Source organism: Corallibacter vietnamensis (assembly GCF_039537875.1).
GTDB lineage: Bacteria > Bacteroidota > Bacteroidia > Flavobacteriales > Flavobacteriaceae > Corallibacter > Corallibacter vietnamensis.
The window spans coordinates 230,686-288,356 of record NZ_BAABBI010000002.1 but is presented as its reverse complement, the minus strand read 5'-3'; the positions used below and the strand labels follow the sequence as shown (position 1 = coordinate 288,356).

Below are 57,671 nucleotides of genomic sequence, written 5' to 3'. Positions count from 1 at the left end.
ATAGGAGAAATTTCAAGTCCGCGACTTAATAATTCATCAAAATTTGCTTCATCATAAACAATTGCAGCTCCTGCTCCACCTAAAGTAAACGATGAACGAATACATAATGGAAAACCAAATTCTTGAGCTATTTCTTTTCCTTTTAAAAATGACGTAGCAGTTGCTTGTGGCGCCATTGGCACACCAATTTTTGTCATTAAGTCTCTAAATTGCTCTCTGTCTTCAGTAATATTAATGGCATCAATATCTACACCAATAAGTTTTACACCAAAATCTTCCCAAATACCTTTATCTTCAGCTTCAATAGCTAAATTTAGTGCTGTTTGTCCTCCCATAGTAGGAAGTACAGCATCAATTTGAGGATGTTCTTTTAAAACTTTTATAATAGATTTGGTATTAAGAGGCAATAGGTAAACATGATCTGCCATAGAAGGATCTGTCATGATTGTTGCAGGGTTAGAATTGATTAAGATGGTTTCAATTCCGTCTTCTCTTAATGAACGAAGTGCTTGTGTTCCAGAATAATCAAATTCACAAGCTTGACCAATAATTATAGGACCAGAACCTATAAGTAGAATAGATTTTATGTTTTTATTTTTAGGCATGTTGTGTTGTTTTGTTTTGCAAAAATAGTTAACTATAGGATACAAAAAAAGGCGTTACTCCAAGCAACACCTTTTTAATATTAACAATTGTTAATCATTATTTCTTATGTCTAGTTTCAGAAGATACAGACAATTTCTTTCTACCTTTAGCTCTTCTACGAGCAAGTACTTTTCTACCATTAACTGTAGCCATTCTTTCTCTGAAGCCATGCTTATTTTTTCTCTTTCTTTTTGATGGCTGAAATGTTCTTTTACTCATTACTTATATCTTTAAAATCTTCTTATTCTTTTTAAAAACTAGGGTTTTATTTTTTCCTCAAAACCGAGCGCAAATATACAAAGCCTTTTTTATTTGACAAACCTTTATTTAAAAATATTTTTTCAATAAAAATTTAGTTTCTTTGTATCACAAAAATTAATATCAAAAAACCAGTGAAATTAAAGCTTCTAAAATACGGTAGCTTTTAAAATTTCATTCAAAAAAACTACAACAATTATAAAATTTAAAACTTATGTATAATAAAATTATAAAATTAATCATCGCTTTTTTAATATTTGGATACGCTATTTATCAGTTTATTGAAGGAAATATAGGCAATGGTATTATGTATATTTTATTAGCCTTAATATTTGTTTTTCTATATTTTAAAAATGAATTTATCCTGTTGGCTTTTTTACGTTTACGTAAGCAAGATTTTGATGGCGCTAAAAAATGGTTGGATAAAATTAAAAAACCATCTGCTGCTTTAACAACAAAACAAGAAGGGTATTTCCATTATTTACATGGTATTATGGTGTCTCAAACGAATATGAATGAGGCTGAAAAACGCTTTAAAAAAGCTATTTCACTTGGTTTATCTATGGATCATGATTTGGCTATGGCTAAATTAAATTTAGCTGGTATTGCTTTTACTAAGCGCAGAAAAAACGAAGCTAAATTATTACTAAATGAAGCTCAAAAACTAGATAAGCGCGGTATACTTACTGACCAAATAAAAATGATGAAAGACAATATGAAACGTGCACAAGCGCCAAACCAACATTTTGGTGCTGGTGGTTCTATTCGTGCTCAAAAACGTAGAGGATAATTTACAACAAAGGCGCCCACAAACGCGAGTAAGATTCTTTTAGTTTCATAAGTTTTGGGCGTTGTTCCCAACGTTTTAATTCAATCTCTTGACTATCTTTTATATCTTCTAGAAATTGTTTTTTAAGTTGTTTACTAACAGCTTCATTGTAGATTAAAGCATTTATTTCAAAGTTTATATTAAAACTTCTGTAATCAAGGTTTGCTGTTCCTATTGATGTGAAAATATCGTCAACTACTTGAGTTTTTGCATGAACAAACCCTTTGGTATACCTATATACTTTAACACCTGCTTCCATAAGCGATTGTAAATAAGAGTTTGTTGCATGATTAGCTATCCAAGAATCTGATTTTTTTGGAATGATGATTCTAACATCTACACCGCTTCTTGATGCAATTTGAAGCGCTGTAATAATTTGTTGGTTTGGTATAAAATAAGGTGTTGTTATATAAATATAATTATCAGCTGTATTAATGGCTGTAAGTATAGCTTCCATAATATTTGCCCAATCTGTATCAGGCCCACTGGCTGCTATCTGTACTTTTGTCTCTTTTTTGGTTTTAGATTCTGGAAAGAATTGTTTTGAAACTTGAATATCACTTCCAGAAACAAAATCCCAGGTTGTTAAAAAATGTATTTGAAGTAATTTAACAGCTTCGCCTTGTATACGTATGTGAGTATCACGCCAAAACAACGCATCGTTTTCGTAATTTACATAATTGTCAGAAATGTTGATACCGCCTAAATAGCCTATTAATCCATCAATAATTGCTATTTTTCTATGATTTCTGTAATTCATTTTTCCTGTAAACTTTGGAAATAACACAGGCATAAATGGATAAAACGAAACACCGCTATTTTTTAATCTCTTTTTTGACGCTGAAGATATTTTGCTCCCCACATCATCTACACTTAATCTTACAGCAACACCTTGTTTAGCTTTTTCGCAAAGTATATCTATAATCTGACCTCCTATTTTATCGTCTTTTAAGATATAATACTCTAAATGTATGTGATTTTTAGCTTGTTTTAAATCTTCTAAAAGCACTTCAAATTTCTTATTACCATTTATCAATATCTCTACATCGTTATGTAGTGTTAATGGCGCATTTTCACTTTTGTGAAGCAATTTTACAAGTTTAATTTTTTCTTCTAATGTTTGATCAACTTCTTTTAATTCTTGTTCATTAAGCTCTAAATCTTTGTTTATTTTTTTAATTAAACTTCTATTTAGAATATGCTTTCTATTGAATATTTTATTCTTTCGGTATTCTTGCCCAAAAAGATAATATACAAGGATTCCTAAAAACGGAAAAAAAACCAAAACGATGATATAAGACAACGTTTTGGTTGGGTTTATGTTCTTTAATAGTATTGTGAATGCTGCTGAAATAGCAATTATATAGTTTAATACTATAAGAATAGTCAAGATGTGCTCCTTAATAAATGTAAGCATTAAGGTTGTTTTGTGTAATGTCCTTTTTCTGGAAGACTTATAAAATATTGTTTTCTTGACTTATTATTTAAGTGAGGCTCTCGCAACCAAGGGTTATGTATTTTTAATATTTTATAATTTATACCGTAACGTTCAGCAAATTTTGTAAAATCTGTTACTGCTGTATCTACTTCAACTTTGTAGGTTGGAACTTCTTTATATAAATCTTTATCTCTAAAGTTAAACCCATACTTGTCAGGATGAGATAAAATTTCTTTTAGTGCTACAATTCTAAACATATAGCGTCCTGTTTCTTCCCCTAAAAGCAAATCATAATAATCGCTTACATTTTGCTCTTCTAATCGTCTTGAAACACCTGCCATCCCTGCATTATAAGCTGCAGCTGCTAGTGTCCATGAACCTAGTTTTTCTTTAGATTTTTTCAAATATTCACAAGCCACTTCTGTTGCTAATTCTAAATTATAGCGCTCATCTACATTATCATTTACTTCTAGTCCGTATTCTCGGCCAGTGGTTTTCATAATTTGCCAAACACCTCTTGCTCCTGCTGGAGAAACAGCATTGGTTAAACCACTTTCTATAACTGCCAAATATTTAAAATCATCTGGCACACCATGTTTAGCTAAAATTGGTTCAATAACAGGAAAGTATTTTGCAGCTCTTTTAAACATTAATAATCCATTAGACTGCCAGTAAGTATTTACTAATAATTCTCTATCCATACGTTCATGAATATCAGGATTGTTTAGCGGCATTGGTTCTCCTGCAAAATCTAAATATTCTGGAACCTGAAGTGCATAAACATTATAATCATTAATTACTTTTTTCTCAAAATTCTCATCTGTTGGAGCATCTTGCATAGCAAACACAAACAAGCTAGCTACACAAAATAAGCCTATTAAGGCTAATATATTTTTTATCGTTTTCATTATATCAAGTTTTCTTTAAAGTTATGAAAAAAGCAGCAAATTTTAAGCCAGTTTTTCATCTAAAATAATCTTTGCTAAATTTTCGTTAAACCACTTATACTTATTAATAATCATGATATGAGATCCTCCTTTTACTGGTATAAAATTCTTTAAATGATATGTAGGAAACACTTTATCTTTATCTCCATGAATATGTACAATATTAGCCTGTATATCTTGTGGTTTCCAAAACATTAATTGTTTTATAGCCCATTCTAAATAATACGGATCATTAACTAAAAGATACTTTCTGTAAAGCTCTATCCTATCATTTGCTACTTTTCCAAAAGCATATTTTGCTAACACATCTATATTTGATAGTTTTTTTGTTGGAATTAACTTGTATGCATTAGTAAACTTTGCTAGCTTCATTCGGTTAGGAAGCTCTCCTCTAGATTTTACACTAGATATTACAAGCACCTTTCTTGTTGAAACAAATTTGCTCATTTCCTGAACCAAAACACCGCCAAAAGACACACCAGCAAGCACAACGTTTTCATGTGTTATTGATGCTGCTGTGCGCTTTGCATAGTCTTGTAATGTTTCGTTTTTTTCTGGAACCAACCATTCTAAATAATGCATTTGAAACGAATCTTCAGGTAATTTGATGTGTTCAAAAATTAATGAACTAGCTGCCATTCCTGGCATAAAGTAAACGTGTATTATATCTTGACTCATAAGGCTCAAACCACTATATCTCTTTATATTAACAATAATTTTTCGTAAATTTGCGTTACAAAGCTATATAAAATATAGTTCCACTCCCTATAAATTCCATTGAATAAAAAAACAATTTATTATGATAGATGCATCAGAACTTGTTGACAATGATTTTTTACGTCAATTTGAATTAAAGGTAGATGAGCATATGGCAAAAATTGAATATTCACTTCAAGAGAGAAAAATATTTTTAACCAAGCTCATTATACCAGAAGAGATTTTTAACGACACTTTTCAAAATGATTTTATAAAACTTGTTTTTGAAAATATTGAAGAGCGCAATTTAAGTGTGGTTCCTACAAGTCCAGAAATCGCCAAATTTATTAGAAAAAATAGGCAGTACAAAAGCATGCTACCTGTTGGTGTTAGAATTTAAAATTGTAAACATTAAAACTATAATAAAAAAAATCCGAAGCAATAACTTCGGATTTTTTTTTATGAGGCTAACTCCTTTATAAACGCTATACGCATTAATCCATCATCGTCTATCTCTGTAAGCTGAACTTCATGCAAAGTATTTACTAATTCTGGATTCCAAGGAGTTTTAACTTTTACATAGTTTTCAGTAAATCCATGGATATAGCCTTCTTTATTTTCACTTTCAAATAAAACTGTTCTAGAAGTATTTACTTGACTTTCATAAAAAGCTCTGCGCTTTTTTGCAGACAGGCCTCGTAACATTTTACTACGTTTAGAACGCACTTTTTTAGGCACAATGCCATCCATAGCTGCCGCTTCAGTATTATCACGCTCCGAATACGTAAAAACATGCATATATGAAATATCTAACTCATTCAAAAAGTTATATGTTTCTAGAAAGCGTTCTTCTGTTTCTCCTGGAAAACCAACAATAACATCAACACCTATACAAGCATGAGGCATTACTTCTTTGGTTTTTGCAACACGATCTACATACAACTCACGCATGTATCGTCGTTTCATTTTTTTTAGAATATCATTACTGCCACTTTGTAGTGGAATATGAAAATGTGGCACAAATGCTCTAGATTTAGAAACTAAATCAATAGTTTCATTTTTAAGTAAATTAGGCTCTATTGATGATATTCTTAAACGTTCTATACCTTCTACCTTATCTAACTCTCTCACCAAGTCTAGAAATGTATGCTCATGCTTTTTGTTTCCAAATTCACCTTTACCATAATCACCAATGTTTACACCAGTTAACACAATCTCTTTTATGTTCTTTTCTGAAATCTCTTTAGCGTTTTTCAAAACATTTTTCATGGTATCACTACGTGAAATTCCTCTTGCTAATGGTATTGTACAGTACGTACATTTATAATCACAACCATCTTGAACCTTTAAAAAAGCACGTGTTCTATCGCCAATAGAATAGCTGCCAACATAAAAATCAGCATCATCAATATCACATGAATGAACTTCTCCAAAATCATTTTTAGATAAGTCATTTAAATAATCAGTAATCTTAAATTTTTCTGTAGCACCAAGAACTAAATCAACACCATTAACATCTGCTAATTCTTGTGGTTTTAACTGGGCATAGCAACCTACGGCTGCAACAAAAGCATCTGGATTAGCTTTTTGAGCCTGCTTAACAATAGTTTTAAAACGTTTGTCTGCATTTTCTGTTACAGAACAAGTGTTAATCACGTAAATATCAGCTTCATCAGTAAAATCAACACGGTCAAAACCTTCATTTTTAAAAGACCTTGCTATTGTTGATGTTTCTGAAAAATTAAGCTTACATCCTAATGTGTAAAATGCGACTTTTTTTCTTGCGTTCATTCTCGTACTTTTACCAAGTTGCAAATTTACAACTATTCTCTAACATGATAAAACACATAAAAACAAACATACGTTTCTCAATTAACATGTTTACAGCTAGTTGTATTTTGTTGCTTATCCTATCATGCAAAAACACAAAAGAGACTAATAAAGAACACCTTGTATTTAGGTATAATGAACACAAGAATATAGGATCTTTAGACCCTGCTTTCTCCAAAGACATTGCTGATATTTGGGCTACTAACCAACTTTTTAATGGTTTAGTACAAATGGATGACAGCCTAAATGTTAAGCCTTGTATTGCAAAACATTGGACAGTTTCTGATAGTGCCAAAACCTATACATTTACATTACGAAGTGACGTATACTTTCATAAACATGAACGTTTTGGCATAGATTCTACCAGAAACGTTACCGCCAAGGATTTTGAGTACAGTTTAAACAGATTAAAAGACAAACAAGTTGCTTCGCCTGGTAGTTGGGTGCTTAACAAAGTTGATAGTTTTCATGCTGTAAATGACACGCTTTTTCAAATAACACTCAAGCAACCTTTTCCCGCTTTTCTGGGGCTATTAACAATGAAATATTGCTCGGTAGTTCCTAAAGAAATTATAGATTTTTACGGAACAGACTTTAGAAGCAACCCGATTGGCACTGGACCTTTTAAATTTAAGCGTTGGGAAGAAAATATTAAGCTGGTTTTAAGAAAAAACAATACGTATTTTGAAAAAGACAATTTTGGCAATTCACTTCCTTATCTTGAAGCTGTAGCCATTACTTTTTTACCTGATAAACAAAGTGAATTTTTACAATTTGCTCAAGGAAATATTGATTATGTATCCGGTTTAGATGCATCTTATAAAGATGAAATATTAACAGCTAGCGGACAGTTACGAGATGCTTATTTCGATGATGTAAACATGATACGAGGTCCTTATTTAAACACTGAATATTTAGCATTTTATATGGACTCTAACATTCCTGAAATGCAATCCAACAAATTACGACAGGCTATAAATTATGGTTTTGACCGACAAAAAATGATGACCTACCTACGCAATGGTATTGGTATTCCTGCTAATGGTGGCTTTATACCAAAAGGGCTTCCTGGGTATAATGCTGATGCAGGTTTTTCTTATCAGCCTGAAAAAGCGAGGTCGCTAGTTTCTGAATTTAAAAATGAAACAGGAAATCAAAATCCACAAATAACCATTACAACAACGAGTAATTATTTAAGTTTTTGCGAATATATACAAAGAGAGCTTCAAAAAACTGGCTTACAGGTTAATATTGATGTTATTCCTGCTGCAACGCTTAAAGATGCAAAGGCTAACGGAAAACTTGATATGTTTAGAGCTAGTTGGGTGGCCGATTACCCAGATGCCGAAAATTATCTATCATTATATTACAGTAAAAACTTTGCGCCAAATGGTCCTAATTATACCCATTTTAAAAACAAGCAGTTTGATACTTGGTACGAAAAAGCATTTACCGAAACCAATACTAAAACTAGAGAATTGCTTTACAAAAAAATGGATAGCCTTGTGATGAGCAAAACTCCTGTTGTTCCGTTATTTTATGATGAAGTTGTTCGTTTTACCAGAAAAAACGTTAATGGGTTAGGTATAAACCCTACTAATTTATTAGAACTAAAACGCGTTAAGAAAACAAAAAACTAATCGCGTCTATATTTTTTAGTTTCTTCAAAAACGTGTTCTAAAATAGCTTTATCAGCATCTGTAAGCTCTACATCTCTACGTGACATTACTACTTCTGCTACTTCAAAAGCTTTTTTAGTTAAATACGTTGTAAAACCACTACTGCCACCCCAAGAAAAACTAGGAACAAAATTACGAGGAAAACCGCTACCAAAAATATTAGCACTCACACCAACCACAGTCCCTGTATTAAACATCGTGTTGATACCACATTTACTATGATCTCCCATCATTAATCCGCAAAATTGCAATCCTGTTTTGGCAAAGTTTTCGGTTTCGTAATTCCATAAACGCACCTCGGCATAATTATTTTTTAGGTTAGAATTATTAGTATCGGCTCCTAAATTGCACCATTCTCCTAATACCGAATTACCTAAAAAACCGTCATGGCCTTTGTTTGAGTATCCAAAAATTACAGAGTTATTAATTTCTCCTCCTACTTTGCTATGCGGCCCCACAGTGGTTGGCCCATATATTTTAGCGCCCATTTTTACTGTGGCATAATCACATAATGCAAAAGGGCCACGAATAATACTACCTTCCATAACTTCAGCATCTTTACCTATGTAAATTGGTCCGTTAGTAGCATTAAGCGTTACAAATTCAAGTTTAGCACCTTCTTCTATAAAAATTTGACTTGCATTAATTGTGTTAACAGATGCAGGTATTGGTTGTGACTTTTTATCTTTTGTTAATAAATCAAAATCATCTTGAATTGCGATACCATTTTTTGAAAAAATATCCCAAGTGTTTTCTATTTTTACTACATCTTCGTTGTATTCTATTGCTTCATATGTATCAAAATCTATTGCTTCTTGGGTGTCTTTTGTAAAAAAAGCAATAACATCTTCATCATTAAAAATTGCTTGATTTTCTTCTAAACTTTTAATCATTTCTGCTAATTCAACATTTGGAAGAAAAGATGCATTTATCATAATATTTTCATCCATTTCAACCATAGGATACTTGTCAGACAAGTAATCTTCTGTAATTGTGGTTGTCGTGTATCCTAAAAGCAGTTCCCACTTTTCTCTAATAGTTAAAATTCCTATACGAATGTCAGCAACTGGTCGTGTGTAAGTAAATGGTAATAAATTATTACGAAAAGGACCATCAAAGAGTATGTAGTTCATAGCAAGCAAGCTTAAGGTTAGGTATTAAAAACTCTAATAAAATTAATCTATTCTCAAAAATAGCTTAATTGTTGAAAACAAAAAAAGCCTTCAGTATAAATATGAAGGCTTTAAAATATATTTTAGCTGAAACTTATTTTTTAAATTTCGCGTATTTGTTTTTGAATTTATCAATACGACCAGCAGTATCTACTAATTTAGATTTACCAGTGTAATAAGGATGAGATGTTCTAGAGATTTCCATTTTTACTAATGGGTACTCAACACCATCAACTTCTAAAGTTTCGTTTGTATTTGCTGTAGACTTTGTTAAAAACACATCATCATTAGACATATCTTTAAATGCTACTACTCTATAATTTTCTGGATGTATATCTTTTTTCATCGCTAAACGCTTTATTGTCTTACAAATTTTGAGGTGCAAATTTAAGCGTTTTTTATTAATACACAATACTTTTTTGTTTTTTTTATTTCTCTTATAATCTGTAACGTTTTGGTATATTTGTTTACTAACCAAATATAATCAACTAAAATCACTTAAAAATGGAAAAATCATTAAAATCAATATCAATTAACAACGGGCTTATTCTAGGTTTAATTTTGTCCGTGATTACTGTTTTAGCATATGCTGTTAACCTAGATTTGTTTACAAAATGGTGGCTTGGCATCATATTATTTCTTATTGCATTTGGACTTGGTATTTACTCTTCTATACAAATTAAAAAACAACTAGGAGGTTTTATTTCATTTAAACAAGCTTTTAGCTCGTATTTTATCACCATCGCTATTGGTACTTTAATTTCTACAATTGTTGGTATTATCATTTTTACGTTTGTTGACCCTGAAGCAGCAAAATATTTAAATGAGCAAATACTGATTATGACAAAAGAAACTATGGAAAACTTTGGCGCTTCACAAGAAATTATTCAGCAAAGCTTAATGGAAGCTGAAAAAACTGACAACTTTTCTTTAGCATCTCAACTAAAAGCTTATATCTCTAGATTAGTGTTTTATAGCATATTAGGGTTAATTGCTGCTTTAATAGTTAAAAAAAATGACCCTAACGCAGAATAAATTTCATATTTTTGAAACAAGAAATTTGAAATTATCTCAATGAATATATCAGTAGTTATACCACTACTTAACGAACAAGAATCTTTAAAAGAGTTACATGATTGGATTGCAAATGTTATGCAGTCCAATCATTTTTCTTATGAAATCATTTTTATTGATGATGGAAGCACTGATGATTCTTGGAAAATCATACAGCAATTATCTAAAAAAGATAGCAACGTAAAAGGCATTAAGTTTTTAAAAAACTTTGGTAAATCTCAAGCTTTACATGCTGGTTTTGACAAAGCGCAAGGAGATGTTATAATCACCATGGATGCAGATTTGCAAGACAATCCAGAAGAAATACCAGAACTTTATGACATGATTATAAATGAAGGGTTTGATATGGTTTCTGGTTGGAAGAAAAAGCGCTATGATTCTGTAATTAGTAAAAATCTGCCATCAAAATTATTTAATTGGGCTGCTAGAAAAACATCAGGCGTAAAGCTTCATGATTTTAACTGCGGACTCAAATCTTACCATAAAGATGTAACAAAAAACATTGATGTAAACGGCGAAATGCATCGCTACATTCCTGTTTTAGCAAAAACAGCTGGCTTTACTAATATTGGTGAAAAGGTTGTTAAGCATCAAGCAAGAAAATATGGCGAAACTAAATTTGGCATGGATCGGTTTATTCACGGTTTTTTAGACTTAATTACCATATGGTTTATTTCGCGTTTTGGAAAACGTCCTATGCATCTTTTTGGTGCTTTAGGCGTTCTTATGTTTGCTATAGGTTTTGGCTTTTCTTTTTATCTTGGTATAGACAAGCTTTTTTTAAACCCTTATGGCAGATTAATTACGCAACGCCCTCAATTTTATATCGCGCTAGCAACTATGATAATTGGAACACAGTTTTTTGTTGCCGGCTTTTTAGGAGAAATTATTCTTCGCTCTAAACAAGATAAAAAACGATACCTTATTAAAGACGAATTAAATTTGTAACGCAATCATTAAAACAAGCTTACACATAGCATGTTAAATTGTTTATTTTTGCATTTTACCAATTGATATTATGACACATATAGAACCTGAATTGTTAGAACGTGCAAACTCATGGCTAACTCCAGTTTTTGACAATGAAACGCAAGATTATATTAAAAACTTAATAGAATCAAACCCTACAGAACTAAAAGAAAGTTTTTATAAAAACCTAGAATTTGGAACCGGCGGTATGCGTGGTATTATGGGTGTTGGCACAAATCGTATTAACAAATATACATTAGGAAAAAACACACAAGGGTTAAGTAATTATCTACATAAAGTCTTCCCTGGAGAATCTATAAAAGTTGCTATCGCTTATGACTGCAGACATAACAGTAATACATTAGCAAAAGTTGTAGCCGATGTATTTTCTGCTAATAACATTGAAGTTTTTCTATTTGAAGATTTAAGAACAACACCAGAACTATCATTTGCCGTAAAACACTTAAACTGTCACTGCGGTATTGTTCTTACAGCGTCTCATAACCCACCAGAGTACAACGGGTACAAAGTTTACTGGCAAGATGGCGGACAATTAGTACCTCCTCAAGATGGTGCTATCATTTCTGTAATAGAAGCATTAGATTATTCAGAAATTAAATTTGAAGCCAATGAGAAACTAATAACACTTATAGGTAAGGATGTAGACAATGCTTTTATTGATGCGTCTGTAAAAAACGGAAGTTTTACATCTCAAGAAGCTAAAGACAACCTATCTATTGTATTTACATCATTACATGGCACATCTATAACAACTATCCCAGAAACATTAAAACGTGCTGGTTATAAAAATGTTCATATTGTTGAAGAGCAACGTGAACCAAACGGAGACTTCCCAACTGTAAAATCTCCAAACCCAGAAGAACCTGAAGCACTAAAAATGGCTTTAGATTTAGCAGACAAAGTACAAGCTGATATTGTTATTGGAACAGACCCTGATAGTGACAGACTAGGTGTTGCTGTAAGAGACAACAACAATGAATTGGTTTTGCTTAACGGAAACCAAACGATGGTTGTCATGACAGATTTCTTACTGAAACAATGGCAGAAAAACAACAAATTAAACGGCAATGCGTTTATTGGCTCGACTATTGTATCTACACCAATGATGAAGGAATTGGCTAGTGCCTACAATGTTGAATACAAAGTTGGCCTAACTGGTTTTAAGTGGATTGCCAAAATGATTAAAGACGCACCTAATCAAAATTTTGTTGGTGGTGGCGAAGAAAGTTTTGGTTTTATGGTAGGTGATTTTGTTCGTGATAAAGACGCAGTTACATCTACACTTTTAGCTTGTGAAATTGCTAGTGAAGCAAAAAATAACGGAAGTTCGTTTTACAAAACACTATTAGAGCTTTATGTAAAACATGGCTTATATAAAGAACGCTTAATTTCAATTACAAAAAAAGGAATTCAAGGTGCAGAAGAAATCAAACAAATGATGATAGATGCTAGAGAAAAGCCTTTAAAAGAAGTTAATGGTTCTAAAGTTATTAAAATTGAAGATTATCAATTATCACTTTCTAAAGATATTGTATCTGGTCAAGAAACAGCTATCAGCATTCCAAAATCTAATGTGCTAATTTATTACACAGAAGATGGTAGCAAAATAGCTTTAAGACCAAGTGGTACAGAGCCTAAAATTAAGTTTTACATCAGTGTAAACACCGCTTTAAAAACCGTTTCTTCTTTTGCAAATACAGAGAAAGAACTAGAAACAAAAATTGATGCTATCATAAAAGATATGCAGCTTAATTAAATGAAAAAAATAATAAAACAATTACTTCCTTTTATTAAGAAGTTTAAAACACATGTTATCTTAAATGTGTTTTTTAATTTACTTTATGCACTTTTCAGCGCTTTGGCTTTTGTATCATTAATACCGATGCTTAAAGTTTTGTTTGACAAAACAGCAACCGTTACAGAAGCTCCTGTGTGGAATGGCATATTAGATATAAAAGACTACGGTGAGCAATTATTAAACTACAAAGTAAGTGGTTATTTAGAAAATGGTGACTCACAAATGGCTCTTGTTATAGTAATAGCCATAGTAATATCAACATTTCTTCTTAAAAACCTATTTGGTTATTTTGCCATGCAACATATTATGTACTTAAGAAACGGTATTCTTACTGCCTTAAGAAAAGATATGTATCAAAAAATAATAAAACTACCACTTGGCTTTTATTCAAAAAGACAAAAGGGCGATGTTATGGCTAGAATACTAGGCGATATAAATGAGATGCAAAACTCCTTTTTTATTGTATTAGAGCTAATTGTAAGAGAACCTGCTACAATTATTTTCTCATTAATATTCATGTTTTCTATAAGTTGGCAATTATCAATTTTTGTACTTTGTTTTATACCTCTTGCTGGTTTTTTAATATCAAGAATAGGTAAAAGCTTAAAAAGTAATTCTCTAAAAGCGCAACAAGAATCAGGAAAATTAATATCTATTGTTGAAGAATCTTTAACAGGATTAAAAATAGTAAAAAGCTATAACGCCGAACCTATTTTCACTAACAACTTTACAAAATCAGCAGATAGAATTTTACGCCTATCAAATAAAATTGGTTTAAAAAACAATTTAGCTGGTCCTGTTAGTGAAGTTCTAGGAATCATTACAATAGCTGTTTTGCTTTGGTATGGTGGTAAACTTGTACTTATTGACAATGTTATTGAAGGCACCACCTTTATTGCTTTTATGGGGCTAGCTTACGCTATTCTTACACCTGCAAAAGCTATTAGTAAAGCATCATATAAAGTTAAAAACGGTATGGCTGCTGCTGATCGTGTTTTTGAAATTTTACATGAAGAAGACACAATGCCTGATTTAAATAATGCAACCAACATAACAGATTTTACAAACGAAATTTCTATTGAAAACATATCCTTTAAATATGACGACGATTTAGTTTTAAAGAATTTTTCAGTAAAAGTTCCTAAAGGAAAAACGGTAGCTCTAGTAGGGCAATCTGGAAGTGGTAAAAGCACAATTGCCAATCTAGTAACTAGATTTTATGATGTAAATGAAGGGCATATAAAAGTTGATGGTAAAGACATAAAAAATATTACCAAAAAATCTTTACGAAACCTTATGGGACTTGTAACTCAAGACTCTATCCTATTTAATGACTCTATAAAAAACAACATCCTTATAGGAAAACCTGATGCTTCTGAAGAAGACGTTATAAATGCATTGAAAATCGCTAACGCTTGGGAGTTTGTTAAAGACCTTCCTAATGGTATTGAAACCAATGTAGGTGATGCCGGAAACAATTTCTCTGGCGGACAAAAACAACGTTTAAGCATTGCGAGAGCTGTACTCAAAAATCCACCTATCATGATTTTAGACGAAGCTACTTCTGCCCTAGACACCGAAAGTGAAAAACTAGTACAAGAAGCTCTAGAAAAAATGATGATGAACAGAACTTCAATAGTTATTGCGCATAGACTATCAACAATTCAAAATGCAAATCTTATTGTTGTAATGCAAAAAGGTGAAATTGTTGAACAAGGAACGCATTTAGAATTATTAGCAAAAGATGGTATGTATAAAAAGCTAGTAGAAATGCAAAGCTTTGAGTAACACACTACATACTCTAATCAAATAAAAAAAGGGCAAAACATTTTAGTTTTGCCCTTTTTTTCTACCAGAACAATAGCTTAATAGATTATTTTTTTAAAATAAACAGTTACATTATTAAACCATTTAAACTAATTTTAGTCTTACTATAAAAATAGTATTTAGCGTGATTGAAGAAACAGACTTATTAAAAAAACTAAAACAAGCTGAACACAAAAACAGTGCTTTTAATGAGTTGGTTGCGCAATACAAAGAACGTTTATATTGGCATATTCGTCATATTGTAAAAGATCACAATGATACAGATGATGTTTTGCAAAACACCTTTATAAAAATTTATAAAAACATAAACAACTTTAAAGGTGACAGCAAACTGTACTCTTGGATGTATCGTATTGCAACAAATGAGTCGCTAACATTTATTAGTAAACGCGCAAAACAACTTCAAATATCAAATGAAGAAGCGCAAAATCTAGCTATAAAAAACTTAAAAGCTGATGAATATTTTGAAGGAGACGACATTCAATTAAAGTTACAGCAAGCCATTGCTACCTTACCAGAGAAGCAGCAACTTGTTTTTAACATGAGATACTTTCAGGATATGAAATACAAAGACATGTCTGAAATACTTGAAACTAGCGAAGGCGCCTTAAAAGCATCCTATCATATTGCAATAAAAAAAATAGAAACATATATTTTAAACCTTTCTTAAAAAAGTAAGTCTTAATATTATGACAAAAAAGCGAATACATAATATCACACAATCAGGATTTAAAACTCCAGATAATTACTTTGATAGTTTAGAAAGTAATTTATTAAGTGAGTTAAACCTAAAAAGCAAGATTGACACATCTGGTTTTAACATGCCTGATGGATATTTAGAAAACTTTAGTGTCTCAATTTCAAAAGAAGAAAAAGAAAAAACTAAAGTTATTCCGTTGTTTAACAAAAATACTTGGCTCTCTATCTCTAGCATTGCCGCTGTAATCACCTTATTATTTACCTTAAACTTTTCTAATAAAGAAGCTGTAACATTCTCATCATTAGATAATGAAACCATAGAAAGTTACTTATTATTATCTGATGTAGAATCAGCTGAAATAAGTACTCTTATTACAGACCCAACAGTATTAGAAAACGCCATTATGGAAGAAACAGTAAGCGATTCTGCGCTAGAGAATTACTTATATGACGATACAGATATAGAAGATTATATTTTAGAATAAAAAACAAAAAAACAATCCATGAAAAAGATATTTATACTCCTAGTTATAGTCTTTACAAGTTCGTTTGTAAATGCACAAGACCGAATGGATAGAGATGAAAAAATTAAAACTCTCAAAATAGCTTTTATTACAGATGCTTTAAACTTATCAAAAACCGAAGCTCAAAAATTTTGGCCTGTTTACAATAAGTTTGATGAAGAAAATCACGCCTTAAGAGAAGCTAGCTACAAAAAAAGAAAAGCCGTTGATGTAACAACCATGTCTGAATCTGAAGCAAGTAAATTGCTAGATGACATGCAAAACAGCTACAATAAAAGGCATCAATTATTCTCAAACTACATGAAAGATATACGTAGTATTTTACCTGCAAAAAAAGTTATAATGCTAAAACAAGCTGAAGACAATTTTAAACGTAAAATGTTTGAAGAGTTTAAAAAACGTCGTCACGACAAAAATGATAAACCATAAAAAAAGAGCCACTTGTTGGCTCTTTTTTTTATTCAGAGAAAAGCAGCTTACTTATTCTTCCTTGTCCTGCTGCAAAAGCTATACTATCATTTAAGAACCTAATGGTATAAAAACCCTCATCGGTTAAGTGTTTCCATGTTGTTCCATTATCATTAGAAAAATCAATTCCATTAAAACCTACAGCTACAAGTTCTTTTCCAAAACTATTAGGCACATATTGCACACAACTTCTATAACCAGGTTCAGCTCCTTTTGCGACTAATTCCCATGTTTTACCGCCATCTACAGTTCGCATTTTATTAGACACGTTAGCTTCTGGTTTTGTATAATCTCCACCAATAGCAAAGCCATTATTTGCATCATAAAAATCTATGGAGTAAATACCTTCTGTATCCTTTTCTTTAACAATTGGTGTATTAAACACTTGCCAAGTAGCACCTTTATCTTCTGAATACAAAATTCTACCAGCTGTTGTAGCAACCCATGTCTTATCTCCTACTATAGCAATACTTGTATTACTTGCGGCAAAAGCACCTTCATTATTTTCAGACTTTGGCAATTGATCACACGCTATTTTTTTCCAAGTATTGCCTCCATCTCTTGTTATTATAATACTCAAACAATCATCTGTAGTATCGCCTATTGCAATACCTTCATTGTCATTCCAAAATGCAAGCGCATCATAAAACACCATTTCATGAACTTCTTTATAAACCAAACTCATCGCATTTTGCTTTCCTGTTTTAAAAAGCAGTGCAGGATTGGCTATACTTAACATAAAAAAATCATTACTAGTACTCGCTACAGAACGAAAATGAATATCTAAAGAGTCATGTTGTTGTTGAGACACAAACAGCTTATCTTCTGCATCATAATATAATCCAAATGTATTATTATTAGCAGCAAACGCAAGATTCCCATCATCTAAAATATCGATTGCTCTAATACTTAATGTAGAATCCTGTAAAACTGTTTTAATTTTTACTGAAGAAAAAGATCGCTCTTTATAAGCAGGTTCCTTTTTACAAGAAGCAACAAAAAAAACTAACATTACCAACAAGAAATATCTCATATTTTTATTTTTTTAAACTAATACAAATCAATATTAAACAAAAAATTCGTGAATTCGTGGCATTTACCATACCTTTGCATGCTTAATTTTTTACAATGCGTTTACACAGAAACTTATGTTTTGCTACAATAGATGGCTTAACACAAATATTTAACGAAGGTCAATACGCTGACAAGGTTATACAACAACTCCTAAAACGAGACAAACGTTGGGGAAGCAGAGATCGTGCTTTTGTTGCCGAAACCACTTACGATATTGTACGCTGGAAAAGGCTTTATGCTGAAATAGCTGATGTTAAAGAGCCTTTCAATAGAGATAATCTTTGGCGTATGTTTGCTGTTTGGGCAACATTAAAAGGTATAAAATTACCAGACTGGAAATATTTTGACAATACACCTTCTAGAAAAATAAAAGGGCGTTTTGATGAGTTATCTAAAATTAGAAAAATCAAAGAATCGCTACCTGATTGGCTAGATGAACTTGGAGAAAAAGAACTAGGAAACGACATTTGGACTAAAGAAATTTCTGCTCTAAATGAACAAGCCGATGTAATTTTACGTGTAAACACCTTAAAAACAACCAAAGAAAAACTTCAAGGAGAACTTTTTGATTTAGGTATTGAAACCGAATTCTTAAAAAATTACCCTAATGCGCTTAAACTTAAAGAGCGTGCCAATGTTTTTTCTACTGAAGCTTTTAAAAACGGTTTATTTGAAGTTCAAGATGCTTCATCACAGCTAGTAGCAGATTTTTTAGATATCAAACCTGGTATGCGTGTTGTAGATACCTGCGCTGGTGCTGGTGGAAAAACACTTCACCTAGCTTCTTTAATGGAAAACAAAGGGCAAATTATTGCCCTGGATATTTATGCTAATAAGCTAAAAGAGTTAAAACGAAGAGCCAAAAGAAATGGCGCTCATAACATTGAACCTAGACATATAGATTCAACTAAAGTTATCAAAAAACTATACGACAAAGCTGATCGTGTTCTTATTGATGCGCCTTGTTCTGGAACTGGTGTTTTAAGAAGAAACCCAGATGCTAAATGGAAGTTAGAAGCATCCTTTTTAGAAAAAATAAAACAAACACAACAAGACATTTTACAACAATATTCTAGAATGGTAAAACCTGGCGGAAAACTAGTTTATGCTACATGTTCTGTTTTACCTTCAGAAAATCAAAAACAAGTTGACAAATTTTTAACATCCGAGTCTGGAAAAGGCTTTACCTTTGTGAAAGATAAAAAAGTTTTAGCTCATGAATCTGGTTTTGACGGATTTTACATGGCTTTATTGGAAAAGAAAAAATAATTTATTGTAATGAAACATTTTTACACACTACTTTTAACACTAATTGTAACAACAACATTTGCTCAAGTTCCTACTGGTTACTATGATTCAGCAACTGGAACTGGATTTACGTTAAAAACACAACTTAAAGAAATTATAGACAACGTAAATGATGGCCTAGATACAGAATATCTACACGACGATCAAGGCTATGATGCTATGGATGCCTTTATTGCTAATTATGATATAGATAATTATTATGAAACAGGTAGCAATACTATTTTAGATCCATATTCTGAAAGCCCTTCTGGCGCAGACCCTTACAATTTTACACCTGTTACTCAAGAATGTGGCGAATATGACGAAGAAGGAGATTGCTATAATAAAGAGCATGTGATCCCACAGTCTGTATTTAACCGACAAATTCCTATGCGTAGTGATGCCCACTCATTACTTCCTACTGATGGTCGTGTGAATGGTTTTAGAAGTAATTACCCTTTTGGCGTTGTTAATAACTCGCAATTAGTATCACAAACCGGTATATCAAATCCAACTCAAAATGGTTCTAAACTTGGTAATAATTTAAACAGCGGATATTCTGCTGGATATACAGGTATTGTTTTTGAGCCTATTGATGAGTTTAAAGGAGATATAGCAAGAATTTATTTTTACTTTGCCACGCGCTATGAAGATCAAATTTCTAATTGGGGAAGCTATGCTATGTTTAACGGTACATCTAATACTGTTTTTGAAAATACATTTTTAAACATCTTACTAGAATGGCACAATATGGATCCTGTATCCCAAAAAGAAATAGATAGAAACAATGATATTTTCTATAATCATCAGGATAACAGAAACCCGTTTATAGATCATCCGGAATATGTTACTTTAATCTGGAACCCAACACCTGATAATGAAGTTCCTTCTACTCCAACAAATCTTGTTGCCTCTAATCCTTCAGACAATAGCATTGATTTATCTTGGAATGCATCTACTGACAATATTGCTGTAGTATCTTATGACATCTATATTGATGGTGTTAATTCTCTGAATACTACATCTACATCATTTACTGTTCCTGGCTTATCATCAAATACGGAATATTGCTTCACCATAAAAGCAAAAGATGCAGCTGGTAACGAATCAAGTTTTAGTAATCAAGCTTGTGAAACTACAACAGATAATGGTTCTTCTGAAGGTGGTGTTGACTTATTCTTTTCTGAATACATAGAAGGAAGCGGCACAAATAAAGCTTTAGAAATAGCAAATTTCACTGGTTCAAATATCACCGATTTATCTGCTTACACACTAAAAATAAGCTTTAATGGTAACGCGTCTTGGACCAATGTTTATAGCTTTCCTAGTAATGCTATAATCAATAATGAAGATGTATATGTCATTGCCAACGGATCTTCCACTGTTTGTACTTCTGAATATGACGACTTAAATAACAGCATTACATCATTTAACGGAAATGATGCCATAGGTCTTTTTAAAAATGACGTTCTAATAGATATTCTAGGAGATTTTAACAGTGATGCTGATTATGCAAAAGATATAACTTTGGTTAGAAAACCAACGGTTTCTGAACCAACAACCACTTTTAATATTGCTGAATGGGATTCATTTCCTCAAAACGATTGTACTGATTTAGGAGACCATACACAAACATTAAGCACAATAGATTTCAATATCGCTAACATAGGTATTTACCCTAATCCAGTAAAAAATATATTAAATATCAAACTTGCCAACCAACAAGAAACTCAAATAGATATTTTTAATGTATTAGGTAAAAAAGTTCTCTCAAAAACTATTTACAACTCAAGCACTATAAACACGCAAGAGTTAACAAGTGGTATTTACATTATGAAAATAAAACAAGGCAATGCCTCAATAAGTAAAAAGCTTATTAAAAAATAATAGCAAAAGCGACTCTAACGAGTCGCTTTTTTTATAGTTAATAACCGCGTGAATAACTCAATAATATCCTGTGATTTTTATCATTAAAATATTAATGAAAAGCATTAAATTTGCCTTTTTAAACAACACAAACTAACATATAAAATGATTCATTTCTTCGGAAACCAAAACAGTAAAGTTTTTGCTGTTCAAGCAACAAAAGAATTATCTACCGATACAATTACAAAATTAGTATGGGTATTTGGCAACCAGCCTAAAATAGAACAAGCATCATTAGATGCTTTTTTTGTTGGCCCACGTGCAGCCATGATTACACCTTGGAGTACAAACGCAGTTGAAATCACCCAAAACATGGGCATTGAAGGGATTATTCGTATTGAAGAATTTCAATCAGTTTCTGAAGATTTCAAAGATTACGACCCTATGATTTCTCAAAAATACAAGGGTTTACATCAAGACAGTTTCATAATCAATATAGAGCCTGAAGCTATAAAAAATATTGAGGATATTGCTACTTACAATACGCAAGAAGGTTTAGCTCTAAATGATGAAGAGGTTGAATACCTAAATAATCTTTCTGAAAAATTAGGAAGACCACTTACCGATTCTGAAGTATATGGTTTTGCTCAAATCAATTCAGAGCACTGTCGCCACAAAATATTTAACGGTACGTTTGTTATTGATGGTGAGGAAAAACCGATGTCACTCTTTAAAATGATTAGAGAAACATCAAACAAAAATCCTAACGATATTGTTTCTGCTTATAAAGATAACGTGGCTTTTATAAAAGGCCCAAAAGTGGAACAATTTGCACCAAAACGTGCCGATGTGCCTGATTTTTACGAAACTAAAGATTTTGATTCGGTAATCTCAATAAAAGCCGAAACGCACAACTTCCCTACTACAGTTGAGCCTTTTAACGGTGCTGCAACAGGTTCGGGTGGTGAAATTCGCGACCGTTTAGCTGGCGGAAAAGGATCTATTCCTTTAGCCGGAACTGCGGTTTACATGACATCTTACTCACGTTTAGAAGAAAATCGTCCTTGGGAACAAGCGGTTAAAGAGCGTGATTGGTTATACCAAACTCCAATGGACATTTTAATAAAAGCCAGTAATGGTGCTTCAGATTTTGGTAACAAATTCGGACAACCACTTATTACAGGTTCGGTATTAACGTTTGAACATGAAGAAGAAGCACGCAAACTTGGTTTCGATAAAGTGATTATGCTTGCAGGTGGTATTGGTTATGGTAAAGCAGACCAAGCCCTTAAAGACATTCCTAAAAAAGACGACAAAGTTGTTATTCTTGGTGGTGAAAACTACCGTATTGGTATGGGCGGCGCAGCAGTTTCTAGTGCCGACACAGGTGAGTTTGAATCGGGTATCGAGCTTAATGCCGTACAACGTTCTAATCCTGAAATGCAAAAACGTGCTGCAAATGCAGTTCGTGGCATGGTAGAAAGTGACGAAAACTTTATCGTTTCTATTCACGATCATGGTGCTGGTGGCCACTTAAACTGTTTAAGTGAATTGGTTGAAGATACTGGCGGACACATTGATTTAGATAAATTACCTGTTGGAGACCCAACACTTTCTGATAAAGAAATTATTGGTAACGAGTCGCAAGAGCGCATGGGACTTGTAATTGCTGAAAAGCATTTGGAAACCTTACAAAAAATTGCTGATAGAGAACGTTCGCCAATGTACACCGTTGGTACCGTTACAGGCGATCATAGATTTACCTTCCAATCTAAAACCAAAGGCAACAAACCTATGGATTTAGCTATGGAAGACATGTTTGGTAGCTCGCCAAAAACAATAATGACAGATAATACGGTTACACGAAATTATACCGATGTAGCTTACAATAAAGATAAATTTTACGATTATTTAGATCAACTTTTACAACTTGAAGCTGTAGCTTGTAAAGATTGGTTAACAAATAAAGTAGACCGCTGCGTTGGTGGTAAAGTAGCCAAACAACAATGTGTGGGCCCATTACAAATACCACTAAACAACGTAGGCGTCATGGCTCTAGATTTTAAAGGAAAAGAAGGTATTGCTACATCAATTGGGCACTCGCCTATTTCCGGATTAATAGATCCGGTTGCTGGTAGTAGAAATTCTATTACCGAAGCCTTAACCAACATTATTTGGGCGCCTTTAAAAGACGGTTTAAAAAATGTATCGCTTTCTGCAAACTGGATGTGGCCTTGTAAAAACGAAGGTGAAGATGCGCGTTTGTATGAAGCGGTTCAAGCAGTATCAGAATTTGCAATAGATTTAGGTGTGAATGTTCCAACAGGTAAAGATTCACTATCTATGAAGCAAAAATATGCTAACGAAGAAGTCATTTCTCCGGGAACAGTCATTATTTCGGCTGGTGCAAACTGTACGGATATTACCAAAATAGTTGAACCTGTTTTACAAAAAAATGCTAGTGATATTTATTACATCAACTTATCACAAGATAACTTTAAATTAGGTGGTAGCTCGTTTGCACAAATTGTAAATAAAATTGGAAATGAAGCGCCAACGGTTAAGAGTGCCGATTATGTAAAAACTGTTTTTAACACCATTCAACAATTAATTGTAGATGAAAAAATTGTTGCAGGGCACGATGTAGCTTCTGGTGGATTAATAACGACACTTCTTGAATTATGTTTTGCTGATAATAATTTAGGTGCCGAATTAGATTTATCTGCTTTAGCTGAAAATGATTCGTTTAAATTATTATTTGCTGAAAATGCAGGATTGGTTATTCAAGCTACCGACTCTTCTATTGAAACAGTTTTAGCTGAAGCAAATATTGAATTTTTCAACATAGGAAAAGTAACTGACGCTGATGTTTTAAGCATTATTAATGGTAGTGATGTTTTCACCATGACTATTTCGCGTTTGCGTGATATGTGGTACAAAACATCGTTTTTACTAGACCAAAAACAAACAGCAAACGGTTTAGCAAAAGATCGTTTTGATAATTACAAAAGCCAACCATTACAGTTTGAATTTCCAAAGCATTTTACAGGAAAACTTCCTGAACTAAACAACCAAAATTCTAAACCTAAAGCAGCTATACTTCGTGAAAAAGGGAGTAACTCTGAACGCGAAATGGCAAACGCCATGTATTTAGCTGGTTTTGATGTAAAAGATGTACACATGACCGATTTAATTTCGGGCCGTGAAACTTTAGAAGATATTCAGTTTTTAGGTGCTGTTGGTGGTTTCTCAAATTCTGATGTTTTAGGCTCTGCAAAAGGTTGGGCAGGAGCTATTAAGTATAACGAAAAAGCAAATGAAGTTATTAAAAACTTCTTTGAAAGAGAAGATACACTTTCTGTTGGAATTTGTAATGGATGCCAATTATGGATGGAATTAGACCTCATAAACCCAGACCACGAGGTTCATGGAAAAATGGTTCATAACAATTCTCATAAACACGAAAGTTCTTTTACTTCAGTTAAAATACAAGAGAATAATTCTGTGATGCTATCAACTTTAGCGGGCAGTACTTTAGGTGTTTGGATTTCGCATGGTGAAGGAAAATTTAATTTACCTTATTCTGAAGATAAGTACCATATTGTTGCTAAATATGGTTACGAAGGCTATCCGCACAATCCAAATGGCTCTGATTTTAACACCGCTATGATGACTGATAAAACAGGCCGTCATTTGGTAACTATGCCGCATATTGAGCGTTCAACATTCCAATGGAACTGGGCTAATTACCCAAATGGACGTAAAGACGAAGTTTCTCCTTGGTTAGAAGCCTTTGTGAATGCTAGACTTTGGATTGAGAATAAAAAATAATTTATCAAAATAAAACTAATCACATATTGTTTATTTATGGTGTCTTGGCTTAATTACAGTCAAGACATTATAAATAGCACACACCTTCAAAGTGATTTAAATCGTCTTAATAACTCAAATGAAAAACTAAATTTATTAAGCGAGCTTCTAACAAACGGTTCTGTAATTAATGACAGTGTTTCTGCTAATATAATTGCTAAATATAGAGCCGTTGCTATAGAAACTAAAAATTGGGACAGTGCTTTACTTTACACCAATAAATTAGCAAACTACTATATTTTTAAGGCACTTGAGCATCAAAAAGCATTCGATTTTTGCAAAAGCATGTATCCTAACCTAGAGGCTTGCAGCAATGATAAAGAAATTGCTAGCTTTTATATAAACTATGCCGAAGCTGCAACTTATCTCCAAAAGTACAGAAAGTCATTAGAAATTTTAAATGAAAGCATATCCATTTTTGAATCAAGTAAAGATTCTTCACTGCATGAGTTTGGTTATGCGTATTTAAAAGCAGGAGAAAACAGCACTAAAATAAACAGTATATCTGAAAGCGCTTCCTATTTTAAAAAAGCAGGCGAGCTTTTTTCATTTCAAAAAGATACATTGTTTTATTTATGGACTCAAAATGGCTTGAGCACACTTTTTAGTAATAATGGTTTGTATGATGAAGCTGAAAAAGCTAGAAAACCCATATATAATCTTGGCGCTTCTATCAATGAAAAGCAAGTGGTTGCAATGGCTCATGTTCGTGCCGCAATTGATGCGTCTATAAAAAATAATACTGAAGAAGAATTATACCATACAGAACTTGCCTTAAAAAACATAAGCACCAATTCTGATGTTAGTGAAATTGTAAATATTTTAATTTTATCATCTGCTGTTAGCACTTATGCTAGACAAAATAATATTGAACTTTCAAATAAGTATTTAAAAAAATTAAACACAAAAATAAATAGCATATCCAATAGCGCTTTTTTAAATAGTTACTACACACTTGCGCAAGCATATAACGCAAATGCTAATGGTAAATATGAGCAAGCAGAAACATATGTAAACACCATAATTTCTTCTATAAAAAACTCTCATGAAGCTTCAAACCTTTTGCAAATAGAGCATTTACTAGCCTTAATAAATGAGAATAAAGGGCAATCAAAAAAAGCCCTTAATCATTATAAAAAATTTGTCCGCATTAAAGACTCTTTAGATAAAGCTGCATCTAGAAAAAAGTTTGCCTATGTACAATCGCTTTTTGAGTCAGAAAAAAAGGATTTAGAAATTTCTAAACAACAAAAAAATATTGCTCTACTATCTGCTAAAAATAAATTAAAAAACCAATGGTTACTTTTTGGTGGCATTGCCATATTTGCTCTTTTTTTAATTGCTTATTTATGGCGTTCTAAAAAGTTTTTAAAAAGAAAAGAAGCATTACAAAAGCAATTTTCTCAAAATTTAATTAAAAATATTGAGCAAGAGCGCAAACGCATATCTAGCGAGTTACATGATGGTATTGGTCAAAACTTACTACTCATAAAAAACAGGTTTCAACAAACAGAAAACCCAAAAGACAACAACGATATAACACTTGTAGATGATACCATAAATGATGTTCGTAATATTTCTCATAGGCTTCATCCTTTTAGATTTGAAAAGTTAGGACTCATAGCATCATTAAAACACACAATAGAAACATTTCAAAAAAGCTCTAAAATATTTTATTCTGAAGCTATAGAAACACCAAAAACATCTATACCAAAAGACAAAGAAATTTACATATACAGAATGATTCAAGAATGCTTGAATAATGTAGAAAAACATTCACAAGCAAAAGCTTGCAAAGTAAGTTTGTTTGAAAACGATTCTCACCTTATATTTGAAGTAAAGGATAATGGTATTGGGTTTAATGTATCTCAAAACACTGATTTACTTGATAGTTTAGGAATGAAAACATTAAAAGAGCGTGCCAAACTTATTGATGCTACTCTTACCATTAAATCTAATAAAAACAAAGGAACAACGATAAAAATAAGCGTCCCAAAATAACGTTATGCCTACAAAACTCATACTTGCAGATGACCATCCATTATTACTTAATGGAACAAAAGAGTTTTTAGAAAAACTAGGATATCATATTATTTACACAGCTATTGACGGACAAGAGGCTTACAACAGCATAATAAAACTTAATCCTGATATTGCTATTTTAGACTTTGATATGCCTAAACTTAATGGTCTAGAAATCGCTGAAGAAATAGTTAGAAAAAATGTTACTACAAAAATTATTATTCTAACACTTCACAAGCAAGAAGCCCTTTTAAATGAAGTTGGAAAATCTATTCATGGGTATATTACTAAAGATAGTGCCATGCAGGAGCTTGAGGCATGTATAAACACTATTAAGTCTGGTAAAACATACATCAGTTCAAAATTAAGCAACTCCATACATTTTGACACCAGCAACAGCGAAAATTTTGAACTTACGGTTAGTGAAATAAAAATCCTTAAATACCTCAACGAAAACTTAAGTAGCAACCAAATAGCTGAAGAATTATTTATTTCAAAACGTACCGTTGAAAAACACCGAAGCAATATTATAAAAAAACTAAATTTAGACTCTTCAAACCAAAATGCCTTGATTATTTGGTTAAAAAATCATCCTGAAATTTTTAACAAATAAACTCAAAAATGTCTTGCTTACTACGTAGACCTACGTATTGAAAACCAACCTCATTGTGATTAGTTTAGCATTCCCTATAGAACCTAAACACACACTAAATGAAAAAGCTACTACTATCATTCACGTTAGTCTTTACAATAGGTATTTCAGCTCAAAACACTATTTATGTAGATGTTAATGTTTCTGGCGGAAACAATGACGGCACATCTTGGACTAATGCGTATGAGCACTTAACAGACGCTTTAAATGCAGCCAACAATTATGATGAAATACGCGTTGCTCAAGGAAATTACTATCCAGATTTAGGAGCTACCCAAACCGACAACGATCGTTCTAGCTATTTTTTGTTGAACAAAAACTACATTACTCTTTTAGGTGGTTATAACGCAAGTAATAACTCTAGAAACCCAGAACTCTACCCAACAATTCTAAATGGTGATATACAACAAAACAATAATGACCAAAACTTTGTCTATACCATTTTTAGAACATCTGGCGACTACAATATTATAGACGGTTTTACAATTACAAATAGCAACGCTGATAATTCAGGTGGTTATGGAAGTAATGAAGGCGGAGGCATGTTTGCACGAGGTGCAAACGCTACCGTTATTTCAAATTGCAAGTTCATAAATAATAAAGCAATAAACACTACTTCTTACAACGCCAAAGGTGGCGCTATATATATTGTAGAAATTGAACCCGGAAGCTTAATAATAAGAGACTGTACTTTTGAAACAAATATGGCAAACGAAGGTGGTGCTATTTATAACAACACCTTAAACTGGGACTACGGAGGTCCTATTATTGATAATTGTACGTTTTCATCAAATACAGCAGGTAGAGGAGGCGCTTTTTATATGGGGACAACAGAAGGCACAGTTATTAAAAATTCAATTTTTGATGGTAACTCTTCAGGTTCAGGTGGTGGAGCTATTTATACTAGTGGAAGCAGTAGTTTACCACCTGTTATAGAAAATTGCTCTTTTACTAACAATTCACATACAGCAAATAATGGTATAAGTGGTTCTGCTATTTATTTCAATGGTACAGACGCAACAATATCAAAAAGTACGTTTTCTGGAAATTCGTCTGTACACAGTTCAGGTTCTGTAATTAATCCATATGGTAACATCCTTATTGACAAGTGTCAATTCTCTAACAATAGCATACCTTATATTATAAATTTAAACGATAATAAAACACTAACAATAACAAACACGCTTTTTAACGACAATGCTTCTATTGCTTTAAGTAATGGAAATGGAATAATTAATATTTCCAATTCTTCATTTTCAAACAATAACACTGCCTTACGCTTAAATGCTACCAATGGAAATACTTTATACAATTCTATTATTTGGAATAACACAACCAATATTCAAAGCTTTAATGGTATTGCAGATACAAATATTATACAAGGTGGTTATAGTAGCGGAACAAATATTTTAGATACTAATCCGCTTTTTGTGGATGTTCCTAATCAAGATTACAGATTACAAAATACATCTCCCGCCATTGGAGCAGGAAATAACTCTTACAGTAACAGTTTAAGGGATTTAGACAATAATTTAAGATTAAATGGTAGTAACATAGATTTAGGACCGTATGAAAATGGCTCGTCTGCATGTCCAACATTCAACAATAATGTTTTATATGTCAACGCAAACAATACAAGCACCTATCAAGATGGTAGCTCTTGGGCTTATGCATTTTCGTCATTACAAAACGCTTTGGACATGTATAACTCAAATTGTGGTGCTACAGCACAAGAAGTTTGGGTAGCTCAAGGAATCTATTATCCAGATGATGGTAACAATCAAATAGCAGGTAATCGCGATGAATCATTTCACCTTCCTGAAGACATCATAATACTAGGTGGTTTTAGCGGTACTGAAACCAACTCTAATCAAAGAGATTGGGAAAATAATATAACTGTTTTAAGTGGTGACATTAACACTCCAAATCAAATTAATGACAACAGTTATAATATCATTAAAACAACAAACGTAGGCAACAATATGCTATTAGATGGGTTTACCATTGAAAAAGGAAATGCTGTAAAAATTTCAACCTATGGTCAAAGAGGTGGTGCTTGGTTAAACAGAACTACTTTAAGTGGTAATAACTCTACTCCAAATGTAAAAAACTGTACCTTTCAAAACAACCAATCTTCAACATCTGCTGGAGCACTGTTTTTAGATGGCGTTACAGGAAGTACTGTAGGTATAAACCTTGAATACTGCACATTTAAAGACAATTCCTCTACAGGTGGATCTAGTGGTAATGGTGGTAATGGCGGAGCTATAACTATTGAAACGTTTTCAGGTGAAGTCACTTTAAATGTAAATATTGAAAATTGCATTTTTAATGGCAATTCAGCAAATCAAAACGGAGGCGCTATTTGGTCAAGACAAAACGCTAATGATGATGGTGTTGTAAACATCACAAATAGTTTATTTTATGGTAATATAGGAACAGGTGGCGGAATAAGCATATTAGATAATGGTGCAACAACCTACAACATGGTTAACTGCACATTAACAGAGAATGACGGTGACTCTGAAGCTGGAGCTGGCATTAGAGTTTGGAATGGAACAACCGCAACAGTAAATGTTCACAATTCAATTATTTGGGACAACACAAGAGCAAATGACCCAAACAACACACAAATTAACACGCAAATTTACGCTCCTAATTCAAACACAACCCATTGTATTATAAACAACATTTACAATACCAACTCAAATTCATCTAACGACCCTTTGTTTGTTGATGCTTTAAATAAAAACTTTAGAGTTTCGGAAACCTCAAGTGCAATAGATTCAGGGCTTTCAACACATAACAATTCAACATTTGATTTAGATGGTAATGAGCGTATCATTGGCTCTAATATTGACAGAGGTGCTTATGAGTTTGATTCTTGTATTGGCTCACCTACTGTTGTTTATGTAAATGCTAGTGCAACTGGCGCAAATGATGGAAGCAATTGGAGCAACGCATTCACGAGCCTACAAGATGCTATCAGCAATGCCATATGCGCTAATGAAATATGGGTAGCATCTGGCACATACAAACCAGGTTTACTTGAAACCGACAGTTTTATCATTCCTAATAATATAACCGTTCTTGGAGGCTTTAATGGCACCGAAACTACAGCCAATGAACGTAACTGGTCAGAAAATTTAACTATTCTTTCAGGAGATTTAAACAATGACAACACGTCAAACTCTGGAGATTCACATACTATTATAACCTTAAACGAAAACAATGTTACACTAGATGGATTTATTATTGAAAATGGTTATGCCGATGATGATTCTGATAACTCGCAAGTAGCCATTGGTCGTGCTGGAGCTGGTATTTATATTAGAAATGCTGAAAACATAAACATAAACAACTGCATCTTTAAAAACAATACCGCCTACGGAAACGGAATTAATAATGGTGTTGGTGGCGCTATAATAAACTTTGGCAACAGCGCAACTACAACCACTATTTCTAATAGTTTGTTCTTTGACAACACAGCAACTGCTGGTGGTGGCGCAATTTCAGCCGAAAGTGGTAACCTTACAACGGTAAATTGTACTATAGCAAACAATATTGCCTCTCACGGTGGTGGCATTCATATATTTGCTGGTAACGTTACAGCTACAAATAGTATATTCACTAATAACAGTGGTAGCAACGGAAATATAAATAATGGAGGAACAAACTCTCCTATTGTATCACATTGTTTATTCTTTAATATTACTTCTGGAAACAATGGTAGCATTCCTCCAAATGTAAATGATGGTGGAAATAACATTGAAAACACAGACCCTCTATATGTTGATGGTTACAAATTAACCGATAGCTCTCCTGCCATAGATGCTGGCGACAACAATTTTATAAACTTAACTGAAGATTTAGATGGAAACCCAAGAATATACAATTCAACTGTAGATTTAGGAGCTTATGAATTCATAACTTGCGAAAATTCTGTTATGGTCACATCTACGGCAGATAGCGGTTCAGGCTCTTTACGTGATGCTATTGAAAACGCCTGTGAAAATGCAGTAATCACTTTCGATCCGTCTATTAACGGTAATACCATTACTTTAACTTCTGGTGAAATTATTATAGACAAGCCGCTTGAAATTGATGGAAATGGTATAGAAAATACTATAATAAGTGGTGAAGACAATTCTAGAATCTTCAATATTCAAAGTTTAGGTACTATTATAGAGGGCATTCATTTTCAAAACGGAAATGTTCCAACAACAGGTGGTCTTGAACAAACATCTGGTGGTGCTATATATGCTTCAGAAGCAAACATGATTATTTCTAATTGTAAATTTACTAGTAACACAGCTAGTATTGGAGGAGCTATTGCATTTCACGGAGTACAACCTCAATCAGGCGAAGTGCTAGCAGATATCACAATGAGTGAATTAGGAATTTTTAACACAACGTTTCAAAACAATTCTGCTGCAACAGGTGGTGCTCTTGAAACTCGCTATGCAAACACAACCATAGAAAACGCTCTATTCTCTGGTAACAAAGCAACAAGTCAAGGTGGCGGTATGTACTTATTTACATCAACCACTACTGTTACAAACATTACTGTTTCAGGAAATTATGCAGACAATTACAATGGCGGAGTATTTGCTTACGTGCCTACTAGTGGAAATATAGGAGAGTCCTTTACTATGACAAATTCAGTAGTAAGTGGAAATGATGCTGGGTTTGCTTTTCCTAATATGGGACAATGTACAAGCTGCGATATAAGTTACTCATTAAACGGAGACTTTAACAATACTGGAGTTGGAAACTTGAATATGACTACAAATCCAGCATTTGTTAATCCTATACTAGCCAACACAGCTCCTAATTTAAACGGTGATTACGCATTAACAACATCTTCTCCTCTAGTCAACGCAGGAACAAATGCCACTATACCTGATATTAATCTAGATTTAGCAGGTAATCCAAGACTATTTGACGGCAGCATAGATATTGGCGCTTATGAATTTCAATCCACGTTAAACATTAGTGATGTTTCAACTATAGATTTTAAAATCTACCCTAACCCTGTAAAAGATGTTCTAAACATCAAAACATCTAGTCAGGAATACAGTTATCATTTATACAACATTCAGGGGCAAGAGATTTTAAAAGCAAATAACCAAACTTCAAAAACCATTGATGTTTCTAAAATATTATCTGGAATATACATTTTAAAACTTACTGATGGCACCAAATCACAAAGTTTTAAAATCATTAAACAAAATTAAACGTAGCTATTAATCAATTACCTTAAGAGGTCAAGATTTTAAAATGTCTTGGCCTCTTTATACATTTTGTCACTACGTAGACCTACGTATTGCCACAAAATAACATCATAATTAATTTAGTAAACCATTAATATCAGCCTCATTAAGCTTACTAACTAGTAACACTTTATGCTTATGAAAACCTTTACATCACTTAAATCTATCTGTTTTTTAGCAATACTATGTTTAATTAGTATTACTAATTTAAAAGCTCAAGCACTGACATTTTCTCCTAACCCAATTGATATGGGTAATGTAGAAGTAGGGCAACATAGGGAAGCATTTGTAATGGTTTCTGATTCTGATCCTGAAACCGAACCCAATGCATCTTACATAGCAGACATTTATATAACTGATGATGCTGCAGGCGTTTTTTTTACTGGAAACTATTATTATGATTCTAACGGTGGTCAAGGAAATTTAGGTGTAGGAATTAACGCTACTACTGAAGGCGTTACTTATACGGCCACCTTAAACATTGAAGTTGAAGAAACTAGTGGTACTGAAACTTATCAATTACCTATTACAGCTTATGCCGTACCGGCTGTATATCCAGAATTAAGGGTTACAAATCCCAACTTCGGTACCATTCACGTAAATACAAACACAACTCAAGATTTAATACTAGAAAACATAGGTAATGAAGATTTAGAGATCTCTAATTTCAATTTAGACACCTCATCAGAGACATCATTCTCATTCACACCACCTACTACACCACTAATCATTACGCCTGGAAACACGTATAATGTTCCTATAACATTTTCTCCAACACCTATGGCCTCTGGAAATGCTTTTGATAGGTCTACAACACTTACTGTTACTAGTAATGACTTCTTTAATTATCAAACTGACATCAATTTAAACGGACATGTTTTTGCCAGTAACCCTTCATACTCAAACACAGATTTTGGCAATGTAGAAGTTGGCCAAACGGTTTCAGGTACAAACACAATAACAAATAATGGTGAAGGTGAACTTTTCATAGACAGCATATATTTTGACGATTATCCTGTTGGTGCTGATGCTACTGCAGATTTTGTTATAACAACACCAATTACATTCCCTGTGGTTTTAGCTCAAGGTGAATCCTTAATTGTTGATTTATCTTTTACACCAGGCAATACTAGCTTTAGAAGAGCGTATATGTATTACACAGTACAAAACCATACCAATCCAGCCATTCCAGTCATTTTAGAAGGCGTTGGTGTGCAATCAGAAATTGCATTTCCTTCAGAAATAAACTTAAACAACACTAGAGTTGGCGAAGTAGCTACTTACGCATTAGAAATACAAAACCCTGGAACTTTAGAAACAGAAGTGTCATCATTAGAAATTTCAGGAACGCATAGCGAGCTATTTTCTATAACAGATAATAGTGCTCAAACGATTCCTGCTGGTGGCTCTGTAACTTATAATATAGAGTTTTCAGGTAATACTGTTGGCGGTAAAACAGCCGAAATAAATTTCACAAGTAATGTAGATAGCAGTCCACATAGCATTAGCCTTTTAGCAAATGCTACCAACTCTTCTTTAAGAGTGAGTCCAGCTGAATTAGAATTTCCTGAAACGCAAATTGGTACTACAACATCGCCGCAAACAGTAACATTATCAAACGAGTTTGGTACAGATGCTGTTGAAATTCAAAACATCACTTTACCTAGTGCTGACTTTACAGCTAGCGGTATTGTCACGCCATTAACTATTCCTGCTGGTGATAGCGTAACTTTTCAAGTAACTTGTAATCCGCAACAAGGTGGTAATGTTTTTGCTCCGCTAGTAGTTGAAAGCAACGATGATAATGCCTCTATAGGTATTAATTTAATGGGAACTGGTGTTGCGCCTGAAATTGAATTAAGCAGAACATCTATATTCTTTTTAAACACAAAAATATCTACAGAAGGACGTACTGAACTACTTTCTATACACAACAACGGTAGTGGCAATTTAATTATCAACGATGCCAATATAGCAAACAACCTTGGTAACTTTGGCCCTATTCAATTTGAGATTTCTGAAACATTAAGCTTACCTATCACAATACCTCCTGGGGAATCATCAATAATACCTGTAACATTCAATCCTACTTACGTAGGCGGATATACGGCTAGATTAAACCTTGATACAAACGATGGTGATTTTCGTGTATTCTTAAGTGGTACTGCTATTGCTCCTTATGCTAATATTACTAAAAATGGTGACTTCCCTGAAAATATTAGAATTGGAGAAACTGTTACCAAAAACTTTACCATTACAAACAATGGTGTTGGTACTTTAGAAATATCAGATTTTGAACTTGTTGAAGTTGGAATTGACGCTGATGATGAACCAGATTATAGTATTGATATGACTTTACCTTTTTATGTAGCCGAAGGCCAAAGTCGTAATGTTCAAATTCAAGCAACACCTTTATCAACGGGTTATAAAAATGTAGAATTACAACTTACTACAAATACAGACCCTGGTGCCATAACAGGAGATCCTTTATTATGGTCTTATACAGTATTAGACCTAGCTTACTTTGAAGGCGAAGGCGTTAAAGAAATGACCGATGTTGAAATTGGTGGCACATCATATACACCATACACAATAACCAATTCCGGATCAGCGACTATGGTTATTTATAGCGAAAATACAGCACTGTATCAAACTGGTGGTACGTTTTCTATTCCTAACTACACCGAGTTACCTTCTGAATGGAGTACGTATAATAATTTCCCTTTTACTATAGAACCGGGAGAAAGTAGCGATATCATAATTGCTTATTCGCCTTCGTTAGCATCAGCTTACGGAGAAATTGCTTTAAGAACGGGGCCTATTTTAAATAACGAAAATGTGGGTGGTTTTGATTACTCTGTTAAAATCAAAGCTTTTGGCGGCGCTTTACTTCCTGCTCTAACTGTTTTAGATGCAGAACCTATTACCTTTCCTGAAACAAGTATTGGTCGCTCTAACCCTCAGTCTTTTACAATACAAAATACCGGAACTGCAGATTTAGTTATAAACAACACCTACGGTGATGGCGTGTTTATGTTTAGAGATCAAGGAGTATTAACAAACATAACACTAGGTGTTGGAGAAACCATGGACTTTGAAGTTATATTCAGCCCTGATGTTCTTGGTACAGTAAATGGCTATATTGGTTTTGACACAAACCTTCAAGAGCCATACGCTATTGTTGATACTACGGGAGAAAGTATTGAACCTGCTGAAATTATTGTCAATGGTTTAATGTTTGAGGCAGACAGAACCACCAATCTAGGAGATGGAAAATATATTTTAAGTGGTAATGTGCATGCTGGTAAAATGGAGTTTGGTGATGACGTGACTGTAAACTTAGCAAATAATAGTGTCAGCTGCCAGTGTAAAGTATACACTACAGACATTACGCAATTCGGTAGTTTTGGTGGTCCTCAAGTAGACCTTATGGAAGGAGATATTGCTCTTAAAATAGAACAAGACACAGATGGCAACCCATATATAAACACTGCTTTAGATGCTGCTACAACTGGGGTTTCTACTTTTTTCACCCTTGTTGGTATTCCTATAGAGTTTTCAAAATTTGAAATCATATCTGGTACCGACCCAGGTATTGAAATTGGTGGCTCGGTAAGTTTACCCACTGAAGTTTTTGGACCTCAAGTAAATGTATCAATTGATAGATTACGTGTCGTAGAATCGGGTGTAAACATCGCAGGATCTTCTAGCATAAACGGAAACCCTTCTGTAAAAGTTTTCAATACGTTCGAGCTTCGTAACGCATCAGTAAACTTTGACACTTTCGAAAACTCTTTTGGTGGCTCTGCGGCTATAAAATTATCATTATTAGGTAAAACAACATCTATTGCTGGCGGCGTACAAATAATCAATGGCGGTTTAGATGCTGTTTCTTTAGAAGTAGAAATCAGCCCTGGAATACCATTAGCAAATACTGGATGGGAATTGTCTGGTGGTAATGGTTTTATAAACGGTATTCAAGTACCACCGCTTTCTATAGGTTTGGGTGTAGATTTAAAACCTATTGCGCCAATAGATATTTTAAAGCTAGACAACATGCAATTGGCATACACATTTGGCACATCGCTTGAAGCTAGCGGTACCATTCTTGTTCTTAATCAAGAAGTTGGTGGCGGAAGCATTTTAGTAAATAGTTTAGGCCTAAATGCGAGTGCTTATGTAAATCTTTTTCAAATATTTAGAGGTGATGTTTCTCTGCTTGTAGAAAACAGATCTAACGGACTCTTTGCTGAAGCGTCGGCTGATATGTCTCTTACCATTCCTGAAATACCTGCTAGTAACTGCACGGTATGCGAAGCTGTTAATAACTTCTTACCTTTCACAGTTGCTAATCTTCAAGCTAAAATAAACAACGACAAGTTCAAAGCAAGCACAACCATTGCTGACGTTTTAACTGTTGATGTTGATGTTGAATACGGTGGTAATGTGAACGTTGGCGGTAGACTTGGCCCTATTTCATTCGGAGAACGTGGTCAATTACCTGAAGGACATTATTTTGAAAATGACCTCAATGCAAAAGCGGCCAATCGTCTAGAAGGTAGTAGCTTGGTTTTTCAAGCCAGAAATGCCAATACAGCCATCCCTTTCAACCTGCCTCAAAGTTATGATAACATCATTGTGCGTATAGAAGGAGAAAACAACTACCCTAACGCGACTTTAAGCCTTCCTGACGGTACTGTTTTAACGCCTACAAATGCTGAAACAAACAGTGCTTTATATACTGAAAGTAATGAAAACACCAGAGTTTTCTACATCTTAAAAGATACCCAAGTGGGCGATTACGAAATTAACATTGAAGGAACTGACACATATCAATTTGATATTTTCGGTGCGGGTTATGCGCCTGAAATCGAAATAACAAATGTAAATTACAACAATACCACAAAAGACCTTACAATTACTTGGAGCGACCAAGACGTTGATAGTGATGCTTTAGTGTCTCTATATTATGATATTGACGGTAAAGGTGCTAATGGTAAACAAATAGTTGGAGATATATCTGAAAACGATAACACAAATCAATACACTTTCAATGCATCAGATTTAATAAGTGGCACATATCATGTGTATGCTAAAATTGAAGACGAATCCAACCCTGCTGAATACGTTTATGCAACAACGACATTTACTGTTGTAAATGAGTCTCCTGTAAACACACCAACGCTAATTGGTGAGTTAGTTGACAATGTCTTTAAACTTGCTTGGAACCCAGTAAGAGATGCTGATCACTACGTTATGTATATAGATGAAGAAGAAGTTTCTCGCTTTAGCAAAAGCCAAGGTGTTGGTAGCGCAACAGCTTTCGACTTTACTGAAATAGCTCCTGGCCGTACTTACAAATTTGGTGTAACGGCTATGAGAGAAGAAACTGATGGGTCTTTTACTGAATCTAACTTATCAAACGTCATTGACTTTGAATTCATCAGTCCTGATGTTAATAACATCCCTAAACTAGAAACTCAAAGTCTAGCAGATGTTACTGATCCTTGTAACCCTTATACATTTACGGTGAGTTATTCTGACCCTGATTCTGAAGACGACTTAACACTAACCATGCCTACACATCCAGCAGGCATGACACTTACCGGTGATGTTATAAACTGGACACCTACGCAAGACCAAATAGGTAAGCACCAAGTGATTTTAAACATTGCAGACAACCATGGTGGTATAGAAGAGAAAAGCTATGTTATTACGGTTTATAACGCAAATTCTGCGCCTATACCAGACACTAAAACATTACCGCTAGTAGAGGCTGAATGTAGTGTAACCTTAACAGCGCCAACAGCTACTGATGATTGTAGTGGTGCCGTTACAGCCTCAACAACAGATGCTACAACCTACAACCAGCCAGGAGAGTATTTAGTTACTTGGGTATATCAAGACACTACAGGTAATCAGTCTACACAAATACAAAGAGTGCTCATTACAGATGCTATAGCACCTACTACAGTATGTCAAAACATAACAGTACCATTAGATGAAACGGTAGGCTTTGTAACAATATCACCTGATGATGTTAACAACGGTAGCACAGATAACTGTACGAGCACTACAGATTTAATCGTAAGTCTATCTCAAGACACATTTACTGAAGAAGGCACGTTTGATGTAACATTTACGGCTCAAGACAGTAACAACAATACAAGCTCATGTACAGCGCAAGTAACAGTTGTATCTACATTAAGTGTAAACGATGCTAATGCATTACAAAACATCAAACTCTACCCTAACCCGAATAATAGCGGCATACTAAACCTTAAAATACCTAATAACATAACGATTGATAAGGTTGAAGTTTATGATACCTTGGGCAGACAGGTAATGAGTCTAAATCAAATTGAAAATGTTATCAACATTCAAGACCTGTCTTCAGGAACATACATTTTCAAACTTTATTCAGACAATGAAACAACAACAAGAAGAATTACAAAAATGTAAAACAACACTTATGAGAAATATGGCACACCGCAATACCATATGATCGTAATTTAAAAATATCAAAGAGGCTATTAATCAATTACCTTAAAAGGTCAAAACCGTAAAACGTTTTGGCCTTTTTTCATAAAATACTATACGTAGACCTACGTATTGTCATAAAATAGTAACCAAACTAACTTTACACCTTATTTCTCCAGAAAACCTAATCTATTTTTAAATGAAAAAACTATTACACATTATTTTTCTATCAACCGCTATAAACACGTTAGCTCAAAATAGTATGGTAAGTAGTGCAAACAATGCACAATCATCACAAGGATCTATTAGCTACACAATAGGTCAAACGGTATTTACAAACAGTACATCAACCCACGGAACTATAGAACAAGGCATTCAGCAACCTTATACTATTTCTCAAACATTAGGAACTCATAATAATGATATATCACTAAAAATGATAGCATTTCCTAATCCCACAACTAATACACTACAACTCAAAATAGAAAACTATAATAAAGAGACATCTTACAACCTTTCAGACATTTCAGGAAAAACCTTAAGCAACCATAAAATATCAAACCAGCAAACCATAATCAATATGCAATCATACCCTGCGGCTACATATTTTTTAAGTATCTACAAACAATCTAAACACATCAAAACTTTCAAAATCATTAAAAATTAAGTAACATGAAAAAACTATACATAGCCTTATCCCTTATTTGTTGCTTTAGCATGCAAGCTCAAACACCAGAAAAAATGAATTACCAAGCAGTAATTAGAGATGCTGCAAATGAGCTTATAAGCAATACCAATGTTAGTATGCAAATAAGTATTTTACAAGGCAATGCATCAGGCAATACGGTTTTTACTGAAACCCACACACCTACTACAAACCAAAACGGATTAATAAGTATTGAAATAGGAACAGGTACAATTATATCTGGAGATATAACAACCATAAACTGGGCAGATAACACATACTTTATAAAAACAGAAACCGACCCTACCGGCGGAACAAACTATACCATAACAGCCACAAGCCAATTATTAAGTGTACCGTATGCACTACATGCCAAAACGGCCTCTACGGTAAGTAACCCAGTACTTATGGAACCTTATATTTTAGGTAGAAGTAACCAAACTGATGATGGAAAATTTAGTTACAATGGTAAAACTGGTTGGCAAGCAGCAAACGAAATGTGCAAGGATACCTATTATAACGAACCGTATGCAAGAGCATTTACCGCCGAACAAATAACACAAGCCATTGTTATTGGTAATTATTCATCTAATTCAAATTATGACAACGTCTCTTTTTGGGTTATTACCTCTTCTGCTATTAAAGGAGATTCTTTTAATGCTTCTAATTCTTCTGGTTTTAATAATTCACAAAACCTATCTGAAAACGCAGGAGATGTCTCTAGAGGAGTTAGAGGTACTATTGTTTTTAACTACACAAGCATAGGAAACGGTGGTGGCACAACAATACCACGATTTTTTAATGTAGAACAAGAAGTTATGAATAATCAAAACCTCCCTTGTCTTTGTGGCACTTACAAACCAGCGCAACAAAATTAAACGTAGCTATTAATCAATTACCACAAGAGGTCAAAACCATAAAACGTTTTGGCCTCTTTTTTTCATAAACATTAAAAACCTCAAACATACACAAGTATTCTGTGGCACAACACACCCCAAACCACACAAATCCACACACATATACCAAAACACTGCTTTGATTCTATAAAAAATCTGTTAGATTTGTAGGTATAATTATAATAGATATAACATGACTAGTAGTGTTATATGTACGTTGCCTCCAATTTAAAAAATGAACATACTACTATTTTCAGCTTTCTTACTTATTCTAATTTTACTGATTAGATATTTTACTTCTTCTGACAAAAAGAGTGGTTTAAAAATGCTTACAATTTTCGGAATTGTAATCGGACTTTCTGCTTTAGGATTGAATTCATTGTTTGACGACTCATTTGGTGCTTCAACCCCAGTAAATGTTCGGACTGAAAATCTGACTGATAAAAACTTAAAAATTTATTCCATAGCTTTTTGGGACAACGAATGGAACGGAAAAGGAAATTATGTCACTTTTGACAAAAATTTGAAGCCAAATAAAACGTCTGACTTTTGGTTCGAGAATGATGGAACAACTGAATTTTGGCTTGTTGCAAAAAACGCAAGGGGCGAAATTAATTACTTAAATGTTGTTACAGATAAAGAAAGTGAGTTTGATTTTAAAATAACAGAAAATAAAAATATTGACCAAGACAAAATAGCAATCGCAAAGGAATTGACATTTAAAACGGACAAAAGTGAACAAATGAAAAGTTTTGCATTTTGGACAAATATTATATTAATCGGACTTTTGATTTTGAGTCTGATAAAAATAAAAGCCAGCGTACAACACCGGCTATAGTTCATTGCTTCTGACTTTCCTTGCGGAAAGTCCTCGCAAGTAACCACGCAACAAAATCATACACAAAACACGTTGCATGTAATTTGAAAAAACCTAAATCATAAATAATAAATGTATATAAAAAATCAACAAACCGAACTTTTTAAAGAACATAAAATTGAATCTTATTTGAGCAAAATAAGAGAATCCATTTTCAAAAAAATTGAAAAATACAACAACACTTACATCTTAAACGTTGACATAGATAAAGAAATAGAAAAAATATTATACAAATACGATTTAGTAACATTAAAGGTTCCTACCTTAAACAAAGAAACAGTTTTATCCTCAATAACTGAACATAAAATCAGCGGTCATAGATTCCCTAAAAACATAAAAGCAGACCCAAACAAAGAGTATAAAATTGAACAAATTAATCACCTAGTTAGCTTCATTGGTAACGAGGAGTTCTTTAACTATTCACCAACTTCAAACAATCCAAAAACAGTAAAAGCCTGTATTCATAATAACAAACTTGAATTTACATTGAGCAACTGGAATAAAATTAGAGAAAATGAGGAAACAATTGAAAAACTAAAAAATGAGTTCTCAAACAATTTAGATTTGATTGAAACTAATTTATCCGCCCTAAAAAAAGATGTAAACGTATTTAAAAACAACCTAAAAACTGAAATAAACAAGTTCTTTACAGAAAAGAAAAACCTCATTACCAAAGAAAATAAAACGCTTGAGAAATTAAAACCGTCTTAAAATACTAACCACAACAACCTATACAACCCATTGCTTAACTCTAACCAACTCAAAAAATCCTCACAGATTTTCTATTCAGTTTTTATTCACTAAATTACATGCTTAAATACACCATAAAACACAACAGCACAATCACTCACTCAAACGCTAAATAAAAAACAATATGAATACAATAACCAATAATTTCTCAATCGAGCTTTTTATATGGCAAGCTTTTATTTTATTAGCAATAGGACTTTGGATTTATTGCTTGATTGATATTTTAAAAAATAAGTTTGCCCAAAACAACAAACTAATTTGGATTTTAGTAGTCATTTTTATGCCATTTATAGGGCCTTTATTGTACATAATCATTGGAAAAAACAAGAAACTAAACTAAAAAAAGCGCCAAACCCTAACACCATCTAAAAACCATCACCTGTCCTCACCTACTTCATACACGAGCACGATGCCAGTAATTATGAAAAAACAAACAGTCATATTATCAATATTTCTCTTATTCCAATTTTTGATTTATGGACAAGAATACACTGAATCAGAAGAATTCATGTTGACCAAATATGACAAGTCTTTATTTGAAAAAATGTTGTCATCAAGTGGAGAGTTCAATGGAAACACTCAAATTTATATAACCGACAGTCTAGAAAATAAACTTAAGGAAATCGAAGTCTTTATTGAAACTTATGAAAATGACTCAAAAGTTGAGGAATTAATAACAACTGACTTTAAAAATGTCAAGAAAATAATTCGAGTAGTTATTAACCAATGCGCTTGTTATTGTGATACATCAAAGTATTATTTTTTTGTAACTAACAATAAAAAACTAATTGAACTTCCAACAATTGAACAAGAAGATTACGAATTTGAAATGAAAACTAAAGATTATGTTTTCAATGCAGAATTTCAAACAATTGAATTGACAGAATTTCAAGATGAAAAGATAAAAGAAAATGAGAATGATGAACCAACTTTCAAATTAAAATCAAAAAAGGTTTTGAAAAAATACAAATGGAATGGAAATAAACTGAATAAAAAATAACCAAACCCTAACACCATCTACAAACCACCACCTGTCCTCACCTACTTCTCACACAAGCAAAGCATAATGGCATAGCAAAACCCTCACGCACTCCCTTCTGCCTCAAGAACCCTTACTTAATTAGCACCCAAACCACACAAATCCACACACATATACCAAAACACAACTTTGATTTTATAAAAAATCCGTTAAATTTGTAGGTATATGCACAATCAAAATAAGCACACGAGGCTGTTTATCTGTATGTTGCCAGTAATTAAAACCTAAACAAATGACAAAGAAAAAATCAAATGAATGCTACTTTTTTGAAGTACTAATTCTTGACCCAAGTGGAAAGAGTGAAATTTTGTCACCAAAAAGTTTGGTTTACGGACTTATGTCTACCGAGAAGTTATGGAGTAATGCAAAAAGCATTGAAAAAAATGACGAGTTTGCAATTGAGGATACTGATATAGAATTAAAAATCAAACCAGTAGATACATCTTCAACGCTTTATGACTTAATAGAAGCTGGCTTCTTAATCAAAGTCAAATCATCTGATTTTGATAAATTAGAGAGGTTTAGGTATATGTTCGTGATACATTTAAGAAATAGATTGTCATTTGAACACATAAGAATCCTAACTGATGATATAAGTACTGAAATATCTAACAAGGCGTATCCTCTAATTAACGAATTGGAGAATTTGTTGAGACGTTATATCTCTAAATTCTTTACTCAAAAAATTGGTTTGGATTGGTGGCAAAAAGCTGTTCCTGATAAAGTTATCGAAAAAACTAAAATGAGAACAGGGAATGAGAACGTTTTCTCAAATATTGTACAAACTGACTTGACTTTAATTGACTTCGATGATTTAGGGGAAATAATATACAAGCATAAACTTGGATTTAATAGACCGCAAAATTTAGCCGATAGCCTTGCAGATGTAACAACATTAGAAGAACTTGAAAAACTAAAGGCTGACCTTGATAGTAATTATAATCGGTTTTTTAAAGAAAATTTCAAGGACAAAGGATTTGATAAAAAATGGAAGCAATTATTTAAAGTAAGAAACAAAGTTGCTCATAACAATCTTTTTATCAAAGATGATTTAGAGAGTACGATTGAACTGCACAAAGAATTGAAAGAAATTATCTTAAATGCTGAATCAAAAATTGATGAATTCAAATTTTCTGTAGAGGAACAGGTTGCTATAAGAGAAAAAATATCTGACAAAGTAGAATCAAATGAATCTTTAAGCTCACCTAAAGTTTTAGGAAAAATTGACCTTTCTGAATATGAAAGAGATGAATCGGATTTCTTTGATATAATCACAGAGGAAGAATTTTTTAAAGAGTTGGAACGAGCGGAAAATTCACTTCGATACAACAATCTTACTTATGTTGGACTTAAATCATTCATAACGAAACTTTTAGGTTCTAAAGGATATGCTTTTGGACCGAGTTACGCTCTTGCGAATATTCTTAAAGAACAAGAAAAGGTGGAAATTTATGATGTAGATGACCCAGCATCATATTGGCCGGTAAAAGCAATTAAAAAAATAAAATAACTACTGGCAACATTGGCTATAAATAATTACTTATTCTAACCTACTTCATACACGAGTACGAAGTGCGAACTGGTGAAGCAAACCTTATACAAAATCGTTGACAGTGATTTAGAACAAACGTCCCAATTTTGAATTTAAAGGAGTAGTTAAATCAATCACTTCAAATTTCAAATTAAACCCTTCCTTCAAAGGCTCTATCATTTTTTTGAACGACTTTCGGTCTTTTGTTATATAAGCATCAATTTTGCGATTATGAATTTGAGCAAAAAGTTTTATATCATTAATAACAACTTTTCTCTCACCAAAATCACCGAACTTTCCTAAATCTTTTAACAATGATAAAAACTCGCCTGAAAATTTAGCATCTGAAAAATCAAACTCTAACAATCTAAATGTATTTAAAGAAAGTAAATTTTCTGGATTATCACCTACAGAATATTCACTTACGACTATTGTCGACAAATACATTTCAATATTATTTTCAATAAAGTATTTGAAATAATCAACACAATTTTGATGAAACTCATCATCTCTTTTAAGCAAACGAATACAAAAAGAACAATCTAACAGAACACTTTTTATTCCATTCATATTCCTTCTGCTTTAATGTCATTTAACCAAGTATCAACATTAGCTATCTTACTTAAGTTTACCGAAGCTTTATCAATAACTTTATCTAATAGTGATTTATTAAAAATAGGTTTATATTGAATAAACTGTAAAAGCACTAAATCCGTTAAAGTTCCATCATCAAGATTTTTTTTACCTCTAACCTTAACACCATATGGTTTATATGTTTTCTTTTCACCATTCATTATCTGTTCTTTAGTGGCAGAAACTGTTACATTACCATATTTACCCGTACTAATGTGAAGATTTGGATTTTTTCCTCCTTCTTGATAAATTTCACCATATAAATAAAACTCACTTTCAAAATAAGTCGGAGCAATCATTTCATAATTAGTTGATTCATCAATAACTAAAGACGTACTATCTGATAAAGAGTTGTTAAACTCTATCTTATAACCTTCTCTAAAAGCTCTTTTTTGAAATTTATCAATTATTGATTGCCTCTTATAATCTAAAAAATCTAAATTACTTCTATTTTTAATTTCACTAGTTAATCCATTAAATAAAATTACAGCAGTTATTGGTAAAAAAAACTTATGTTTTGCAGAACCTTCTTCTAGGTCATAAGAAATATGTGGACGATTACGCTTTTCTTTTCGATTTGGATATAAGAAAGTCTCGATATCTGATATAAAATCTTTAACTTCATTTATATCAACATCTTTAGGAGTCAGAGTATTATCTCTATTTGTAACTCTAATTTCTATGTAACCTTGTTCTTCCACTTCTATCTTACTAAAATACAAATTTAAGTTATTAAAAAAAACTACCCTCAACAATAGGTATAAAAATAGCTTTATAATTGCTAATTCCAATTCTTTGAATATATTTAAAAAGTTAATTATTAACCTAAAATCATTAACTTTAAAACCAAAATAAACTTTTGCTAATAATTACACACAACACCTTATATCACAATTAAATGATGATAAATTTTCAAAAAACAAACCCTGTGTTTTTATATATACTTTCAGGAGTTTTCATAATTATAGCTAGTAGTTTTAAATCTGAAAACAGTGTCATACATTATACTCTTGGAGTAATTGGTTTATTAATTTTTGTATTAGCAATTATAGTACGTTTTAAAAAATAACAGGTAATCATAAAACATAGTTCCTAACAAACTCATACAATTCTGTTAGTAGTTATAAACAAAGCCTTCTAAAGTAAAGATGTTACTTACATCCATTTCAAAAACTTCTGCCATTCCCAAAGCAAAAACCCTTCACAAAACATATATCCCTAATTCCATAGCTGGTATTGTTTTCCTCCTAACCCTTACCACTTTTACCAATCCATCTTGCAGAATAGCAAACAGAAAAAATCATCAAAAAAAACAACGCAAACAATATCAAATAACAACAAAAAAACCCCACGCCCATCACCCCACACTGTTTCCCATAGCTACTTCGGGTCTAGTTCGGGTTTCCTTCGGGTTTACTTCGGGTTTACTTCGGGTTAAGTCGGGTGAGTTCGGGTCAAAAACCACAATAATCACACACAATATGTAAGAGAATTCATCAACCATACTCAAAAATCACATAAACCATACACCACTAATACACAAACCCTTAAAACATCAAAATCATAAAATAACACCCTTTTTTTAACAACATATTTGAAAATCACTTCTAATTTCATAATTTGCATGTCTTCAATCGTACTTAAACCAATGACACAAATAACCAGACTCTTTGATTTTCCATACTACCAACTGGAAACATACAACCTTGAAAAAGCTTTAGTAACTAAATATGATGGTAAGTGGGTAGCCACATCCACAAAAGATTACATAAACAAAGCCAATGCTGTGAGTCGTGCACTTTTACGTTTAGGCATCCAAAAAAACGATAAAATAGCCGTAATTTCATCCTCAAACAGAACCGAATGGAATATCATGGACATAGGCATCCTACAAACAGGAGCCCAAAACATCCCAATATACCCTACCATTTCTGCTGAAGATTACGAGTATGTCCTAAACCACAGTGAGTCTATTTACTGTTTCGTTTCTGACGAAGAAGTCCTAGAAAAAGTCAATAAGGTTAAGCACAAAACAAAAATCAAAGACGTCTATTCCTTCAACCATATCAAAGGTTGCAAGCACTATTCAGAACTATTTGAACTAGGTAAAGACACAAGCAACCAAAACGAAGTTGAAGCCAGAAAAGACAATGTCACCGAAGACGATTTAGCAACCATCATTTATACCTCTGGTACCACAGGCAGACCCAAAGGCGTTATGCTATCTCACAAAAACATTGTTAGCAATGCCCTAGACAGTATTCCACGCTTACCTATTTATGGTGCCGGAACCATTGTTTTAAGCTTCCTTCCTATTTGTCACATTTTTGAACGCGTATTAATATACATTTACCAATACGCAGGCGCCAACATTTACTTTGCTGAAAGCATAGACAAGATAAGCGACAACATAAAAGAAGTAAAACCACACCTCATGAGTGTGGTACCTAGACTACTAGAAAAAGTATACGATAAAATATACGCCAAAGGCGAAGACCTTACAGGCATCAAAAAGAAACTGTTTTACTGGGCTATAGACTTAGGAGAACAATGGCAACCCTACAAGCAAAACGGAGCCTGGTATGAATTCAAATTAAGCATTGCCAGAAAACTAATTTTCAGCAAATGGCAAGAAGCCCTAGGTGGTAACCTTAACACTATGGTATCCGGAAGTGCTGCACTACAGCCACGACTAACACGTATTTTTTGTGCCGCCGGAATGCAAATCATGGAAGGCTACGGCCTTACAGAAACATCACCCGTTATTTCCGTAGGCAAATATGCTGACAACATGTTCAAAGTAGGAACCGTAGGTAAACTCATCAACAACGTTGAAGTAAAAATAGCTGATGATGGCGAAATACTCGTAAAAGGCCCTAATGTCATGATGGGATACTACAAAGACCCAGAAAAAACCGCAAGCGTTATGACTGGAGAGTATTTCCATACAGGAGACAAAGGAGAAGTAGACAAAGATGGCTTCCTTAAAATTACAGGACGAAAAAAGGAAATGTTCAAAACCTCTGGCGGAAAATACGTAATCCCTACCCTATTAGAAAACGAATTAAAACAATCGCGTTTCATAGAACAAATAATGGTCATTGGTGAAGGTCAAAAAATGCCAGCCGCACTTATTCAACCTAACTTTGAATTTATCAAAGAATGGATAGAACGTAAAAAACTAAATATAGGTACAAGCAACAAAGAAATTTCAGAATCCCAACAAGTAATAGACAGAATACAAAAAGAAATTGATAACTGTAACAAACACTTTGGTAAATGGGAACAAATAAAACGCTTTGAACTCACACCAGATATTTGGTCTATAGATGGTGGTCAACTCACACCAACTATGAAAATGAAGCGCGATGTTATAAAAGGCATCTATCAAGATCTTTATAATAAAATATACAATTAAACATACCCAAAAATAGAAAGACCTTAATAAAAGGTCTTTTTTTATGTTAAATTACCATTATTTATTATGCATGCATAACAAAATTTATTATATTTGAATCAATGAAAATATTTTAAATGAAAGATAAAACTATTGATTATGTTTTGCGAACCACTTGGTTAGCTGTAAACAAAATGTATAATGAAGAAGCTGCCAAGTTTGATAGTACTATGGCAACAGGTTTTACGCTATTAAGTATTGACCCTGAAAAAGGAACACCTTCTACTTCATTAGGCCCTAAAATGGGTATGGAAGCAACAAGCCTTTCCAGAATACTAAAAACTATGGAAACAAGAGGTTTAATTGAGCGTAAACCTAACCCTGAAGATGGCAGAGGTGTTTTAATACACCTTACAGATTTTGGTAGAGAAAAGAGAGCTTACTCTAGAGAAAAGGTATTAACCTTTAATGATGCCATAAAAAAACACATCCCATTAGAGAAGCTTCAAAGCTTTTATGAAGTAGCCGAAGTCATTAATGAACTAATTTCAAACAAGAAAATATACAATCAAAAAGATAATATCCTAAAATAGACATGAGTAAACGTAGAATCAAAAAAGTAGCCATTATTGGATCAGGAATTATGGGAAGCGGTATTGCTTGTCATTTTGCCAATATTGGTGTAGAAGTCTTATTATTAGACATTGTACCAAGAGAATTAAACGATGCCGAAAAAGCTAAAGGATTAACCTTAGAAGATAAGGTCGTAAGAAACCGCATTGTAAACACTGCATTAGCCGCATCGTTAAAATCTAAACCATCACCAATCTATCACAAAGATTTTGCTAACAGAATTACTACTGGTAATCTTGAAGATGATATAGCAAAAGTGGCAGATGTAGATTGGATTATGGAAGTCGTTGTAGAAAGACTTGACATTAAAAAACAAGTATTTGAAAAACTAGAACAACACCGTACACCAGGTACTTTAATTACATCAAATACATCTGGTATTCCTATTAAGTTTATGAGTGAAGGACGCAGCGAAGATTTCCAAAAGCATTTTTGCGGAACGCACTTCTTTAATCCAGCACGTTACTTAAAATTATTCGAAGTAATTCCTGGACCTAAAACATCTCAAGACGTTTTAGATTTCTTAAACGGATATGGCGAACAATTTTTAGGAAAAACATCTGTAATCGCTAAAGATACACCTGCTTTTATTGGTAACCGTATTGGTATTTTTGGTATTCAATCCTTATTTCATCAAGTAAAAGAATTAGGATTGACTGTTGAAGAAGTTGATAAATTAACGGGTCCTGTTATTGGACGTCCAAAATCGGCAACTTTCCGTACGGTAGATGTTGTTGGATTAGACACTTTAGTGCATGTTGCTAACGGAATTTACGACAACTGTCCTAATGACGAAGCACATGAGCTTTTCAAATTACCAGATTTCATCAATACCATGATGGAAAACAAATGGTTAGGAAGTAAAACTGGTCAAGGATTTTATAAAAAAGTTAAAACAGACGATGGTAAAAGTGAAATTTTATCATTAGACTTAGATACATTAGACTATCGTTCTAAAAAAAGAGCCTCTTTCCCTACGCTTGAATTAACAAAAACTGTAGATAAAGTCATCGATCGTTTTCCAATTTTAGTAAAAGGAAAAGATAAAGCTGGCGAGTTTTATCGCAAAAACTTTGCAGCAATGTTTGCTTACGTATCACATCGTATTCCTGAAATTTCAGACGAATTATATAAGATAGATGATGCTATGAAAGCTGGATTTGGTTGGGAACATGGTCCTTTCCAAATTTGGGATGCAATTGGTGTAGAAAAAGGTCTTGAAATCATGAAAGCTGAAGGGAAAACACCTGCAGCTTGGGTAAATGATATGGTTGCTTCTGGTAACACCTCATTTTACACAGTAAAAGATGGAGCTACTTATTTCTACGATATTGATAAGAAAGCACAAGAAAAAGTACCAGGACAAGATAGTTTCATCATATTAGATAACATCAGAAAATCTAACGAGGTATTTAAAAACTCTGGTGTAGTTGTTGAAGATTTAGGTGACGGAATTTTAAATGTTGAATTCCAATCTAAAATGAACACTATTGGTGGCGACGTACTAGCTGGTTTAAATAAAGCAATAGACTTAGCTGAAAAAGATTTTGCTGGTTTAGTGGTTGGTAACCAAGGAGCAAACTTCTCTGTTGGTGCAAACATCGGAATGATTTTTATGATGGCTGCAGAACAAGAGTATGACGAGCTTAATATGGCGATCAAATACTTCCAAGACACGATGATGCGCATGCGCTACTCGTCTATTCCTACTATTTCTGCACCTCATGGTATGACACTTGGTGGCGGATGTGAATTATCACTTCACGCAGATAAAGTTGTTGCTGCTGCAGAAACTTACATGGGATTAGTTGAATTTGGAGTTGGTGTAATTCCAGGTGGTGGCGGATCTAAAGAAATGGCTTTAAGAGCGCAAGATACTTTCAAAAAAGGTGATGTTGAGTTAAATACATTGCAAGAGTATTTCTTAACTATCGGTATGGCAAAAGTATCAACTTCAGCTTATGAAGCTTTTGATTTAGGTGTTTTACAAAAAGGAAAAGATATCGTTGTTGTTAATAAAGACAGACAAATTGCTACAGCTAAAGCACACGCTAAATTAATGGCAAATCAAGGCTACACGCAACCTGTAAAACGCAAAGACATTAAAGTACTTGGTAAACAAGCATTAGGTATGTTCTTGGTAGGAACAGACTCTATGGAAGCAAGCCACTACATTAGTGAACACGATCAAAAAATAGCTAACAAATTAGCTTACGTAATGGCTGGTGGTGATTTATCAGAACCAACTAAAGTAAGTGAGCAATATTTATTAGATCTAGAACGCGAAGCATTTTTATCGCTTTGTACTGAAAGAAAAACATTAGAAAGAATTCAGCATATGTTGAAGACTGGAAAACCACTTAGAAATTAGAAAAAAGAAACAAGATGCAAGAAACAAGACATCTTGATTCTTGATTCTTGGCTCTAAAAATCAAAAGAAAAATGAAACAAGCATATATAGTAAAAGCATACAGAACAGCAGTTGGTAAAGCACCACGAGGCGTGTTCCGTTTTAAAAGAGCAGACGAGTTAGGTGCAGAAGTGATTCAGCACATAATGAAAGAACTACCAAATCTAGACGTAAAACGTATTGACGACGTTATAGTTGGTAACGCAATGCCAGAAGGATCACAAGGTTTAAACATGGCACGTTTTATCTCATTAATCGGATTAAACAGTGTAGATGTTCCTGGTGTAACGGTAAACCGTTTTTGTTCTTCAGGAATAGAAACTATCGGTATTGCAACTGCAAAAATCCAAGCAGGAATGGCAGATTGTATTATTGCTGGTGGATCAGAAAGTATGAGTAGCGTACCAATGACAGGTTTTAAACCAGAACTAAATTACGATACTGTAAAAGATGGTCACGAAGATTATTATTGGGGAATGGGTAATACTGCAGAAGCAGTTGCTAACCAATTTAAAGTATCTAGAGAAGATCAAGATGAGTTTGCTTACAATTCACATATGAAAGCTTTAAAAGCTTTAGCAGAAGATCGTTTTCAAGATCAAATTGTTCCTATAGATGTAGAGCAAATTTATTTAGATGAAAACGGTAAAAAAGCAACTAAAACATACACTGTAACAAAAGATGAAGGTCCTAGAAAAGGAACTAATGTAGAAGCTTTAGCAAAATTACGACCAGTATTTGCTGCTAACGGAAGTGTGACCGCTGGTAACTCGTCTCAAATGAGTGATGGTGCTGCATTTGTTATGGTTATGAGTGAAGATATGGTTAAAGAATTAAATCTTGAACCTGTAGCAAGACTAGTAAATTATGCAGCTGCTGGTGTAGAACCAAGAATTATGGGAATTGGACCAGTTAAAGCTATTCCAAAAGCATTAGAACAAGCAGGATTAAAACAATCTGATTTAGGATTAATTGAACTTAACGAAGCTTTTGCATCTCAATCATTAGCTGTAATTAGAGAGTTAGATTTAAATCCAGACATTATTAATGTTAATGGTGGTGCAATAGCATTAGGGCATCCATTAGGATGTACAGGTGCAAAACTTTCAGTACAATTATTTGACGAAATGCGTAAACGTGACATGAAAGGCAAATATGGAGCTGTAACCATGTGCGTTGGTACTGGTCAAGGCGCTTGTGGAATTTTTGAATTTTTAAACTAGAGACAAGATTTTAAGAATCAAGAAACAAGAGGTAAATATGCATAATTTTAAAAAATTAAAAATTTGGAATGAAAGCATGAAAATAGTTTCTGAATCTTATAAAATTACTAGAACGTTCCCAAAATTTGAAACTTATGGATTAATGAGTCAAATGAATCGAAGTGCAGTTTCTATTCCTTCAAATATTTCAGAAGGTTCAAGCAAAAGCTCTGATAAGCATTTCAATATTTATTTAGAAAACAGCTTAGGTTCTGCTTTCGAATGGGAAACACAATTAAATGTAGCTTTCAATGAAAACTATATTACAGAAGAAAAATTTTTAGAATTAGAACAACAAATAAAACAAATACAAAAAATGATTTCGGGATTTCAATCTAGACTTGTTTTATAAGTCTTGGATCTTGAATCTTGAATCTCTTAATCTTATAAAAATATGGCAGAAACTGAAAAAGACATCCTACGTGGCGGTCAATTCTTAGTAAAAGAAACAAATTGTGAAGATATTTTCACACCTGAAGATTTTTCAGAAGAACAACAAATGATGAAAGACTCGGTTATCGAGTTTAATGACCGTGAAATTATACCTAACAAACCTCGTTTTGAAGCTAAAGATTATGCTTTAACAGAAGAAGTAATGCGTAAAGCTGGTGATATGGGCTTTTTAAGCGTTGCTGTTCCTGAAGCTTATGGCGGAATGGGAATGGGCTTCGTATCAACAGTGTTAACTTGTGACTATATTTCTTCTGGTACTGGATCTTTTAGTACTGCTTTTGGTGCGCATACAGGTATTGGTACTATGCCAATTACACTTTATGGTACAGAAGAACAAAAACAAAAGTATGTACCAAAATTAGCTTCTGGTGAATGGTTTGGTGCGTATTGTTTAACAGAACCTGGTGCTGGATCTGATGCAAATTCTGGTAAAACTACTGCAGAGCTTTCTGCAGATGGTAAAACATACAAAATCAACGGACAGAAAATGTGGATTTCTAACGCTGGTTTCTGTAACTTAATGATTGTTTTTGCTAGAATTGAAGATGACAAAAACATTACTGGTTTTATTGTAGAATATGATAAAAATAATCCTAACGGAATTACTTTAGGTGAAGAAGAACATAAATTAGGTATCCGTGCAAGTTCTACACGTCAAGTATTCTTTAATGATACTGAAGTTCCTGTAGAAAATATGTTAGCAGGTCGTGGTGAAGGTTTTAAAATAGCAATGAATGCCTTAAACGTTGGTCGTATCAAATTAGCTGCTGCTTGTTTAGATTCGCAAAGACGTATCACAACTACAGCTGTTCAATATGCTAACGAGCGTAAACAATTTAAAACACCAATTGCAGACTTTGGTGCAATAAAAATTAAGTTAGCCGAAATGGCAACTAACACTTATGTTGGTGAATCTGCAACTTACAGAGCTTCAAAAAATATCGAAGACCGTATTGCTTTACGTGTTGAAGCAGGAAATACACATCAAGAAGCAGAACTTAAAGGTGTAGAAGAATATGCTATCGAGTGTTCTATCTTAAAAGTAGCAGTATCTGAAGACGTACAAAATTGTGCAGACGAAGGTATCCAAATTTTTGGAGGTATGGGATTCTCTGAAGAAACTCCAATGGAAGCTGCTTGGAGAGATGCTCGTATTGCTCGTATCTACGAAGGAACAAACGAAATTAACCGTATGCTTTCTGTAGGTATGTTAGTTAAAAAAGCAATGAAAGGTCATGTAGACTTATTAGGTCCTGCAATGAAAGTTCAAGAAGAATTAATGGGTATTCCTTCTTTTGATACACCAGATTATTCTGAGCTTTTTTCTGAAGAAAAAGAAATGATTGCAAAACTTAAGAAAACCTTCTTGATGGTTGCTGGTGCTGCAGTACAAAAATTTGGACCAGATTTAGAAGAACATCAACAATTATTAGTTGCTGCTGCAGATATTTTAATTGAAATCTACATGGCAGAATCTGCAATCTTACGTACAGAGAAAAACGCAAAACGATTTGGAGAAGAGTCTCAATCTGCTCAAATAGCTATGTCTAAATTATACTTATATCACGCTGTAGAAACTATAGAGAAAAAAGGAAAAGAAAGCATTATTTCTTTTGCTGAAGGTGATGAGCAACGTATGATGTTAATGGGACTTAAGCGTTTTACTAAATATCAAAACTATCCGGATATCGTAGACTTAAGACACGAAATCGCTGAAAAAATAAAGGCTGAAAACAAATACTGTTTTTAGGTTAATTTAAGTTTAGTTAGAAGTGAAAAGCCGTTTCAAGTAATTGAAGCGGCTTTTTTATGTAAATTTGGAGCTTAAAATTCAACAAATGAAGATTAACTTCTCCCTACTCTTTTTCTTGATAATATTAACTGCTTGCAAAAACACAAAAGAACCAACCATAACTTTTGAACCCAAAAAGGAAACACAACTTATTTTAGTAAATAAAACAACTGATTTTATTACTATTGACGGACATGCTGATGAAGTTATTTGGCAAACAGAACCTTGGTTTAATATAGATCAATTATGGTTAGGACAACCTTATGACTCTACAGATTTTAATGGACGCTACAAACTAACTTGGAAAGATGATGCTCTTTACGCATTAGTAGAAGTTTATGATGACACGCTTTATGATCAATATTCAGACCCTTTAAAACTATGGTGGAACGATGATTGTGTTGAAGTTTTTATAGACGAAGATAATAGCGGCGGAGAACATCAATACAACCATAATGCCTTTGCCTATCACGTGGCTTTAGATGGTAATGTTGTTGATATTGCACCAGGTGAAATACCTACGCTTTATAACGATCATGTTATCTCAAAACGAACAACAGTGGGAAACATTTCTCTTTGGGAAATGAAAATTAAACTATTTGATGACACCTTCATTGATGGACAACAAAACACCCCAAAAAATTTAAAGGCAAATAAGAAAATAGGGTTTGCTATGGCTTATTGTGACAACGATTCTAGCAAAGAGCGTGAAAACTTTATAGGCTCTATTTTTATTCCTGGTAAAGATAAAAATCAAGGATATGTTAACGCAAACATTTTTGGTACGTTACTATTAATTGAGTAAAACAAATTATTGTTTTATTTAATCTGAAATATTTGGCATTAAATTATTAAGTAAATTTACAAACTAATAAACATATTTTAAATCATCAATCATTATGAAGTTTTCAAAGGTACTCTTTACTTTTTGCTTTTTTATTGCATTAATATCTAATGCTCAAGGCTTACTTTCTGATAAAGAAAATTTCACTCATCAAGATACTTTACGAGGCTCAATCACTCCAGAACGCGAATGGTGGGATTTAACTTATTACCATTTAGATATTGAAGTATTCCCTGAAACTAAAACAATAGCAGGAAAGAACACCATTAAATATCGTGTTTTAAAACCGTATCAAGTTTTACAAATAGATTTACAAGAACCAATGAAAATTGAACAAGTAACCCAAAATGGTAAAACTCTAAACGTAAAACATGATGGTAATGCACATTTTATAACATTGCAAGACAATCAAGAAATAAATAGCGTAAATACTATAGAAGTCACGTATTCTGGTAAACCGAGAGAAGCTGTCAGAGCACCTTGGGATGGCGGATTCTCTTGGAAAAAAGATAAAAATGGGAAAGACTTTATTGCAACTTCTTGCCAAGGTTTAGGCGCTAGTGTTTGGTGGCCTTGTAAAGACCATATGTATGATGAAGTAGACAGTATGGATATTAGTGTTACTGTTCCTAAAGGACTAACTGATGTGTCAAACGGTCGATTAAAAAGCATAAAAGAAAACAAAAAAACCACCACCTTTAATTGGACTGTAAAAAACCCCATAAACAATTATGGCGTAAACGTAAATATTGGAGATTATGTAAACTTTTCTGAAATGTATAAAGGAGAAAAAGGCCCTTTAGACATGGATTATTACGTGCTTCGAGATAATTTAGATTTGGCAAAAGAACACTTTAAAGATGCGCCTAAAATGATGGAAGCTTTTGAACACTGGTTTGGACCTTACCCTTTTTATGAAGACAGCTTTAAACTTGTTGAAGTTCCTTATTTAGGTATGGAACATCAAAGCTCTGTAACCTACGGAAATCAATACAAAAAAGGCTATTTAGGTAGTGATTTGTCAAGAACTGGTTGGGGATTAAAATTTGATTTCATTATAATTCATGAAGC

43 protein-coding genes (2 of these 43 only partly in view) are annotated in these 57,671 nt (G+C 33.2%); 32 read left to right on the top strand and 11 right to left on the bottom strand.

Features of this window, described 5'->3' with window-relative positions; all coding sequences use genetic code 11:
- Window positions 1–605 carry the 5' portion of a carbamoyl-phosphate synthase large subunit gene (gene carB / locus ABD690_RS09710; protein WP_344729899.1) on the bottom strand. The gene continues 2,248 nt to the left of window position 1, outside the view, so the window shows 605 of its 2,853 coding nt (coding positions 1–605); the start codon lies at window positions 603–605; its stop codon lies beyond the left edge, outside the window.
- 97 nt (window positions 606–702) lie between these two features.
- Window positions 703–864, bottom strand: coding sequence for a 50S ribosomal protein L34 (rpmH, locus tag ABD690_RS09705; RefSeq protein ID WP_344729897.1), 162 nt, complete (start codon window positions 862–864; stop codon window positions 703–705).
- A 253-nt stretch (window positions 865–1,117) separates the two neighbouring features.
- On the opposite strand from rpmH, the gene ABD690_RS09700 reads away from it, so the two are divergent.
- On the top strand, window positions 1,118–1,693 hold the full coding sequence (locus ABD690_RS09700; RefSeq protein WP_344729895.1) for a tetratricopeptide repeat protein: 576 nt from the start codon (window positions 1,118–1,120) through the stop codon (window positions 1,691–1,693).
- A 1-nt stretch (window position 1,694) separates the two neighbouring features.
- Here ABD690_RS09700 and cls read toward each other — a convergent pair whose 3' ends face one another.
- The 3 genes from cls to ABD690_RS09685 are packed head-to-tail and all read right to left on the bottom strand — an operon-like array spanning window position 1,695 to window position 4,795.
- On the bottom strand, window positions 1,695–3,149 hold the full coding sequence (gene cls / locus ABD690_RS09695) for a cardiolipin synthase (protein ID WP_344729893.1): 1,455 nt from the start codon (window positions 3,147–3,149) through the stop codon (window positions 1,695–1,697).
- Window positions 3,149–4,078, bottom strand: coding sequence for a lytic transglycosylase domain-containing protein (locus ABD690_RS09690; protein WP_344729891.1), 930 nt, complete (start codon window positions 4,076–4,078; stop codon window positions 3,149–3,151). The genes cls and ABD690_RS09690 overlap by 1 nt, the downstream gene beginning before the upstream one ends.
- A gap of 42 nt (window positions 4,079–4,120) precedes the next feature.
- Window positions 4,121–4,795, bottom strand: coding sequence for an alpha/beta hydrolase (locus ABD690_RS09685; protein ID WP_344729889.1), 675 nt, complete (start codon window positions 4,793–4,795; stop codon window positions 4,121–4,123).
- A 121-nt stretch (window positions 4,796–4,916) separates the two neighbouring features.
- Here ABD690_RS09685 and ABD690_RS09680 point away from each other — a divergent pair, with 121 nt between their 5' ends.
- Window positions 4,917–5,213, top strand: a complete 297-nt coding sequence (locus tag ABD690_RS09680) for an N-acetyltransferase (protein WP_344729887.1) — start codon at window positions 4,917–4,919, stop codon at window positions 5,211–5,213.
- Between the two features lie 59 nt (window positions 5,214–5,272).
- Here the strand turns inward: ABD690_RS09680 and mtaB are convergent, their stop codons facing one another.
- On the bottom strand, window positions 5,273–6,604 hold the full coding sequence (mtaB, locus tag ABD690_RS09675; protein ID WP_344729885.1) for a tRNA (N(6)-L-threonylcarbamoyladenosine(37)-C(2))-methylthiotransferase MtaB: 1,332 nt from the start codon (window positions 6,602–6,604) through the stop codon (window positions 5,273–5,275).
- A 44-nt stretch (window positions 6,605–6,648) separates the two neighbouring features.
- On the opposite strand from mtaB, the gene ABD690_RS09670 reads away from it, so the two are divergent.
- Entirely contained in the window at window positions 6,649–8,283 is a 1,635-nt protein-coding gene (locus ABD690_RS09670) for an ABC transporter substrate-binding protein (RefSeq protein ID WP_344729883.1), read from the top strand.
- On the opposite strand, the gene ABD690_RS09665 is transcribed toward ABD690_RS09670, so the two are convergent.
- The gene (locus tag ABD690_RS09665) at window positions 8,280–9,455 is read right to left on the bottom strand and encodes a GlmU family protein (RefSeq protein ID WP_344729881.1); all 1,176 of its coding nucleotides are present in this window, start codon (window positions 9,453–9,455) and stop codon (window positions 8,280–8,282) included. The two genes, ABD690_RS09670 and ABD690_RS09665, sit on opposite strands and share 4 nt — an antisense overlap.
- A gap of 133 nt (window positions 9,456–9,588) precedes the next feature.
- Entirely contained in the window at window positions 9,589–9,840 is a 252-nt protein-coding gene (locus ABD690_RS09660) for a type B 50S ribosomal protein L31 (RefSeq protein WP_344729879.1), read from the bottom strand.
- Window positions 9,841–9,998: 158 nt separating this feature from the next.
- On the opposite strand from ABD690_RS09660, the gene ABD690_RS09655 reads away from it, so the two are divergent.
- The 7 genes from ABD690_RS09655 to ABD690_RS09625 all read left to right on the top strand — a co-directional run bounded on the left by ABD690_RS09655 (window position 9,999) and on the right by ABD690_RS09625 (window position 16,835).
- The gene (locus ABD690_RS09655; RefSeq protein WP_344729877.1) at window positions 9,999–10,529 is read left to right on the top strand and encodes a DUF4199 domain-containing protein; all 531 of its coding nucleotides are present in this window, start codon (window positions 9,999–10,001) and stop codon (window positions 10,527–10,529) included.
- A gap of 39 nt (window positions 10,530–10,568) precedes the next feature.
- The gene (locus ABD690_RS09650; protein WP_344729875.1) at window positions 10,569–11,516 is read left to right on the top strand and encodes a glycosyltransferase family 2 protein; all 948 of its coding nucleotides are present in this window, start codon (window positions 10,569–10,571) and stop codon (window positions 11,514–11,516) included.
- A 70-nt stretch (window positions 11,517–11,586) separates the two neighbouring features.
- The gene (locus tag ABD690_RS09645; protein ID WP_344729873.1) at window positions 11,587–13,314 is read left to right on the top strand and encodes a phospho-sugar mutase; all 1,728 of its coding nucleotides are present in this window, start codon (window positions 11,587–11,589) and stop codon (window positions 13,312–13,314) included.
- Entirely contained in the window at window positions 13,315–15,144 is a 1,830-nt protein-coding gene (locus ABD690_RS09640) for an ABC transporter ATP-binding protein (RefSeq protein ID WP_344729871.1), read from the top strand.
- Window positions 15,145–15,310: 166 nt separating this feature from the next.
- Window positions 15,311–15,853 (top strand): RNA polymerase sigma factor, encoded by a 543-nt coding sequence (locus tag ABD690_RS09635; RefSeq protein WP_486303588.1) that lies wholly within the window; start codon window positions 15,311–15,313, stop codon window positions 15,851–15,853.
- A gap of 19 nt (window positions 15,854–15,872) precedes the next feature.
- Window positions 15,873–16,367 carry a hypothetical protein gene (locus tag ABD690_RS09630; protein ID WP_344729866.1) on the top strand — a complete coding sequence of 165 codons (495 nt, stop codon included), beginning with the start codon at window positions 15,873–15,875 and terminating at the stop codon, window positions 16,365–16,367.
- An 18-nt stretch (window positions 16,368–16,385) separates the two neighbouring features.
- Window positions 16,386–16,835 carry a hypothetical protein gene (locus ABD690_RS09625; RefSeq protein WP_344729863.1) on the top strand — a complete coding sequence of 150 codons (450 nt, stop codon included), beginning with the start codon at window positions 16,386–16,388 and terminating at the stop codon, window positions 16,833–16,835.
- Between the two features lie 28 nt (window positions 16,836–16,863).
- Here ABD690_RS09625 and ABD690_RS09620 read toward each other — a convergent pair whose 3' ends face one another.
- Window positions 16,864–17,907 (bottom strand): WD40/YVTN/BNR-like repeat-containing protein, encoded by a 1,044-nt coding sequence (locus ABD690_RS09620; RefSeq protein WP_344729861.1) that lies wholly within the window; start codon window positions 17,905–17,907, stop codon window positions 16,864–16,866.
- 95 nt (window positions 17,908–18,002) lie between these two features.
- On the opposite strand from ABD690_RS09620, the gene ABD690_RS09615 reads away from it, so the two are divergent.
- The 14 genes from ABD690_RS09615 to ABD690_RS09550 all read left to right on the top strand — a co-directional run bounded on the left by ABD690_RS09615 (window position 18,003) and on the right by ABD690_RS09550 (window position 45,155).
- A complete protein-coding gene (locus ABD690_RS09615; RefSeq protein WP_344729859.1) occupies window positions 18,003–19,217 on the top strand; it encodes an RsmB/NOP family class I SAM-dependent RNA methyltransferase in 1,215 nt (404 codons plus the stop codon).
- 9 nt (window positions 19,218–19,226) lie between these two features.
- On the top strand, window positions 19,227–21,122 hold the full coding sequence (locus tag ABD690_RS09610; protein ID WP_344729857.1) for an endonuclease: 1,896 nt from the start codon (window positions 19,227–19,229) through the stop codon (window positions 21,120–21,122).
- Between the two features lie 144 nt (window positions 21,123–21,266).
- Window positions 21,267–24,932 (top strand): phosphoribosylformylglycinamidine synthase, encoded by a 3,666-nt coding sequence (purL, locus tag ABD690_RS09605; protein ID WP_425554971.1) that lies wholly within the window; start codon window positions 21,267–21,269, stop codon window positions 24,930–24,932.
- 36 nt (window positions 24,933–24,968) lie between these two features.
- Window positions 24,969–26,972, top strand: coding sequence for a tetratricopeptide repeat-containing sensor histidine kinase (locus tag ABD690_RS09600; protein ID WP_344729855.1), 2,004 nt, complete (start codon window positions 24,969–24,971; stop codon window positions 26,970–26,972).
- 4 nt (window positions 26,973–26,976) lie between these two features.
- Window positions 26,977–27,606, top strand: a complete 630-nt coding sequence (locus ABD690_RS09595) for a response regulator (protein WP_344729853.1) — start codon at window positions 26,977–26,979, stop codon at window positions 27,604–27,606.
- A gap of 98 nt (window positions 27,607–27,704) precedes the next feature.
- Window positions 27,705–32,882 carry a choice-of-anchor Q domain-containing protein gene (locus tag ABD690_RS09590; RefSeq protein WP_344729851.1) on the top strand — a complete coding sequence of 1,726 codons (5,178 nt, stop codon included), beginning with the start codon at window positions 27,705–27,707 and terminating at the stop codon, window positions 32,880–32,882.
- A 174-nt stretch (window positions 32,883–33,056) separates the two neighbouring features.
- Complete coding sequence (locus tag ABD690_RS09585; RefSeq protein ID WP_344729849.1) at window positions 33,057–39,380, top strand: choice-of-anchor D domain-containing protein; 6,324 nt, start codon at window positions 33,057–33,059, stop codon at window positions 39,378–39,380.
- Window positions 39,381–39,597: 217 nt separating this feature from the next.
- Complete coding sequence (locus tag ABD690_RS09580; protein ID WP_344729847.1) at window positions 39,598–40,065, top strand: T9SS type A sorting domain-containing protein; 468 nt, start codon at window positions 39,598–39,600, stop codon at window positions 40,063–40,065.
- 5 nt (window positions 40,066–40,070) lie between these two features.
- Window positions 40,071–40,961, top strand: a complete 891-nt coding sequence (locus ABD690_RS09575) for a hypothetical protein (protein ID WP_344729845.1) — start codon at window positions 40,071–40,073, stop codon at window positions 40,959–40,961.
- Window positions 40,962–41,214: 253 nt separating this feature from the next.
- Complete coding sequence (locus ABD690_RS09570) at window positions 41,215–41,817, top strand: hypothetical protein (protein ID WP_344729843.1); 603 nt, start codon at window positions 41,215–41,217, stop codon at window positions 41,815–41,817.
- A gap of 111 nt (window positions 41,818–41,928) precedes the next feature.
- Window positions 41,929–42,567 carry a hypothetical protein gene (locus tag ABD690_RS09565; protein WP_344729841.1) on the top strand — a complete coding sequence of 213 codons (639 nt, stop codon included), beginning with the start codon at window positions 41,929–41,931 and terminating at the stop codon, window positions 42,565–42,567.
- Window positions 42,568–42,730: 163 nt separating this feature from the next.
- Window positions 42,731–42,946 carry a PLDc N-terminal domain-containing protein gene (locus ABD690_RS09560; RefSeq protein WP_344729839.1) on the top strand — a complete coding sequence of 72 codons (216 nt, stop codon included), beginning with the start codon at window positions 42,731–42,733 and terminating at the stop codon, window positions 42,944–42,946.
- Between the two features lie 81 nt (window positions 42,947–43,027).
- Window positions 43,028–43,606: a hypothetical protein gene (locus ABD690_RS09555; protein ID WP_344729837.1), complete on the top strand. Its 579-nt coding sequence runs from the start codon at window positions 43,028–43,030 to the stop codon at window positions 43,604–43,606.
- A 271-nt stretch (window positions 43,607–43,877) separates the two neighbouring features.
- A complete protein-coding gene (locus tag ABD690_RS09550) occupies window positions 43,878–45,155 on the top strand; it encodes a Swt1 family HEPN domain-containing protein (protein WP_344729835.1) in 1,278 nt (425 codons plus the stop codon).
- A 108-nt stretch (window positions 45,156–45,263) separates the two neighbouring features.
- Here the strand turns inward: ABD690_RS09550 and ABD690_RS09545 are convergent, their stop codons facing one another.
- The gene (locus ABD690_RS09545) at window positions 45,264–45,746 is read right to left on the bottom strand and encodes a hypothetical protein (RefSeq protein WP_344729833.1); all 483 of its coding nucleotides are present in this window, start codon (window positions 45,744–45,746) and stop codon (window positions 45,264–45,266) included.
- Complete coding sequence (locus ABD690_RS09540) at window positions 45,743–46,600, bottom strand: hypothetical protein (RefSeq protein WP_344729831.1); 858 nt, start codon at window positions 46,598–46,600, stop codon at window positions 45,743–45,745. The genes ABD690_RS09545 and ABD690_RS09540 overlap by 4 nt, the downstream gene beginning before the upstream one ends.
- A gap of 857 nt (window positions 46,601–47,457) precedes the next feature.
- Here ABD690_RS09540 and ABD690_RS09535 point away from each other — a divergent pair.
- From ABD690_RS09535 to ABD690_RS09500, 8 genes are all read left to right on the top strand, one after another.
- Window positions 47,458–49,227 (top strand): AMP-dependent synthetase/ligase, encoded by a 1,770-nt coding sequence (locus ABD690_RS09535; protein WP_344729829.1) that lies wholly within the window; start codon window positions 47,458–47,460, stop codon window positions 49,225–49,227.
- 116 nt (window positions 49,228–49,343) lie between these two features.
- Window positions 49,344–49,799, top strand: a complete 456-nt coding sequence (locus tag ABD690_RS09530) for a MarR family winged helix-turn-helix transcriptional regulator (protein WP_344729827.1) — start codon at window positions 49,344–49,346, stop codon at window positions 49,797–49,799.
- A 2-nt stretch (window positions 49,800–49,801) separates the two neighbouring features.
- The gene (locus ABD690_RS09525; RefSeq protein ID WP_344729825.1) at window positions 49,802–52,210 is read left to right on the top strand and encodes a 3-hydroxyacyl-CoA dehydrogenase/enoyl-CoA hydratase family protein; all 2,409 of its coding nucleotides are present in this window, start codon (window positions 49,802–49,804) and stop codon (window positions 52,208–52,210) included.
- A gap of 71 nt (window positions 52,211–52,281) precedes the next feature.
- Window positions 52,282–53,472 carry an acetyl-CoA C-acyltransferase gene (locus ABD690_RS09520; protein ID WP_344729823.1) on the top strand — a complete coding sequence of 397 codons (1,191 nt, stop codon included), beginning with the start codon at window positions 52,282–52,284 and terminating at the stop codon, window positions 53,470–53,472.
- Window positions 53,473–53,509: 37 nt separating this feature from the next.
- Window positions 53,510–53,863 (top strand): four helix bundle protein, encoded by a 354-nt coding sequence (locus ABD690_RS09515; RefSeq protein WP_344729821.1) that lies wholly within the window; start codon window positions 53,510–53,512, stop codon window positions 53,861–53,863.
- Window positions 53,864–53,905: 42 nt separating this feature from the next.
- A complete protein-coding gene (locus ABD690_RS09510) occupies window positions 53,906–55,714 on the top strand; it encodes an acyl-CoA dehydrogenase family protein (protein ID WP_344729819.1) in 1,809 nt (602 codons plus the stop codon).
- A gap of 88 nt (window positions 55,715–55,802) precedes the next feature.
- Window positions 55,803–56,561: a sugar-binding protein gene (locus ABD690_RS09505; RefSeq protein WP_344729817.1), complete on the top strand. Its 759-nt coding sequence runs from the start codon at window positions 55,803–55,805 to the stop codon at window positions 56,559–56,561.
- Window positions 56,562–56,655: 94 nt separating this feature from the next.
- Window positions 56,656–57,671 carry the 5' portion of a M1 family metallopeptidase gene (locus ABD690_RS09500; RefSeq protein ID WP_344729814.1) on the top strand. 622 nt of this gene lie beyond the right edge of the window, so only the first 1,016 of its 1,638 coding nucleotides appear in the window; its start codon is at window positions 56,656–56,658; the stop codon falls past the right edge of the window.

Coding starts and splice junctions, on each gene's coding strand:
- rpmH (WP_344729897.1), bottom strand. CDS start 864: ATGAGTAAAAGAACATTTCAGCCATCAAAAAGAAAGAGAAAAAATAAG.
- ABD690_RS09700 (WP_344729895.1), top strand. CDS start 1,118: ATGTATAATAAAATTATAAAATTAATCATCGCTTTTTTAATATTTGGA.
- cls (WP_344729893.1), bottom strand. CDS start 3,149: ATGCTTACATTTATTAAGGAGCACATCTTGACTATTCTTATAGTATTA.
- ABD690_RS09690 (WP_344729891.1), bottom strand. CDS start 4,078: ATGAAAACGATAAAAAATATATTAGCCTTAATAGGCTTATTTTGTGTA.
- ABD690_RS09685 (WP_344729889.1), bottom strand. CDS start 4,795: ATGAGTCAAGATATAATACACGTTTACTTTATGCCAGGAATGGCAGCT.
- ABD690_RS09680 (WP_344729887.1), top strand. CDS start 4,917: ATGATAGATGCATCAGAACTTGTTGACAATGATTTTTTACGTCAATTT.
- mtaB (WP_344729885.1), bottom strand. CDS start 6,604: ATGAACGCAAGAAAAAAAGTCGCATTTTACACATTAGGATGTAAGCTT.
- ABD690_RS09670 (WP_344729883.1), top strand. CDS start 6,649: ATGATAAAACACATAAAAACAAACATACGTTTCTCAATTAACATGTTT.
- ABD690_RS09665 (WP_344729881.1), bottom strand. CDS start 9,455: ATGAACTACATACTCTTTGATGGTCCTTTTCGTAATAATTTATTACCA.
- ABD690_RS09660 (WP_344729879.1), bottom strand. CDS start 9,840: ATGAAAAAAGATATACATCCAGAAAATTATAGAGTAGTAGCATTTAAA.
- ABD690_RS09655 (WP_344729877.1), top strand. CDS start 9,999: ATGGAAAAATCATTAAAATCAATATCAATTAACAACGGGCTTATTCTA.
- ABD690_RS09650 (WP_344729875.1), top strand. CDS start 10,569: ATGAATATATCAGTAGTTATACCACTACTTAACGAACAAGAATCTTTA.
- ABD690_RS09645 (WP_344729873.1), top strand. CDS start 11,587: ATGACACATATAGAACCTGAATTGTTAGAACGTGCAAACTCATGGCTA.
- ABD690_RS09640 (WP_344729871.1), top strand. CDS start 13,315: ATGAAAAAAATAATAAAACAATTACTTCCTTTTATTAAGAAGTTTAAA.
- ABD690_RS09630 (WP_344729866.1), top strand. CDS start 15,873: ATGACAAAAAAGCGAATACATAATATCACACAATCAGGATTTAAAACT.
- ABD690_RS09625 (WP_344729863.1), top strand. CDS start 16,386: ATGAAAAAGATATTTATACTCCTAGTTATAGTCTTTACAAGTTCGTTT.
- ABD690_RS09620 (WP_344729861.1), bottom strand. CDS start 17,907: ATGAGATATTTCTTGTTGGTAATGTTAGTTTTTTTTGTTGCTTCTTGT.
- ABD690_RS09615 (WP_344729859.1), top strand. CDS start 18,003: ATGCGTTTACACAGAAACTTATGTTTTGCTACAATAGATGGCTTAACA.
- ABD690_RS09610 (WP_344729857.1), top strand. CDS start 19,227: ATGAAACATTTTTACACACTACTTTTAACACTAATTGTAACAACAACA.
- purL (WP_425554971.1), top strand. CDS start 21,267: ATGATTCATTTCTTCGGAAACCAAAACAGTAAAGTTTTTGCTGTTCAA.
- ABD690_RS09600 (WP_344729855.1), top strand. CDS start 24,969: ATGGTGTCTTGGCTTAATTACAGTCAAGACATTATAAATAGCACACAC.
- ABD690_RS09595 (WP_344729853.1), top strand. CDS start 26,977: ATGCCTACAAAACTCATACTTGCAGATGACCATCCATTATTACTTAAT.
- ABD690_RS09590 (WP_344729851.1), top strand. CDS start 27,705: ATGAAAAAGCTACTACTATCATTCACGTTAGTCTTTACAATAGGTATT.
- ABD690_RS09585 (WP_344729849.1), top strand. CDS start 33,057: ATGAAAACCTTTACATCACTTAAATCTATCTGTTTTTTAGCAATACTA.
- ABD690_RS09580 (WP_344729847.1), top strand. CDS start 39,598: ATGAAAAAACTATTACACATTATTTTTCTATCAACCGCTATAAACACG.
- ABD690_RS09575 (WP_344729845.1), top strand. CDS start 40,071: ATGAAAAAACTATACATAGCCTTATCCCTTATTTGTTGCTTTAGCATG.
- ABD690_RS09570 (WP_344729843.1), top strand. CDS start 41,215: ATGAACATACTACTATTTTCAGCTTTCTTACTTATTCTAATTTTACTG.
- ABD690_RS09565 (WP_344729841.1), top strand. CDS start 41,929: ATGTATATAAAAAATCAACAAACCGAACTTTTTAAAGAACATAAAATT.
- ABD690_RS09560 (WP_344729839.1), top strand. CDS start 42,731: ATGAATACAATAACCAATAATTTCTCAATCGAGCTTTTTATATGGCAA.
- ABD690_RS09555 (WP_344729837.1), top strand. CDS start 43,028: ATGAAAAAACAAACAGTCATATTATCAATATTTCTCTTATTCCAATTT.
- ABD690_RS09550 (WP_344729835.1), top strand. CDS start 43,878: ATGACAAAGAAAAAATCAAATGAATGCTACTTTTTTGAAGTACTAATT.
- ABD690_RS09545 (WP_344729833.1), bottom strand. CDS start 45,746: ATGAATGGAATAAAAAGTGTTCTGTTAGATTGTTCTTTTTGTATTCGT.
- ABD690_RS09535 (WP_344729829.1), top strand. CDS start 47,458: ATGACACAAATAACCAGACTCTTTGATTTTCCATACTACCAACTGGAA.
- ABD690_RS09530 (WP_344729827.1), top strand. CDS start 49,344: ATGAAAGATAAAACTATTGATTATGTTTTGCGAACCACTTGGTTAGCT.
- ABD690_RS09525 (WP_344729825.1), top strand. CDS start 49,802: ATGAGTAAACGTAGAATCAAAAAAGTAGCCATTATTGGATCAGGAATT.
- ABD690_RS09520 (WP_344729823.1), top strand. CDS start 52,282: ATGAAACAAGCATATATAGTAAAAGCATACAGAACAGCAGTTGGTAAA.
- ABD690_RS09515 (WP_344729821.1), top strand. CDS start 53,510: ATGCATAATTTTAAAAAATTAAAAATTTGGAATGAAAGCATGAAAATA.
- ABD690_RS09510 (WP_344729819.1), top strand. CDS start 53,906: ATGGCAGAAACTGAAAAAGACATCCTACGTGGCGGTCAATTCTTAGTA.
- ABD690_RS09505 (WP_344729817.1), top strand. CDS start 55,803: ATGAAGATTAACTTCTCCCTACTCTTTTTCTTGATAATATTAACTGCT.